This is a genomic window from Streptomyces sp. NPDC093544, from assembly GCF_040683495.1.
In the GTDB taxonomy this organism is placed as follows: Bacteria; Actinomycetota; Actinomycetes; order Streptomycetales; family Streptomycetaceae; genus Streptomyces.
This window is the reverse complement of sequence record NZ_JBFBEA010000002.1, coordinates 284,285-340,972: the sequence shown is the minus strand read 5'-3', so window position 1 is coordinate 340,972 and position 56,688 is coordinate 284,285. Positions and strand designations below refer to the sequence as shown.

The 56,688-nt window shown below is 69.5% G+C and carries 52 protein-coding genes (2 of these 52 only partly in view); 17 read left to right on the top strand and 35 right to left on the bottom strand.

The genetic code is table 11. From position 1 onward, the window contains the following. From AB0N66_RS03860 to AB0N66_RS03845, 4 genes are all read right to left on the bottom strand, one after another. On the bottom strand, positions 1-736 hold the 5' portion of the coding sequence (locus tag AB0N66_RS03860; protein ID WP_365428172.1) for an SRPBCC domain-containing protein. The gene continues 2 nt to the left of window position 1, outside the view; only the first 736 of its 738 coding nucleotides appear in the window; it begins with the start codon at positions 734-736; its stop codon straddles the left edge of the window (only 1 of its three bases is visible, at position 1). 5 nt (positions 737-741) lie between these two features. Next, positions 742-1,365 (bottom strand): helix-turn-helix domain-containing protein, encoded by a 624-nt coding sequence (locus AB0N66_RS03855; RefSeq protein ID WP_365428169.1) that lies wholly within the window; start codon positions 1,363-1,365, stop codon positions 742-744. Positions 1,366-1,535: 170 nt separating this feature from the next. After that, positions 1,536-2,222, bottom strand: coding sequence for a hypothetical protein (locus AB0N66_RS03850; RefSeq protein ID WP_365428166.1), 687 nt, complete (start codon positions 2,220-2,222; stop codon positions 1,536-1,538). Next, positions 2,219-2,353: a hypothetical protein gene (locus tag AB0N66_RS03845; RefSeq protein WP_365428164.1), complete on the bottom strand. Its 135-nt coding sequence runs from the start codon at positions 2,351-2,353 to the stop codon at positions 2,219-2,221. Before AB0N66_RS03845 ends, AB0N66_RS03850 begins: the two co-directional genes overlap by 4 nt. A 280-nt stretch (positions 2,354-2,633) precedes the next feature. Between AB0N66_RS03845 and dapA the strand changes: the two genes are divergently transcribed. After that, entirely contained in the window at positions 2,634-3,539 is a 906-nt protein-coding gene (dapA, locus tag AB0N66_RS03840) for a 4-hydroxy-tetrahydrodipicolinate synthase (protein ID WP_365428478.1), read from the top strand. A gap of 48 nt (positions 3,540-3,587) precedes the next feature. Then, entirely contained in the window at positions 3,588-4,091 is a 504-nt protein-coding gene (locus AB0N66_RS03835) for a hypothetical protein (RefSeq protein ID WP_365428161.1), read from the top strand. A gap of 120 nt (positions 4,092-4,211) precedes the next feature. On the opposite strand, the gene dapD is transcribed toward AB0N66_RS03835, so the two are convergent. The 3 genes from dapD to AB0N66_RS03820 all read right to left on the bottom strand — a co-directional run bounded on the left by dapD (position 4,212) and on the right by AB0N66_RS03820 (position 6,188). Next, positions 4,212-5,201, bottom strand: coding sequence for a 2,3,4,5-tetrahydropyridine-2,6-dicarboxylate N-succinyltransferase (gene dapD, locus AB0N66_RS03830; RefSeq protein WP_365428158.1), 990 nt, complete (start codon positions 5,199-5,201; stop codon positions 4,212-4,214). A gap of 130 nt (positions 5,202-5,331) precedes the next feature. Then, positions 5,332-5,868, bottom strand: a complete 537-nt coding sequence (locus AB0N66_RS03825; RefSeq protein WP_365428155.1) for a TetR family transcriptional regulator — start codon at positions 5,866-5,868, stop codon at positions 5,332-5,334. Next, entirely contained in the window at positions 5,868-6,188 is a 321-nt protein-coding gene (locus AB0N66_RS03820; protein ID WP_365428152.1) for a multidrug efflux SMR transporter, read from the bottom strand. Before AB0N66_RS03820 ends, AB0N66_RS03825 begins: the two co-directional genes overlap by 1 nt. A 409-nt stretch (positions 6,189-6,597) precedes the next feature. Here AB0N66_RS03820 and AB0N66_RS03815 point away from each other — a divergent pair, with 409 nt between their 5' ends. Further along, positions 6,598-7,554, top strand: a complete 957-nt coding sequence (locus tag AB0N66_RS03815) for an AbfB domain-containing protein (protein ID WP_365428149.1) — start codon at positions 6,598-6,600, stop codon at positions 7,552-7,554. 72 nt (positions 7,555-7,626) lie between these two features. Here AB0N66_RS03815 and AB0N66_RS03810 read toward each other — a convergent pair whose 3' ends face one another. Genes AB0N66_RS03810 through AB0N66_RS03775 form a run of 8 tightly spaced genes read right to left on the bottom strand, consistent with a single transcriptional unit; the run spans position 7,627 to position 14,230 of the window. Beyond that, on the bottom strand, positions 7,627-7,959 hold the full coding sequence (locus AB0N66_RS03810; protein WP_030612912.1) for a metal-sulfur cluster assembly factor: 333 nt from the start codon (positions 7,957-7,959) through the stop codon (positions 7,627-7,629). Then, a complete protein-coding gene (sufU, locus tag AB0N66_RS03805; RefSeq protein WP_365428145.1) occupies positions 7,956-8,423 on the bottom strand; it encodes a Fe-S cluster assembly sulfur transfer protein SufU in 468 nt (155 codons plus the stop codon). The genes AB0N66_RS03810 and sufU overlap by 4 nt, the downstream gene beginning before the upstream one ends. A gap of 15 nt (positions 8,424-8,438) precedes the next feature. After that, the gene (locus AB0N66_RS03800; RefSeq protein WP_365428142.1) at positions 8,439-9,707 is read right to left on the bottom strand and encodes a cysteine desulfurase; all 1,269 of its coding nucleotides are present in this window, start codon (positions 9,705-9,707) and stop codon (positions 8,439-8,441) included. Further along, the gene (sufC, locus tag AB0N66_RS03795) at positions 9,704-10,489 is read right to left on the bottom strand and encodes a Fe-S cluster assembly ATPase SufC (protein ID WP_365428139.1); all 786 of its coding nucleotides are present in this window, start codon (positions 10,487-10,489) and stop codon (positions 9,704-9,706) included. The genes AB0N66_RS03800 and sufC overlap by 4 nt, the downstream gene beginning before the upstream one ends. Positions 10,490-10,496: 7 nt before the next feature. Beyond that, positions 10,497-10,838 carry a bifunctional 3-phenylpropionate/cinnamic acid dioxygenase ferredoxin subunit gene (locus tag AB0N66_RS03790; protein WP_365428136.1) on the bottom strand — a complete coding sequence of 114 codons (342 nt, stop codon included), beginning with the start codon at positions 10,836-10,838 and terminating at the stop codon, positions 10,497-10,499. Then, positions 10,838-12,019, bottom strand: a complete 1,182-nt coding sequence (gene sufD, locus AB0N66_RS03785) for a Fe-S cluster assembly protein SufD (RefSeq protein ID WP_365428133.1) — start codon at positions 12,017-12,019, stop codon at positions 10,838-10,840. Before sufD ends, AB0N66_RS03790 begins: the two co-directional genes overlap by 1 nt. Before the next feature lie 58 nt (positions 12,020-12,077). Then, a complete protein-coding gene (gene sufB / locus AB0N66_RS03780; protein ID WP_365428130.1) occupies positions 12,078-13,502 on the bottom strand; it encodes a Fe-S cluster assembly protein SufB in 1,425 nt (474 codons plus the stop codon). After that, positions 13,499-14,230, bottom strand: a complete 732-nt coding sequence (locus AB0N66_RS03775) for a metalloregulator ArsR/SmtB family transcription factor (RefSeq protein ID WP_365428127.1) — start codon at positions 14,228-14,230, stop codon at positions 13,499-13,501. The genes sufB and AB0N66_RS03775 overlap by 4 nt, the downstream gene beginning before the upstream one ends. A 160-nt stretch (positions 14,231-14,390) precedes the next feature. Here AB0N66_RS03775 and AB0N66_RS03770 point away from each other — a divergent pair, with 160 nt between their 5' ends. The 4 genes from AB0N66_RS03770 to AB0N66_RS03755 all read left to right on the top strand — a co-directional run bounded on the left by AB0N66_RS03770 (position 14,391) and on the right by AB0N66_RS03755 (position 18,107). After that, positions 14,391-15,227: an AAC(3) family N-acetyltransferase gene (locus AB0N66_RS03770; protein WP_365428124.1), complete on the top strand. Its 837-nt coding sequence runs from the start codon at positions 14,391-14,393 to the stop codon at positions 15,225-15,227. Positions 15,228-15,238: 11 nt separating this feature from the next. Then, complete coding sequence (locus AB0N66_RS03765) at positions 15,239-16,162, top strand: ABC transporter ATP-binding protein (RefSeq protein ID WP_365428121.1); 924 nt, start codon at positions 15,239-15,241, stop codon at positions 16,160-16,162. 172 nt (positions 16,163-16,334) lie between these two features. After that, positions 16,335-17,051, top strand: coding sequence for an ABC transporter permease (locus AB0N66_RS03760; protein WP_365428475.1), 717 nt, complete (start codon positions 16,335-16,337; stop codon positions 17,049-17,051). A gap of 42 nt (positions 17,052-17,093) precedes the next feature. Further along, entirely contained in the window at positions 17,094-18,107 is a 1,014-nt protein-coding gene (locus AB0N66_RS03755; protein WP_365428118.1) for a COX15/CtaA family protein, read from the top strand. Here the strand turns inward: AB0N66_RS03755 and AB0N66_RS03750 are convergent. From AB0N66_RS03750 to AB0N66_RS03735, 4 genes are all read right to left on the bottom strand, one after another. After that, complete coding sequence (locus tag AB0N66_RS03750) at positions 18,094-18,864, bottom strand: nucleotidyltransferase domain-containing protein (protein ID WP_365428115.1); 771 nt, start codon at positions 18,862-18,864, stop codon at positions 18,094-18,096. The genes AB0N66_RS03755 and AB0N66_RS03750 overlap by 14 nt on opposite strands. 20 nt (positions 18,865-18,884) lie before the next feature. Next, a complete protein-coding gene (locus AB0N66_RS03745; protein ID WP_365428112.1) occupies positions 18,885-19,991 on the bottom strand; it encodes an amidohydrolase family protein in 1,107 nt (368 codons plus the stop codon). A 125-nt stretch (positions 19,992-20,116) separates the two neighbouring features. Further along, positions 20,117-20,473: a hypothetical protein gene (locus AB0N66_RS03740; RefSeq protein WP_365428109.1), complete on the bottom strand. Its 357-nt coding sequence runs from the start codon at positions 20,471-20,473 to the stop codon at positions 20,117-20,119. A gap of 92 nt (positions 20,474-20,565) precedes the next feature. After that, positions 20,566-21,519: a heme o synthase gene (locus AB0N66_RS03735; protein ID WP_365428472.1), complete on the bottom strand. Its 954-nt coding sequence runs from the start codon at positions 21,517-21,519 to the stop codon at positions 20,566-20,568. A 379-nt stretch (positions 21,520-21,898) separates the two neighbouring features. On the opposite strand from AB0N66_RS03735, the gene tkt reads away from it, so the two are divergent. Genes tkt through pgl form a run of 5 tightly spaced genes read left to right on the top strand, consistent with a single transcriptional unit; the run spans position 21,899 to position 28,513 of the window. After that, positions 21,899-23,986, top strand: coding sequence for a transketolase (gene tkt / locus AB0N66_RS03730; protein ID WP_365428106.1), 2,088 nt, complete (start codon positions 21,899-21,901; stop codon positions 23,984-23,986). A gap of 34 nt (positions 23,987-24,020) precedes the next feature. Further along, a complete protein-coding gene (gene tal, locus AB0N66_RS03725; RefSeq protein WP_365428103.1) occupies positions 24,021-25,139 on the top strand; it encodes a transaldolase in 1,119 nt (372 codons plus the stop codon). 4 nt (positions 25,140-25,143) lie between these two features. Further along, positions 25,144-26,667, top strand: a complete 1,524-nt coding sequence (gene zwf / locus AB0N66_RS03720) for a glucose-6-phosphate dehydrogenase (RefSeq protein WP_365428100.1) — start codon at positions 25,144-25,146, stop codon at positions 26,665-26,667. Then, the gene (gene opcA, locus AB0N66_RS03715) at positions 26,664-27,734 is read left to right on the top strand and encodes a glucose-6-phosphate dehydrogenase assembly protein OpcA (RefSeq protein ID WP_365428097.1); all 1,071 of its coding nucleotides are present in this window, start codon (positions 26,664-26,666) and stop codon (positions 27,732-27,734) included. The genes zwf and opcA overlap by 4 nt, the downstream gene beginning before the upstream one ends. Further along, positions 27,731-28,513 carry a 6-phosphogluconolactonase gene (gene pgl, locus AB0N66_RS03710; protein WP_365428094.1) on the top strand — a complete coding sequence of 261 codons (783 nt, stop codon included), beginning with the start codon at positions 27,731-27,733 and terminating at the stop codon, positions 28,511-28,513. Before opcA ends, pgl begins: the two co-directional genes overlap by 4 nt. Positions 28,514-28,656: 143 nt before the next feature. Here the strand turns inward: pgl and pgi are convergent, their stop codons facing one another. The 13 genes from pgi to AB0N66_RS03645 form a co-directional block, all read right to left on the bottom strand. Continuing rightward, on the bottom strand, positions 28,657-30,309 hold the full coding sequence (gene pgi / locus AB0N66_RS03705) for a glucose-6-phosphate isomerase (protein ID WP_365428091.1): 1,653 nt from the start codon (positions 30,307-30,309) through the stop codon (positions 28,657-28,659). A gap of 72 nt (positions 30,310-30,381) precedes the next feature. Next, positions 30,382-31,575 carry an MFS transporter gene (locus AB0N66_RS03700; protein ID WP_365428469.1) on the bottom strand — a complete coding sequence of 398 codons (1,194 nt, stop codon included), beginning with the start codon at positions 31,573-31,575 and terminating at the stop codon, positions 30,382-30,384. 288 nt (positions 31,576-31,863) lie between these two features. Further along, complete coding sequence (locus AB0N66_RS03695; RefSeq protein ID WP_365428088.1) at positions 31,864-32,199, bottom strand: RNA polymerase-binding protein RbpA; 336 nt, start codon at positions 32,197-32,199, stop codon at positions 31,864-31,866. Positions 32,200-32,441: 242 nt separating this feature from the next. Then, complete coding sequence (secG, locus tag AB0N66_RS03690; RefSeq protein WP_266465805.1) at positions 32,442-32,672, bottom strand: preprotein translocase subunit SecG; 231 nt, start codon at positions 32,670-32,672, stop codon at positions 32,442-32,444. 125 nt (positions 32,673-32,797) lie between these two features. After that, positions 32,798-33,574: a triose-phosphate isomerase gene (tpiA, locus tag AB0N66_RS03685; RefSeq protein ID WP_365428085.1), complete on the bottom strand. Its 777-nt coding sequence runs from the start codon at positions 33,572-33,574 to the stop codon at positions 32,798-32,800. 5 nt (positions 33,575-33,579) lie between these two features. Further along, positions 33,580-34,791 (bottom strand): phosphoglycerate kinase, encoded by a 1,212-nt coding sequence (locus AB0N66_RS03680; protein WP_365428082.1) that lies wholly within the window; start codon positions 34,789-34,791, stop codon positions 33,580-33,582. 128 nt (positions 34,792-34,919) lie between these two features. After that, a complete protein-coding gene (gap, locus tag AB0N66_RS03675) occupies positions 34,920-35,930 on the bottom strand; it encodes a type I glyceraldehyde-3-phosphate dehydrogenase (RefSeq protein WP_365428079.1) in 1,011 nt (336 codons plus the stop codon). 190 nt (positions 35,931-36,120) lie between these two features. Beyond that, complete coding sequence (locus AB0N66_RS03670) at positions 36,121-39,072, bottom strand: M14 family zinc carboxypeptidase (RefSeq protein ID WP_365428076.1); 2,952 nt, start codon at positions 39,070-39,072, stop codon at positions 36,121-36,123. A gap of 317 nt (positions 39,073-39,389) precedes the next feature. Further along, a complete protein-coding gene (gene whiA, locus AB0N66_RS03665; protein ID WP_365428073.1) occupies positions 39,390-40,379 on the bottom strand; it encodes a DNA-binding protein WhiA in 990 nt (329 codons plus the stop codon). Continuing rightward, a complete protein-coding gene (gene yvcK / locus AB0N66_RS03660; protein ID WP_365428070.1) occupies positions 40,370-41,440 on the bottom strand; it encodes a uridine diphosphate-N-acetylglucosamine-binding protein YvcK in 1,071 nt (356 codons plus the stop codon). The genes whiA and yvcK overlap by 10 nt, the downstream gene beginning before the upstream one ends. Next, entirely contained in the window at positions 41,437-42,498 is a 1,062-nt protein-coding gene (rapZ, locus tag AB0N66_RS03655; RefSeq protein WP_365428067.1) for an RNase adapter RapZ, read from the bottom strand. The genes yvcK and rapZ overlap by 4 nt, the downstream gene beginning before the upstream one ends. Next, positions 42,495-44,567: an excinuclease ABC subunit UvrC gene (gene uvrC, locus AB0N66_RS03650; protein WP_365428064.1), complete on the bottom strand. Its 2,073-nt coding sequence runs from the start codon at positions 44,565-44,567 to the stop codon at positions 42,495-42,497. Before uvrC ends, rapZ begins: the two co-directional genes overlap by 4 nt. A gap of 96 nt (positions 44,568-44,663) precedes the next feature. Next, positions 44,664-45,335, bottom strand: a complete 672-nt coding sequence (locus tag AB0N66_RS03645; RefSeq protein WP_365428060.1) for a response regulator transcription factor — start codon at positions 45,333-45,335, stop codon at positions 44,664-44,666. 213 nt (positions 45,336-45,548) lie between these two features. Here AB0N66_RS03645 and AB0N66_RS03640 point away from each other — a divergent pair, with 213 nt between their 5' ends. After that, complete coding sequence (locus tag AB0N66_RS03640; RefSeq protein WP_365428057.1) at positions 45,549-45,710, top strand: hypothetical protein; 162 nt, start codon at positions 45,549-45,551, stop codon at positions 45,708-45,710. Between the two features lie 148 nt (positions 45,711-45,858). Here the strand turns inward: AB0N66_RS03640 and AB0N66_RS03635 are convergent, their stop codons facing one another. Beyond that, complete coding sequence (locus tag AB0N66_RS03635) at positions 45,859-48,594, bottom strand: nitrate- and nitrite sensing domain-containing protein (protein ID WP_365428054.1); 2,736 nt, start codon at positions 48,592-48,594, stop codon at positions 45,859-45,861. Positions 48,595-48,608: 14 nt separating this feature from the next. After that, positions 48,609-49,979 (bottom strand): extracellular solute-binding protein, encoded by a 1,371-nt coding sequence (locus tag AB0N66_RS03630; protein ID WP_365428051.1) that lies wholly within the window; start codon positions 49,977-49,979, stop codon positions 48,609-48,611. A gap of 188 nt (positions 49,980-50,167) precedes the next feature. Here AB0N66_RS03630 and AB0N66_RS03625 point away from each other — a divergent pair, with 188 nt between their 5' ends. From AB0N66_RS03625 to AB0N66_RS03610, 4 genes are all read left to right on the top strand, one after another. Then, the gene (locus tag AB0N66_RS03625; RefSeq protein ID WP_365428048.1) at positions 50,168-50,524 is read left to right on the top strand and encodes a response regulator; all 357 of its coding nucleotides are present in this window, start codon (positions 50,168-50,170) and stop codon (positions 50,522-50,524) included. A 226-nt stretch (positions 50,525-50,750) separates the two neighbouring features. Further along, positions 50,751-51,698: a hypothetical protein gene (locus AB0N66_RS03620; RefSeq protein ID WP_365428045.1), complete on the top strand. Its 948-nt coding sequence runs from the start codon at positions 50,751-50,753 to the stop codon at positions 51,696-51,698. Positions 51,699-51,905: 207 nt separating this feature from the next. Next, positions 51,906-53,054, top strand: coding sequence for a LacI family DNA-binding transcriptional regulator (locus AB0N66_RS03615; protein WP_365428042.1), 1,149 nt, complete (start codon positions 51,906-51,908; stop codon positions 53,052-53,054). Beyond that, positions 53,051-53,962, top strand: a complete 912-nt coding sequence (locus AB0N66_RS03610) for a carbohydrate kinase (protein ID WP_365428039.1) — start codon at positions 53,051-53,053, stop codon at positions 53,960-53,962. Before AB0N66_RS03615 ends, AB0N66_RS03610 begins: the two co-directional genes overlap by 4 nt. Before the next feature lie 117 nt (positions 53,963-54,079). Here the strand turns inward: AB0N66_RS03610 and uvrA are convergent, their stop codons facing one another. Further along, positions 54,080-56,688, bottom strand: partial view of an excinuclease ABC subunit UvrA gene (uvrA, locus tag AB0N66_RS03605; protein ID WP_365428036.1) — the 3' portion only. 433 nt of this gene lie beyond the right edge of the window; 2,609 of the gene's 3,042 nt are visible here — the last part of the coding sequence; its start codon lies off the right edge, out of view; it ends in the stop codon at positions 54,080-54,082.

Here is a 56,688-nt window from a genome sequence, read left to right as displayed (position 1 = left end):
AGGCGGTGAAAACTCCGTCCAACCAGCCCTGCCAGGCAGCCTCGTTGCGCTTGCCGTCGGCGTCGGGCGCGAAGTCGTGGATGCTGATGCCCACCGGCGCACCCCAGTGGTTGCGCCCGAAGAACCGGATGAGGGCGTTGTCCGTGCGCAGCCCGATGAAGTACGGGTCGCGGTAGTCGAGTACGGCGTCGAGGGGTTGCCCCTCGGGCCCACGGGCCTGCACACGCGTGCCCTCGGCGGTGCCGTCCGTGAGGCCGAGCGCATGTCCTACGGCGGCGAAGGCGTCGGACGCCTTGGACGCCTCGGGTCCGTCGAACATGGCGAACGTGAGCGGGCGTCCACTGAAGTGCGTCACGTACTCGCGCAGGGTGCGCAGGTAGAAGGCGTTGTGCTTGTTCGCGCCGTCGTACTGGTTGTCCCAGTCGTCGACGAAGATGCCGCTGTGCACATACCGCACCCAGGCCCGGCTGCCGCCCTCGCGCGGCTCGATGGTGTAGTCGAGCTGGTTGAGGGTCTGCTCGGAAATGCCGTCGACGTCCTCAACACGGTTGATGTAGCGGTGCGGCGGGTCCCAGGTCGTGATCGTGGACCCGAAGGGACCGGCGCCGCCCTCACGCGGCTCGGGCGCCTCCATCGGCCACAGCCAGCCGCCGACCCCTTCGGTGACCGCGTCCCACACCTGCTCAGGCGTGGCGTCGATCTCGATCTCGTGGGCGCTCTCGAATTCCTTGGACATGGTGGTCACTCCTCGGTACTGATGGGCAGTTCGGCCGCCGGGGTCTCGGGTTTGACCGTGGGGTGGAGCGCGACGACGATCCGGTGACTCCGGCCCCCCGCGGCGTCGGGGGCGTCGTACTTGCGGATCAGCCCGCTGACACCGACCGACAGCTCCTCGATGAACGCGGCGCGGTCGGCGGCCGAGGCGAAGGTCACCTGTCCGTCGAGCGCGTAGGTGGCGAGCCGCTTGCGCGCCTTCGCCGCGCCGGTGATCAGCGAACCGACGTCCCGTACGAGCCGGGCGCCGAGCGCGAGCAGCCAACGTGCGGACAGCTGGTCCCGGAACCGGTCCGGATCGGGCTGTACGGCGGCCAGCGCGAGCGGCGAGATCACGTACGACGCGGCGGTCGCGCGCATCAGCCGCTCGGTGACATTGCCCTTGCGCCGCTCGCCCGCCAGTTCGACCAGTCCGTGCCGCTCCAGCGTCTTGAGGTGGTAGTTCACCTTCTGCCGGGGCAGCCCGACCTTGCCGGCCAGCATGGCGGCCGAAGCGGGGCCTGCGGCCAGCTCGGCCAGCAGCCTCGCCCTTATCGGGTCAAGTGAGACGGCGGCGGCCTCTGCGTCCTCGATCACGGTCACGTCCAACATGACTCCACCGTCTCACCGAACACTTTTTTTGTCCAGACGGCTGGGGTTGTCGGTGAAGCATCCGGCAGTATGCCGGACACCAGTTCGATTAGATGGGCATACGACAGCTTCCCGACCCCCACCCGGCTGGCTGGCTGGCTGGCTGGCTGGCTGGCTGGCTGGCTGGCTGATCAGCCAGCCTGCGTCCCGCGCTCGTCAAGCCGGGCCAACTGGCTCTGGAACCAGTCGAGTCGGGCCTGCAACAGGGCCGCCTCAGCGACCAGCTCGGACACACCGAGCCCGGAGGTCGCGCCGAGCCCGCCGGTCACGTCCATCACACCACTGGCGGCGGCCCGGACCCGCAGCCCGTCCCCGGCCAGCCGCGCGAAGGAGGCGAGAGACAGCGACGTACGACCGCGTACGCATCCCGCGCACGCGGCGGACAGGGCGCGCCACCCGGGCCGCCCCCAGCCCGCGTCGGCCAGGGCGCCGGCCACCGCACCGCACACGCACGGGCCGACGGTCGCGGTCCGCACCCGCTGGCGGCCGTAGCGGAAGCCGCGTTCGAAACGGATGTAGGCGCCCAGGACGGACACTTCGAGGAGGACGGCCGCCCGGTGTTCGGCGGTGCACAACAACGCCTCGGCCGTGGCCCGTTCGTTCACGCAGTGGAAGCCACAGTCGCAGCGGCGGTGCGGCGCACGGTGCCGCCGTCCGTAGACACAGCCCGCCTCGTCCAGCACTCCGTACGGCAGCGCGCCGCCCAGGGAGACGCCGGTGAACCCGGCCCGGGTGCCGTCCTGGGACAGCACCGGGTGGGCGATCTTGTATCCGGTCGGCGGCTCCGTCGGTCGTTCCTCGGGGAGCCGCAGCCTCATCGGGCGACCGGAACCTCTTCGGGCGCGGACGCCTCCAACTCCTCCATTTCCTCAGGAAGTTGGAGTTCCTCGTCCTGCACGTGAGCCTTCTCTTCCGCGACTCCGGTGGCGAGTGCCTTGCCGAGCCTCATGACGCCTCCCGCGATCTGCCGTCGACTTCCGTCTTCGCCATGGTGACCCATGCAGAGCCGAGTTGGCACTAGGGCCTGTCCGGCGGATCATGCCGGATACGGGGCTTGGCACGCCGACCTGCGTCAATGAGGCGCCGCCGATTTCCTCCGACCTGATCCGCCGGACAGACCCTGGGCCTCGCGCGGACCACCCACCAACCACGTAGCATCCGTTACCCATAACTCGTAGAAGAACTAAGTGGAGCTTCACGATCGGGTTGCCGACACTACTCCCATGACCATGACCACCTCAGCCCACAGCACTCCGCCCTTCGGCCGCGCGCTCTGCGCCATGATCACGCCCTTCACCGAGGAGGGTGCGCTGGACCTCGAAGGGGCGCGGCTGCTCGCCGACCGGCTGGTCGCCGAGGGCTGTGACGGGCTGGTCCTGTCCGGGACCACGGGTGAGTCGCCGACCACGACGGACGCGGAGAAGTCCGCGCTGGTCCGGGCGGTCCGCGAGACGGTCGGCGACCGGGCCGCCGTCGTGGCGGGCGTCGGCACCGCCGACACCCGCCACACCGTGGAGCTGGCGCTGGAGGCCGAAAAGGCGGGCGCAGACGGCCTGTTGGTGGTCACGCCGTACTACAGCAGGCCTCCGCAGGAGGCGGTCGAGGCGCACTTCCGGGAGATCGCCGACGCCTCCGGGCTGCCGATCGCGCTGTACGACATCCCGGGTCGCACCGGCACCCGCATCGAGCCGGACACCATGATCCGCCTCGCCGAACACCCGAGGATCGTGGCGGTCAAGGACTGCGCGTACGACCTCCTGGGCACCCAGAAGGTGCTGGCCCGCACGGAGTTGGCGTACTACACCGGCTGCGACGAGTACGTCCTCGCGATGCGCGCGATCGGCGGCAGCGGATACATCAGCACCGTCGCGAATGTGGCGCCCCGTCAGTTCCGGGCGATCCTGGACGCGTTCGACTCGGGGGACACCGCCGAGGCGGCCCGCCTCCAGCAACGGGCCGTCCCACTCATCGAGTTGATGATGTCGACCGGCCTGCCCGGCACGGTCACGACGAAGGGGCTGCTGGGCGCGCTGGGCCTGCCCGCGGGTCCGGTCCGGTCGCCCCTGCGGCCCGCCGGCCGGGGGACGGTCGACGGGCTGGTGGCGGCGTACGAGGAGTTCGTCGGAGCCGGCTGAACTCCCACGCTTCGGGATCCGTCGTCACCTCTCGCCTACGGTGGGCCCGTGAGCCGACCCCTGCTGTTCCTCGACGTCGACGGCCCCCTCAACCCGTACGCGGCCCAGCCGGAGCGGCGCCCCGAGGGCTATACGACGATCCGGGTGGCCCTGACTCCCGGCAGGCCCCTGCGCGTCTGGCTGCACCCGGAGCACGGCCGCGCCCTCCTCGACCTCGACTACGACCTGTGCTGGGCCACCACCTGGATGGACTCCGCCAACCGCTGGATCGCCCCGGTCATCGGCCTCCCCGAACTCCCCTACGTCGACTTCACCGGCGCCCTCTTCGCCGAGCGGCCCGACGGAGTGCACTGGAAGACCGAGCGGATCGTGGCGTACGCGGACGGCCGGCCCTTCGCCTGGGTGGACGACGAACAGAGCCCGGCCGACGACACATACGTCACCGCCCACCATGCCGGGCCCGCGCTGCTGCGCCACGTCAATCCCCGACTGGGCCTGCGCGAGGCCGACTTCACGGCCCTGGCGGAGTTCGCGACGACGCTGCGCTCATAAGTCGAGTGCCCTCCTGCTTGCGACAGGAGGGCACTCGACGAGGGACACGGGCTGCGGCCTATGCGGCTCCGCCGGGTGGGCGCGCCCACCCGGCGGACTACCCGCAGCCTCGGACGAAGCTCAGTTGTGACTGTGGAGCACCTCGTTGAGGCCGCCCCACACCGCGTTGTTCGGCCGCGCCTCAACCGTTCCGGTGACCGAGTTGCGGCGGAAGAGGATGTTCGAGGCGCCGGAGAGCTCGCGGGCCTTGACGATCTGTCCGTCGGGCATGGTCACGCGGGTGCCGGCGGTGACGTACAGACCGGCCTCGACGACGCACTCGTCGCCGAGTGCGATGCCGACGCCCGCCTCCGCGCCGATCAGGCAGCGCTCGCCGATGGTGATGCGGACGTTGCCGCCACCGGACAGCGTGCCCATGGTGGAGGCGCCGCCGCCGATGTCGGAGCCGTCACCGACCACGACGCCGGCCGAGATGCGGCCCTCGACCATCGAGGTGCCGAGCGTGCCGGCGTTGAAGTTGACGAAGCCCTCGTGCATGACGGTGGTGCCCTCGGCGAGGTGCGCGCCGAGCCGGACGCGGTCGGCGTCGGCGATGCGGACGCCCTTCGGCGCGACGTAGTCCGTCATGCGCGGGAACTTGTCGATGGACGTCACAGCCAGGTGGAGGCCCTCCGCCCGGGCGTTCAGGCGCACCTTCTCCACGTCGTCGACGGCGACCGGGCCGAGCGAGGTCCAGGCGACGTTGGCGAGGTGGCCGAAGATGCCGTCCAGGCTCTGGCCGTGCGGCTGTACGAGGCGGTGCGAGAGCAGGTGCAGACGCAGGTAGGTGTCGTGCGCGTCGAGCGGCTTCTCGTCCAGCGAGGCGATGACCGTACGGACCGCGACGACCTCGACGCCTCGGCGGGCGTCGGGCCCGATGGCCTTCGCGGCGCCCTCGCCGAGCAACTCCACGGCACGCTCGGCGGACAGCCGCTCGGTGCCGGACGGGCCGGGCTCGGCAGAGAGCTCGGGGGCGGGGAACCAGGTGTCGAGGACAGCGCCGTCAGCGGCGACGGTGGCAAGCCCGGCGGCGACGGCGCCGGTGGTGCGAGTAGCAGTCGTGTCGGTCATGGGTGAAACCTAACTTGGCGGGGGCGGCACGGGCCAACCGGTGCGCGGGGCGTCTCAGAGACCGGGAACGACCCACCGCTCGGACACCCGACGGTCACCGTGAACCGAGCGTGACCGGAGCCACCAGGGCTCACGGAATCACCCGCGCCAGCACCTCCCGCGCATACCCCTCGTCGTAAGCCGTCCCCGTCAGCAGCACCTGCAGGCAGATCCCGTCCACCAGCGCGACGAGCGCCCGCGCGGTGACGGGGTCGGTGCGGCGGGCGAGCGGCTCGGCGAGGCCCTGGACCCATTCGGCGGCAACGGGACGTAGGGCGGGGCGTCGCAGAGCCGCCAGGTAGAGCTCGTACTCCAGCTCCACGCTCGTACGATCGCCCGCGAGCCACTCGCCGGTCAGCGCCGCGAGTTCACCGGCCACGTCGAGCCGGGTGTCCTCGAAGGCACCGCGCGCGGCGACCACCTTGGCGAAGCCCTCGTTCGCCTGGCGGAGCGCGGCGACCATCAGCTCGTCGAGGGTCTTGAAGTGGTACGTGGTGGAGCCGAGCGGCACATCGGCCTCGGCGGCGACGGAGCGATGGCTCAGTCCGGCGATGCCCTTGGCGCCGACGACCCGGATCGCCGCGTCGATGATCCGCTGGCGGCGCTCGGGATCGTACCGGCGCGCCATCAGTGCGCCCCGCCGAGGTTCAGCAGGACGACCCCGCCGATGATCAGCGCGATCCCGCCGAGCTTCGCGGCGCTGAGCCCCTCACCGAGGAACACCATGCCGATCGCGGCGATGACTGCGGTCCCGGCGCCGGCCCAGATCGCGTAGGCCGTGCCGACCGAGACGGTCTTCAGGGTCTGTGCGAGCAACGCGAAGGCGATGACGTATCCGAGGAGGGTCACCAGCGACGGCCACAGTTTGCTGAAGCCGTCGCTGTACTTCATGGCGGTGGTGGCGGCCACCTCCGCGGCGATGGCGCCGGCGAGCATCACATATCCCATGTGTACGAGTGTACGCATCGATGTGTACGACCGTACGCAGAGTCTGGGACCCCACCGCGGTCCCGCTCGGCCGAGGTAGTCGTCGACTGACCAACTGACCAGTCACCGGCCCCTGTTCACGAACAAACCCGCGCCAAGCGGTCGAGCGTCCGTCGCTTGGCGTGGGCGGCCCGTCGCAGCGTCTCCCCCGCGTTCCGGCCCGGCCGCGAATTCCGTTGGACCACTGGGGCAAACGGCTACTCGGGAGTCACCTGGTCCACTACTGTTTCACCAGTCGCGCACATGGCCTCCATGGCCACTGCCTGTCCATGTGCCTGCGCCTCCCCTTTCTCGTGCCCCCACCAGAAGCTCTTGGCTCAGACCAAAAGACGAATCCGCGTACGCCCTGGGCGACGCTGGAGGAACTTGCATGCCAGAAATGAACCCCGAGAACGGGCCCGACCAGCCCGCCAGTTCCGCGGAGAGACCCGTCCCCTCGTCGGAGATCACCGCCTGGCGCCCCACAGCGCACGGCGCTCCCTACCCGGCGGAAATGCCCCCCTTCTCCAAGCTCCCGATGCCATGGAAGCCCGATGAGCCCCTGGCGGAGGCGCGACTGCCCGGCACCCGGCGGCTCTGGCTGGCCGGCGGGCTCGCCATCGCGGTCCTCATCGCCACCGCCACCGCGATCGCCGTACTGGACAACGGTACTGACACCTCGTCACAGGATCAGGCGAACCGGCCCGCCGCCGATACGGGCCTCCCGTTCATACCCAGCGTTCCCGCCGCGGCACCGACCGGCAAGACCGCCTTGTCCTCCCCTGCGCCTTCCGCCTCCGCCCCGCAGGGTGCCGCCTCACCGAAACCCTCGGGTCAGGGATCCGCCAAGCCCGTCCCCGCAGCGCCGAAGCCCACCGCCTCCAGCAAGCCTTCCGCGCCCGCTGCCCCTCGGACGTCGGTCCAGTCGGTCGACCACCCCGACCGCTACTGGCACGTGAGCGACGGCACCGTCCGCCTCGACCAGGTGAGTGGGAGCAGTCCGGCGGCGACCAGGCGGGACTCGAGCTTCAAGCAGGTCAAGGGTCTCGCGGACTCCTCCTGCTACTCCTTCGTCACCGCCGACGGCAGCTACCTCCGCCACCGCGACTTCGTCCTGCGCGCCGACCGCAGCGACGGCTCCGCCCTCTTCAAGCAGGACGCGACCTTCTGCCCCCGGCCGGCGTCGGCCTCCGGCGCGGTCATGCTGGAGGCGGTCAACTACCCGGGCCGCTACCTGCACGACCGCGACTTCCAGCTCCGCCTGGAGAGGTACGACGACGACCACCGGCGCGACGACCACCGGGACCGCGAGGGCTGGGCGTTCCGCCTGGTGAAGGCTTTGGGCTGAGCCCCGGAACCGAGCTTCAGGTATGGCTGTGGCCCCCGGCGCACCGCCGGGGGCCACACCTGCACACACAACTCAGACGTTGAACCCCAGCGCCCGAAGCTGCTCGCGCCCGTCGTCCGTGATCTTGTCCGGGCCCCACGGCGGCATCCAGACCCAGTTGATGCGCAGTTCGTTGACGAGGCCGTCCGTGGCGGACTTGGCCTGGTCCTCGATGACGTCGGTGAGCGGGCAGGCCGCGGACGTCAGGGTCATGTCGATCGTCGCGATGTTCGCGTCGTCGATGTGAATGCCGTAAATGAGGCCGAGGTTGACGACATCGATACCCAACTCGGGGTCTACGACGTCGTACAGAGCCTCGCGGACCTCCTCCTCCGAGGCGGGCTTCATCTCGATGGTCTCGCTCATGCCGTCTTCCTTTCAGCGGCGTCCGAGCCCAGTGCCTGGGCCGTCGCGTCCTTCCACGCCATCCAGCTGAGCAGCGCGCACTTCACCCGTGCCGGGTACTTGGAGACACCGGCGAACGCGACCGCGTCCTCCAGCACCTCCTCCATCGCGTCGTCCGGTTCGATGCGGCCCTTGGACTGCATCAGCTCCAGGAAGGTCTCCTGGACCTTCTGCGCGTCGGACAGGTCCTTGCCCACGAGCAGCTCGTTCAGCACGGAGGCCGAGGCCTGGCTGATGGAGCAGCCCTGGCCCTCGTACGAGATGTCCGCGATCCGGTCACCGTCGTACTTCACGCGCAGGGTGATCTCGTCGCCGCACGTCGGGTTGACGTGGTGCACCTCGGCATCGCCGTCCCGCAAGCCCCGCCCGTGCGGGTGCTTGTAGTGGTCCAGGATGACTTCCTGGTACATCGAATCAAGCTTCACGACTCAGCCAGCTCCTCAGCCGAAGAAGTTCCGTACGTGCTCCAGGCCGTCGATCAGTGCGTCGACCTCGGTCGGCGTGGAGTACAGATAGAACGACGCTCGCGTGGTCGCAGGAATTCCGTACCGCAGGCAGACAGGGCGTGCGCAGTGATGTCCCACGCGGACCGCGATGCCCTGCTCGTCGAGAACCTGGCCCACATCGTGCGGGTGGATGTCACCGAGCGTGAACGAGATCGCCGCGCCCCGCTCCTCGGCCGTGGTGGGGCCGATGATCCGCAGGTCAGGGACCTCCAGAAGCCGCTTCACCGCGTACTCGGTGAGCGCGTGCTCGTGGGCGAGGACCTTGTCCATGCCGATCGCGGAGAGGTAGTCGATCGCCGCGCCGAGGCCGACCGCCTGCGCGATCGGCGGGGTGCCCGCCTCGAACTTGTGCGGCGCCGGGGCGTAGGTCGACGAGTGCATCGACACGGTCTCGATCATCTCGCCGCCGCCCAGGAAGGGCGGCAGGTCCTCAAGGAGTTCCTGGCGGCCCCAGAGGACGCCGATGCCCGTCGGACCGCACATCTTGTGGCCGGTGAAGGCCACGAAGTCGGCCTGGAGGGCCTGTACGTCCAGCGGCATGTGCGGCGCGGCCTGCGAGGCGTCGATCAGGACCAGGGCCCCGACCTCCTGGGCTCGGCGCACTATCGCCTCGACCGGGTTCACGGTGCCCAGGATGTTCGACACCAGCACGAAGGAGACGATCTTCGTCTTCTCGGTGATGATCTCGTTGATGTTCGAGAGGTCGAGGCGGCCGTCGTCGGTGAGGCCGAACCACTTCAGCTTCGCGCCCGTGCGCTGCGAGAGCAGCTGCCACGGCACGATGTTGGAGTGGTGCTCCATCTCCGTGATGACGATCTCGGTCTCGTGGTCCACCCGGTAGGGCTCATCCGCCCAGCCGAGCATGTTGGCCACGAGGTTGAGCGACTCGGAGGCGTTCTTGGTGAAGATCACCTCGTTGCGGCTCGGCGCGTTGATGAACGTGGCGACCTTGTCGCGCGCACCCTCGTACAGCGCCGTGGCCTCCTCGGCGAGCACATGCACACCGCGGTGGACGTTGGCGTTGGAGCGCTCGTAGTACTCGCTCAGGGCGTCCAGTACCTGGCGCGGCTTCTGCGAGGTCGCCGCGTTGTCCAGGTACACGAGCTTCTTACCGTCGTGGACCTGGCGGTCCAGGATGGGGAAGTCCTTGCGGATCGCCTCGGTGTCGAGGAGGCCGGGGAGCCCATGGCGGGAAGGGGTCACGCGGATACGCCACCCTTCGTGTCGGCCGTGTCGTGGATCGCGTAAGCCTCGTAGCCCTCGTTCTCCAGCTTGTCGGCGAGTTCGGCGCCGCCGGACTCGACGATCCGGCCCGCGGAGAAGACGTGGACGAAGTCGGGCTTGATGTAGCGCAGGATGCGCGTGTAGTGGGTGATGAGCAGGGTGCCCACCTCGCCGCTCTCGCGGACCCGGTTGACGCCCTCGGAGACGACGCGCAGGGCGTCGACGTCCAGGCCGGAGTCGGTCTCGTCGAGGATCGCGATCCTCGGCTTGAGGAGCTCCAGCTGAAGGATCTCGTGGCGCTTCTTCTCACCGCCGGAGAAGCCCTCGTTCACATTGCGCTCGGCGAAGGCCGGGTCCATGTTGAGGCGCTCCATGGCCTCACGGACCTCCTTCACCCAGGTACGCAGCTTGGGGGCCTCGCCGCGCACGGCCGTGGCCGAGGTGCGCAGGAAGTTGGAGACGGAAACGCCGGGGATCTCGACCGGGTACTGCATCGCCAGGAACAGGCCCGCGCGGGCGCGCTCGTCGACGGACATCTCCAGGACGTCCTCGCCGTCGAGGGTGACGGTGCCGCCGGTGATCGTGTACTTCGGGTGGCCCGCGAGCGAGTAGGCGAGGGTCGACTTGCCGGAGCCGTTCGGGCCCATGATGGCGTGTGTCTCGCCCTGCTTCACGGTCAGGTCGACGCCCTTGAGGATCTCCTTCGTGGCGTTGTCGGCCTCGACGGTGACGTGCAGGTCGTGGATTTCAAGCGTTGCCATGGGTTCCTCAGGACTCCTGGTTGAGGGAGGCGTGTACGTCAACGAAGACGCTGCCCCCTTCGATCTGTACGGGGTATACGGGGACGGGGCGCGTCGCCGGAAGGCCGGACGGCTTGCCGGTGCGGAGGTCGAAGCTGGAGCCGTGCAGCCAGCACTCGATCTGACAGTCCTCCACCTCGCCCTCGGAGAGCGAGACGTTCGCGTGCGAGCAGATGTCGTTGATCGCGAACACCTCCCCCTCGGTCTTCACGACCGAGACCGGCGTGCCGTCGAGTTCCACCCGCTTGGGGGTGTCCTCCTCCAGCTCGCTCAGCTCACAGGCGCGCAGGAACGTCGAAGGGGCAGCCATCAGACCGACGCCTCCAGCTCCTCGTCGATCTTCACAAGAAGGCGCTCTTCGATGTCGTCCACACCGATCTGCTGGACCAGCTCGGCGAAGAAGCCGCGCACCACCAGACGGCGGGCCTCGTCGGCCGGAATGCCGCGGGCCATCAGATAGAAGAGCTGCTCGTCGTCGAAACGGCCGGTGGCACTCGCGTGCCCGGCGCCGACGATCTCGCCGGTCTCGATCTCCAGGTTCGGCACGGAGTCGACACGGGCGCCGTCGGTCAGAACCAGGTTCCGGTTCATCTCGTACGTGTCCGTGCCCTCGGCCGCGGCCTCGATGAGGACGTCGCCGATCCACACCGCGTGGGCGCCCTCGCCCTGGAGCGCGCCCTTGTAGGCGACGTTCGACTTGCAGTGCGGGGTGTTGTGGTCGACCAGGAGGCGGTGCTCCTGGTGCTGGCCGGCGTCCGTGAAGTACAGGCCGAAGAGCTCGGCCTCGCCACCGGGGCCGGCGTAGGCCACGCGCGGGTGGAGGCGTACGAGGTCGCCGCCGAAGGTGACCACGAACGACTTGAAGGTGGCGTCCCGGCCGATCAGCGCGTTGTGCTGGCCCACGTGCACGGCCTTGTCGTCCCAGTCCTGGACGGAGACGACGGTGAGCTTGGCGCCGTCGCCCAGGACGTAGTCGACGTTCGCGGCGAGGACCGCGTCACCGGTGTGGTCGATGACGACGACGGCCTCGGCGAAGGCTCCCAGCTCGACGACCTGATGGCCGTAGACGACCCCGCCCTCTCCGTGCACGGCGATGCGGATCGGCTCGGTCAGCACCGTCTCCTTGGGGACGGTGATGACACTGGCCTTCTCGAACGCCGAGTACGCCTGGGCGGCGACGCGGTCCGCCGGGGTGCCGGCCTTGCCGAGCCGGGCGTCGTCACGGCCGACGGTCTCGACCGTGACGCCCGCGGGCGCCTCGATGTCGACCTTCAGGCCGTTGCCGGTCGCGACCGCGGTGCCGTCGTGCAGCCCGCGCAGCCGCTCCAGCGGCGTGAACCGCCACTCCTCCTCACGGCCGTGGGGGACGGGGAAGTCCGCCACGTCGAAGGACGGGGGCGCGCTCATGCGCGTGGCGACGGTCGACTCGGCGGCCACCGCGATCTGGCCGGCGGTGGTGGACCCCACCGGAATACTCTGAGCCTCAGCCATGGCTGTCGGTCTGCTCGCTTTCTTGCGTAAGTGGCTTGACGGGGGCGGCGGTTGGCGTTTAGCCGACCGAGCCTTCCATCTGGAGCTCGATCAGCCGGTTGAGCTCAAGCGCGTACTCCATGGGCAGTTCCTTGGCGATCGGCTCGACGAAGCCGCGCACGATCATCGCCATCGCCTCGAACTCGGTCATGCCCCGGCTCATCAGGTAGAAGAGCTGGTCGTCGCTGACCTTGGAGACGGTCGCCTCGTGACCCATGGACACGTCGTCCTCGCGGACGTCGACGTACGGGTACGTGTCGGAGCGGGAGATCGTGTCGACGAGCAGCGCGTCGCACAGCACGTTCGACTTGGAGCCGTGGGCGCCCTCGCCGATCTCGACGAGCCCGCGGTACGACGTACGGCCGCCACCACGCGCCACGGACTTCGACACGATGTTGGAGGAGGTGTTCGGCGCCATGTGGACCATCTTGGAGCCGGCGTCCTGGTGCTGGCCCTCGCCCGCGAAGGCGATGGACAGGGTCTCGCCCTTGGCGTGCTCGCCCATCAGGTAGACGGCCGGGTACTTCATGGTGACCTTGGAGCCGATGTTGCCGTCGATCCACTCCATGGTCGCGCCCTCGTACGCCACGGCGCGCTTGGTGACCAGGTTGTAGACGTTGTTCGACCAGTTCTGGATGGTCGTGTAGCGGCAGCGGCCGCCCTTCTTCACGATGATCTCGACCACCGCGGAGTGCAGGGAGTCCGAGGAGTAGATCGGCGCCGTACAACCCTCGACGTAGTGGACGTAGGCGTCCTCGTCGACGATGATCAGCGTCCGCTCGAACTGGCCCATGTTCTCCGTGTTGATACGGAAGTAGGCCTGGAGCGGGATCTCGACGTGCACGCCCTTGGGGACGTAGATGAACGAGCCGCCGGACCACACCGCGGAGTTCAGCGACGCGAACTTGTTGTCGCCCACCGGGATGACGGTGCCGAAGTACTCCTTGAAGAGCTCCGGGTGCTCCTTCAGCGCGGTGTCGGTGTCCATGAAGATGACACCCTGCGCCTCGAGCTCTTCGTTGATCTGGTGGTAGACGACCTCGGACTCGTACTGCGCGGCGACGCCGGCGACCAGGCGCTGCTTCTCCGCCTCCGGGATGCCGAGCTTGTCGTACGTGTTCTTGATGTCCTCGGGCAGGTCCTCCCAGGACGCCGCCTGCTTCTCCGTGGAGCGCACGAAGTACTTGATGTTGTCGAAGTCGATGCCCGACAGGTCCGAGCCCCAGTTCGGCATGGGCTTCTTCTCGAACAGGCGCAGGCCCTTGAGCCGGAGCTTGGTCATCCACTCCGGCTCGGACTTCTTCTGGGAGATGTCGCGGACGACGTCGTCGTTGATCCCTCGCTTGGCGGAGGAACCGGCCACGTCGGAGTCGGCCCAGCCGTATTCGTACGTACCCAGACCCTCGAGCTCGGGGTGGGCAGTCTCCTCGATGGGGAGCGTCATGCGGGGTTCCTCCCGGCGGTGCTTGCAGATGCGTCAGGTAGTTCGGAAACAGTCTTGGAAATCTTGGGGATGAACGTCGTGCATACTCCGTCGCCGTGGGCGATGGTCGCCAGTCGCTGCACATGGGTGCCGAGCAGCTGCGAGAAGATCTCGGTCTCCGCCTCGCACAGCTGCGGGAACTGCTCGGCGACATGCGCGACCGGGCAGTGGTGCTGGCAGAGCTGCTCGCCGACCGGTGCGCTACGCGCCGTAGCAGCGTACCCGTCCGCGCTCAGGGCCTTGGCCAGCGCTTCGGTGCGCTTGTCGGGGGCGGCGGCCTCTATGGCGGCGCGGTACTCGTCCGCCTGTGCGGCGATCCTGGCGCGGGCGAAGGCGACGACCGCCTCGTCCCCACCCTCGCGCTCGGCGATCCAGCGCAGGGCGTCCGCGGCGAGCTTGTCGTAGGACTGGTCGAAGGCGTCCCGGCCGCAGTCGGTCAGGGCGAACACCTTGGCGGGACGGCCGCGCGTACGCGCTCCGTAGATCCGCTGCTCACGTGCTTCCACGACATCGTCGGCGACAAGGGCGTCGAGATGACGGCGTACGGCGGCCGAGGTCAGTCCCAGCCGGCCGGCCAGGTCGGTCACGGTGGACGGGCCGTGGTCCAGGATGGAGCGCGCGACCCGGTTGCGGGTGGACCGCTCCCCGGTCGCGAGTTCCTCCTGCGGAGCCTCGCCAACGTTTTTCACAACGCTATTGTTGCGTAATTCCTCAGAGCCTGGCAAGCGGCGCCCGAGGCATGGACGGTGCCGTGCATCACTTAGGTATACCTAAGCTGACCTGCGGAAACGATCTTTGATCGATCAATTCGGTGGCCACGGACCAGGCTCTCGGGAACACTGCCGAACCATGCCGACACCCCCTCCCACCGGGCCACTCGTCACCAGAGACACAGTCTCCGCACAGCTGCTCTCGCTGGGCGTCCGCCCCGGCGAGACCCTCCTGGCGCACTCCTCCCTCAGCTCCCTCGGCTGGGTCTGCGGCGGCGCCGTCGCCGTCGTCCAGGGACTCCTCGATTCACTCGGCCCAGACGGGACCCTGGTGGTCCCCACCCAGTCCGGCGACCTCTCCGACCCCGCCCTGTGGAGCAGTCCGCCGGTACCCGAGGATTGGTGGTCGGCCATCCGGGCGACGATGCCCTCGTACGACCCCCTCGTCACCCCCGCGCGAGGGGTCGGCGTGATCCCGGAGACCGTACGGACCTGGCCCGGCGCCCGGCGCAGCGCGCACCCGCAGACCTCGTTCGCGGCGCTCGGCCCGCGCGCGGCGGAGATCACCGAGCACCACGCGACGGACTGCCGCCTGGGCGAGCGCAGTCCGCTGGCCCGCCTGGAGACGCTGGACGCCCGGGTGCTGCTGCTGGGCGCGGGCTACGACGCGTGCACCGCCTTCCACCTGGCCGAATACCGGATACCGGCACCGCTGGTCCGGGTGGGGCGGCCCGCCGCGGGCGGCTGGGAGGAGGTGACGGAGGTGTCGATCACCTCCGAGCGCTTCGACGAGCTGGGCTCGGACTTCGAACGCGACCGTCCCGTCGTACGGGGGAAGGTGGGCGCGGCCGACACCCGGCTGTTCCCGGTGGCCGACGCGGTGGCGTACGCGGAGCGGTGGCTCGCGCTGCACCGGCCTCGGGAGCCGTACGCGGATGCGGCCCCCCGCGCCCGGGAGCCCCGGACCCGTCCCTAGACTTGCTCCTCATGCGAAGCGAGCCCGTGGTCCAGGTCCAGGCCTTGGTGAAGAGGTACGGCAGGAAGACCGCGGTGGACGGCCTCGACCTGGTGGCCGAGCCGGGCATCACCGCCGTCCTCGGCCCCAACGGCGCGGGAAAGACAACGACGGTCGAGACCTGCGAGGGCTACCGGAAGCCGGACTCCGGCTCGGTGCGCGTCCTCGGCCTCGACCCGGTCCGGCAGGCCTGGGAACTGCGCCCGCGGATCGGCGTCATGCTCCAGTCCGGCGGCGTCTACTCGGGCTCGCGGGCGGACGAGATGCTCCGCCACGTGGCGAAACTCCACGCACACCCGCTCGACGTGGACGCGCTCATCGAACGGCTCGGCCTCGACAGCTGCGGCCGTACGACGTACCGGCGACTGTCGGGCGGCCAGCAGCAGCGCCTCGCGCTGGCGATGGCCGTGGTCGGCCGCCCCGAGCTGGTCTTCCTCGACGAACCGACGGCCGGGCTCGACCCGCAGGCCCGCCTGGCCACCTGGGACCTCGTCCGCGATCTGCGTACCGACGGCGTCTCGGTCATCCTCACCACGCACCACATGGACGAGGCCGAACAGCTCGCGGACGACGTCGCGATCATCGACGCGGGCAAGGTCATCGCCAAGGGTTCCCCCGACGAACTGTGCCGCGGCGGCGCCGAGAACACCCTGCGCTTCAGCGGCCGTCCAGGGCTCGACGTGGCATCCCTGCTGAAGGCCCTCCCGACGGACAGCACAGCGGCGGAACTGACCCCCGGCGCGTACCGGATCGGCGGCAAGATCGACCCGCAGCTGCTCGCGACGGTCACGTCCTGGTGCGCGCAGCACGGGGTGCTGCCGGAGAAGATCTCCGTCGAACGCCACACACTCGAAGACGTTTTTCTCGAGCTCACCGGCAAGGAGTTGCGCTCATGATTCAGGGGCAGCTGCATCTCGGCCGGGGGTCCGGCCCGTCGCGCGGCGACAATCGGGCACAGCGTCCCCCGGGAAGACACAGCCTGGAACTGACCGGCAAGGAGCTGCGCTCGTGACCACCGCCACCGCCGGTACGTACACACCGGAGCCCGGGGCCGCCCCGCTCCCCCGGATGATCGCCGCGCAGGCCGTCCTGGAGACGAAGATGCTGCTCCGCAACGGCGAGCAGCTCCTCCTCACGGTCGTCATCCCCACACTCCTGCTGGTGCTGTTCAGCGCGGTGGACATCGTCGACACGGGTTCCGGCAAGGCGGTCGACTTCCTGACCCCCGGCATCCTGGCGCTCGCCGTGATGTCGACGGCGTTCACGGGTCAGGCGATCGCGACGGGCTTCGAGCGCCGCTACGGCGTCCTGAAGCGGCTCGCCGCCTCCCCGCTCCCCCGCTGGGGCCTGATGGCGGCGAAGACGACGTCTGTTCTGGTCACGGAGATCCTCCAGGTGATCCTGGTGACGGTGATCGCCTGCGCGCTCGGCTGGTCACCGCACGGCAACCCCCTCGCCGTACTGCTCCTCCTGGTCCTCGGCACCGCCGCGTTCTCCGGCCTCGGCCTGCTGATGGCGGGCACCCTGAAAGCGGAGGCCACCCTGGCCGCCGCGAACCTGGTCTTCCTGCTGCTCCTGCTCGGCGGCGGCGTGATCGTCCCGCTCGACAAGTTCCCCTCCGCCGCCCAGGACATCCTCGGCCTGCTGCCGATCTCGGCACTGTCGGACGGCTTGCGGGACGTACTGCAGCACGGCGCGGGGATGCCGTGGGGGGACCTCGGCATCCTGGCGGTGTGGGCGGTCGTGGGGCTGGCTGCCGCGGGGAAATTCTTCCGCTGGGAGTAGGTATGGGGCCCTCGTGAAGACGTGCACAAGCGGCCCCCTACGATGGTGCGCGTGCCCAACGTGACCCGAGCCGACGCCCTTCGTGCCGTGCGCAACCCGCTCGCCTTCATCGCCGAACGCTGGACCCCGACCGCCCGGACGGTGCGGCGCGCGGCTCTCGCCGCGCTCGTCATGTCGGTGGTGATCGTGGTCACCGGCGGTGCCGTGCGGCTGACCGGCTCCGGGCTCGGCTGCCCGACCTGGCCCAAGTGCACCGACGACTCGCTCACCACGACGAGCGCGATGGGCGTCCACGGCGTCATCGAGTTCACCAACCGCATGCTGACGTACGTGCTGTGCGCGGCGGTCGGCTGGGCGATCATCGCGGCCCGCTCGCAGAAGCCGTTCCGGCGGAGCCTGACCCGGCTGGGCTGGACGCAGTTCTGGGTCGTCATGAGCAACGCGGTGCTCGGCGGCATCGTCGTACTGGTCGGCCTCAACCCGTATACGGTCGCGGCCCACTTCCTCCTCTCCACCGCGCTCATCGCCGTCGCCACGCTGATGTGGCACCGCACCCGCGAGGGCGAGGGCGACGGCGCGCCGCGCCCCCTCGTGGGCAAGCCGGTGCAGCAGATGGTGTGGGTCCTGGTCACCGCGACCGTCCTGCTGATCGCGCTCGGCACGGTCGTCACCGGCGCGGGCCCGCACGCCGGCGACTCCAGCGAAGTCGAACGCATCCCGCTGGACTGGGAGAACGTCACCAAGGTGCACTCCGTCCTGGCGTGGATCGTCGTGACGCTGACCTTCGCCCTGTGGTTCGTCCTCAAGGCGGTCGACGCCCCCAAGGGCCCCCTCGACCGCACCCGCGACCTGTTCCTCATCCTCCTCGGACAGGGCGTCATCGGTTACGTCCAGTACTTCACGGACCTCCCCGAAGCCCTCGTCGGCCTCCACATGTTCGGCTCCTGCCTGGTGTGGATCGGGGTCCTGCGGGTCCTGCTGTCGCTGCGCGAACGGCCGGAGGTCCTGGCGGAAGTACCGGGTCCCACCACGGAATCGAAGCTCACGCGCGCGTGAACCCCTCGTAGGTGGCGACCAGGCCGTCGATCGCGGGGCCCAGGTAGCCCCTGGTGAGTTCCGCCCGGCGTGCCGTCCACTCGTCGGTGTTCGGCGCCGGATCCCCGTACCGCCGTCGCCTGATGTCCTCGACCACGTCGAGGGGCGCGCCGAGTTCCGGCAGCAGGTCCAGGGCCTCCCTCTTGGAGATCAGCCGGCCCTCCCGCAGGGTGACGGTCGCCCGCGCGAAGGTGACCGGCCCGAGGTCGACCCACCCGTCCTGCGTCCATAGCCGCGCCTTGTCCACCACGGGCCGCCAGAACTCCTTCTGGTCCCGTACGACGAAGGCCTTGAGTTCCCGGTCCTGGACGGCCGGCAGCAGTTCCTCGGGCGGTCTGCCGTGCAGGACGCGCCCGAAGGCGTGCAGTTCTCGCCGGGTGACGGGAGTGACCGGCCGTTTCATCAGCACGTCCTGCGCCCAGGTGACATACGACCGCTCTGCGTCGGCCACGGTGTCGGGCGTCATGTAGCTGCAGTGCAGCTTCCGCGCGAGCGGCTCGTCGACCCGCAGCCGCCGGTGCAGCCGGACCACCTCCCGAACCGTGCCCAGCGAAACGGGGTCCTCCAGGACGGCGATCAGGTCGAGATCACTGCGCCCCTCCTGGTAGTCGCCCCCGGCGAGCGAACCGTGCACCCACACGGCGACGGGAGCGAGGGCGCGCACGTCGGTGAGGAAGCGGTCCAGCAGGCGGGCCGTGGCGTCGTCGTCGTCAGTCATGGGATCAGATTCTGGTGCGCTCACTCCACCCCGTACACCCGCCGTGCGTTCCCCGCCGCGATGAGCCCCGCCACCCGTTGCGCGTCCGCCAGCGACCAGGCGCCCTCGGCGACCCAGGTGCCGAGCACCCGGGCGAGCGCCTCACGGAACAGCCGTGCCCCGACCACATGGAGTTCGGGCAGCCCGTGCGCGCCGCTGGAGAAGAGCAGCTTGCCGAAAGGCGCGAGTTCCAGGATCTCCGAGAACACGGCCGCGGCCCGCGCCCCCGTACGCACCAGCGCGGCGCCCAGATCGGCGTACACATGCGGGAAGACCCCGGCGAGGTGTGCCGCGTGCCGGTGATAGGGGTAGCCGTGCAGGAGGACCAGGTCGGTGCCGAGTCCGGCCGTGGCGCGGGCGAAGTCGGTGAGCAGGACGGGGTCGGTGCGGTCGATGCGCAGGCCCGGTTCGCCGAGTCCGGCGTGGAGCTGGAGCGGCAGCCCTGAGGCGACCGCGATCCACAGCAGATGCCTGAGCAGCACCGGGTCGCTGAGCGTCCCGCCCACCGGGCGCCGCGCGAGCCAGCGGCCCGCCGCACCCCGTACCTCACCCGGCCCGGGCGGCTCGGGCGCGAGCGCCAGACCGTGCCGTACGCCCGCCACGGAGGTGAAGGCCACGGCGTTCGCGGCGGCGCCGTGGACGGACTCGGCGAGATTGGCGAGAAAGGACTCGACCGTGCCGGAGGTGTCCGCGACCTGTTCGGCCAGCAGCTCGAGGCGGACGATCTCGTGCGCGTCGGCCGCGCCGGTGGAGGCCATTTCGCCGGGCCCGGTCAGATCGCCCGGCAGCCCGGTGTCCACGAGATACGTCGTGATGCCGCTCCCGCGCAGCAGCCTGCGCCCCGACTCCAGTACGCCGAGTTCGCGACGCCGGGCGAGATAGCGGGCGGGCGGGCAGTGCGGTTCCAGACCCAGCAGGGGCGGACACCAGCGGCGTACCGCGAAACCGGTCTGGGTGTCGAAGAAGGTGGTACCCGGGGCAGGCGGCCCCTCGGTCCTGGCGAGGTGGGCCTCGAAGGTACCGAGGCCCAGCTCCGTTCTCAGTACGCCATGGCAGTACTGGTCCACCAGGGACGGCGTTTCGATCATCCGGACTCCCCGCGACTGGACCGTGCTTCCTCAGGTCCTAACGGGTGAACCGGGTATCAGGTGTTGCTTGCACACACCCCGTGCGAAGAGCCGACGGTTGTCAGCCGCCCGCAGGCGCGCGATCGTCAGCCGTTGCTCGACCCGCCGAGCTGGATCCCCGCCATCCGCTTCCACTCGTACGGCCCCGTCTTCACCTTCGCCGCGAACTCGCCGTCGAACTCCTCATGAACAGTGATGCCGGCCGTCTTCACGGCCTGCTCGGCGATCGCGTACGTGGGTGCCACGACGTCGCCCCAGCCGCCGTCCGCGCCGACCAGCACGATCCGGGCGCCACGCTGCCCGATGTACTCCACATGGCCCTCGGCCCCGCCGTGCTCCTTGGCGAAGGCGGAGATCTGCTTGGCGAACTTGGCCGCCTTGCGCTCGGCCTTGGCGTCCTGGACGGCGCCGGTGGTCTCGTCAACCTGCTGGGTGTCTGCCATGGCCAGGATGCTACCGACGGGTAGGCCAAACGGCGACGGGCGGGGTGCGTGGCCTTGACCACCCACCCCGCCCGTCGGGGACCTCACAAGACTCAGCGGAGGAAGGGATCCACCGCGACCGCCACGAACAGCAGCGACACATAGGTGATGGACCAGTGGAACAGCCGCATCTCCTTGAGCTTGCCGCCCTCCGCCTCGTGCTTGGCGCGGTGCTGCAGAGCGTGCGCCTCCCACAGCCACCAGCCACCGGCCACCAGCGCGACCGCCGTGTAGAACCAGCCGGTGTAGCCGAGCGGGGTGAGCAGCAGCGAGACCGCGACCATCACCCAGCTGTAGAGGACGATCTGCCGGGCGACCACCTTGTTGGAGGCGACGACCGGCAGCATCGGCACGCCCACGCGCGCGTAGTCGGCCCGCACCTTCATCGACAGCGGCCAGTAGTGCGGCGGCGTCCAGAAGAACATGACCAGGAAGAGGATGACCGGGGCCCAGGACATCGAGTTGGTCACCGCCGACCAGCCGATGAGGACGGGCATGCAGCCGGCGATGCCGCCCCAGACGATGTTCTGCGACGTACGGCGCTTGAGGATCATCGTGTAGACGACGACGTAGAAGAGGAGTGCGCCGAGGGAGAGCCAGGCGGAGAGCCAGTTGACCGTCAGGCCGAACAGGAGTGTGGAGACCGCGGCGAGCGAGAGACCGAAGACGAGGCATTCGCGCGGGCTGACCATGCCGGTGACCAGGGGCCGCTGCGAGGTCCGGTCCATCAGCGCGTCGATGTCACGGTCGATGTACATGTTGAGCGCGTTGGCGCCGCCCGCCGAGAGGTAGCCGCCGAGGCAGGTGAGGAGCACCAGCTTCAGGTCGGGCACCCCCTGCTGGGCCAGGAACATCACCGGGACGGTGGTGATCAGCAGTAGCTCGATGATCCGTGGCTTCGTCAGCGCCACAAACGCCATGACACGGGCCCCGAACGGCCGGTGGGTCGGACTGTTGCTCGTCCCGAGCACACCCGGTGGACGGGATTCGACGGCCGTCACGTACACCCCTGACAGAGACATCCCAGCAAGCCCCCGGGTGTGAACTCCCCGTAAAGGCTCGCGCGTACCACGCCACTGTAGACGTTGCCCATACCCCGACATTCGCGGGGGTGGGGTCGTGTTGGAAGGCGTCGCACCAGGGGCGCAGCGACGCAACTGCGACGGGTGGGACGAGGCTCGATTGAGCACTCGGACGAGCGGCTCCGTATTCACTTGCCGAATGCGGAATGGACCGGTCGGGAGGCGGATTCCGGCGACTCCCGGCAGTCTGGAATGACTCGAAAAAACGCACGTACCTACGGGGGTAGGCTCGACAACGGCCGGTGGGCGCACGCGCGCCGGTATTCCGACATGTGGAACATGTGGAGAGGAGCCCTGACCCAGGGTGAGCACCAAGCCGACCACCACAGACCTCGAGTGGACCGAGTTGGACCAGCGGGCCGTGGACACCGCCCGCGTCCTGGCCGCCGATGCCGTACAGAAGGTCGGTAACGGCCATCCCGGTACGGCGATGAGCCTGGCGCCTGTCGCGTACACCCTCTTCCAGAAGGTGATGCGGCATGACCCGGCGGACCCCGACTGGACCGGACGCGACCGCTTCGTGCTGTCCGCGGGCCACTCGTCCCTGACTCTCTACACCCAGCTGTACCTGGCCGGTTTCGGCCTGGAGCTGGACGATCTGAAGGCCTTCAGGACGTGGGGCAGCAGGACGCCCGGCCACCCCGAGTACGGGCACACCCCCGGCGTGGAGACGACGACCGGTCCGCTGGGCCAGGGTGTCGCCAACGCGGTGGGCATGGCGATGGCCACCCGTTACGAGCGCGGCCTGTTCGATCCGGACGCCCCTCAGGGTGAATCCCCCTTCGACCACTTCATCTTCGCGATCGCCGGTGACGGCTGCCTCCAGGAGGGCATCTCCGCCGAGGCGTCCTCGATGGCGGGTCACCAGAAGCTCGGCAACCTGATCCTGCTGTGGGACGACAACCACATCTCGATCGAGGGCGACACGGAGACCGCGGTCTCCGAGGACACCGTCAAGCGCTTCGAGGCGTACGGCTGGCATGTGCAGCGCGTGGCCCCGAAGCCGGACGGCGACCTCGACCCGCACGCCATCTACAACGCGATCGAGGCCGCCAAGTCGGTCACGGACAAGCCGTCGTTCATCGCGATGCGCTCGATCATCGCCTGGCCGGCCCCGAACGCGCAGAACACCGAGGCCGCGCACGGCTCGGCGCTCGGCGACGACGAGGTGGCGGCCACCAAGCGTGTCCTCGGCTTCGACCCGGAGGAGACCTTCGCGGTCGCCGACGAGGTCCTCGCGCACACCCGCCAGGCCTTGGACCGCGGCCGTGAGGCCAGGGGCGAGTGGGAGAAGGGCTTCGCGGCCTGGCGTACGGCCAGTCCCGAGCGCGCCGCCGAGTTCGACCGCATCGCCTCGGGTGAGCTGCCGAAGGGCTGGGAGTCGCACCTCCCGGCGTTCGAGACGGGCAAGGGTGTAGCCACGCGTGCCGCGTCCGGCAAGGTCCTTCAGGCCCTCGGCGCGGTCATCCCCGAGCTGTGGGGCGGCTCCGCCGACCTGGCCGGCTCGAACAACACGACCATCGACAAGACGAGTTCCTTCCTGCCTGCGGACAACCCGCTGCCGGGGGCGAACCCGTACGGCCGCACGATCCACTTCGGCATCCGCGAGCACTCGATGGCCGCCGAGATGAACGGCATCGCGCTGCACGGCAACACCCGTATCTATGGCGGCACCTTCCTGGTCTTCTCCGACTACATGCGCAACGCCGTACGCCTCTCGGCCCTGATGCACGCGCCGGTGACGTACGTGTGGACGCACGACTCGATCGGCCTCGGCGAGGACGGTCCGACCCACCAGCCCGTCGAGCACCTGGCCTCGCTGCGCGCGATCCCCGGCCTGAACGTGGTCCGTCCCGCGGACGCCAACGAGACCGTGATCGCCTGGCGCGAGGTACTCAAGCGCTACACCAAGGTGTTCGGCAAGGGTGCCCCGCACGGCCTGGCGCTGACCCGCCAGGGCGTGCCGACGTACGAGGCCAACGAGGACGCCGCCAAGGGCGGTTACGTGCTCTTCGAGGCCGAGGGCGGTTCGCCCGAGGTCATCCTCATCGGCACCGGCTCCGAGGTGCACGTCGCCGTCGAGGCGCGTGAGCAGCTCCAGGCCGAGGGCATCCCGACGCGGGTCGTGTCCATGCCGTGTGTGGAGTGGTTCGACGAGCAGGACCAGGGGTACCGGGACAGCGTTCTGCCGCCTTCGGTGCGGGCGCGGGTCTCCGTCGAGGCCGGTATCGGTCTCACCTGGCACCGGTTCGTCGGGGACGCGGGACGCATTGTTTCGCTGGAGCACTTCGGTGCTTCGGCCGATGGCAAGGTGCTCTTCCGCGAATTCGGTTTCACTGCCGAGAACGTCGCATCCGCCGCCCGGGAATCGATCGCCGCAGCCCAGCGCTGACGCTGAAACACGACACGTAGGAGATGCAATTTCCATGACAGACGCACTCAAGCGCCTCTCCGAGGAAGGCGTCGCGATCTGGCTGGACGACCTGTCGCGCAAGCGGATCACGTCCGGCAATCTTGCCGAACTGATCGACCAGCAGCACGTCGTGGGCGTCACCACCAACCCGTCGATCTTCCAGAAGGCGATCTCGAGCGGCGACGGTTACGAGCAGCAGCTCACCGAGCTCGCCGCCCGCAAGGTCACCGTCGAAGAAGCCATCCGCATGATCACGACGGCGGACGTCCGTGACGCCACCGACATCCTGCGCCCGGTCTTCGACGCGACGCAGGGTCAGGACGGCCGGGTCTCGATCGAGGTCGACCCACGGCTTGCGCACAACACGACGGCGACCATCGCCGAGGCCAAGCAGCTGGCCTGGCTGGTGGACCGTCCCAACACCCTCATCAAGATCCCGGCGACCAAGGCGGGCCTGCCCGCGATCACCGAGGTCATCGGCAAGGGCATCAGCGTCAACGTCACGCTGATCTTCTCGCTCGCGCGCTACCGCGAGGTCATGGACGCCTACCTCGCGGGTCTGGAGAAGGCGAAGGCCGCCGGCCTCGACCTCTCCAAGATCCACTCGGTGGCGTCGTTCTTCGTGTCCCGCGTGGACACCGAGATCGACAAGCGGCTGGACGCCCTGGGCACCTCCGAAGCCAAGGCCGCGCGCGGCAAGGCGGGCCTCGCCAACGCGCGGCTCGCGTACGAGGCGTACGAGGAGGTCTTCTCCTCCGACCGCTGGGCCGCCCTCGACAAGGGGCAGGCCAACAAGCAGCGTCCGCTGTGGGCCTCGACCGGCGTCAAGGACCCGGCGTACAAGGACACCCTGTACGTCGACGACCTGGTCGCGCCCAACACGGTGAACACCATGCCGGAGGCCACGCTCGAGGCCACCGAGGACCACGGTCAGATCACCGGTGACACCATCACCGGCACGTACGACCAGTCCCGTGCCGAGCTCGACGCCGTCGAGAAGCTCGGGATCGCGTACGACGACGTGGTCCAGCTCCTGGAGGACGAGGGCGTCGAGAAGTTCGCGACGTCCTGGAACGATCTGCTCAAGTCGACAGAGGCAGAGCTCCAGCGCCTCGCCCCCTCGGAGGGCTGAAACCTTGTCAAGCAGCAACCCGCTGCGTGACCCCGCAGACCGACGGCTCCCGCGAATCGCGGGGCCGTCGGGCCTGGTCATCTTCGGCGTCACGGGCGATTTGTCACGTAAAAAGCTGATGCCCGCTGTGTACGACCTCGCCAACCGGGGCCTGTTGCCGCCGGGCTTCTCCCTCGTCGGCTTCGCCCGGCGCGAGTGGGCCGACGAGGACTTCGCGCAGGAGGTCCACGACGCGGTCAAGGAACACGCGCGTACGCCCTTCCGCGAGGAGGTCTGGCAGCAGCTCGTCCAGGGCATGCGCTTCGTGCAGGGCACCTTCGACGACGACGACTCCTTCGAGCGGCTGCGTTCCACGATCGAGGACCTGGACAAGGCACAGGGCACGGGCGGCAACTTCGCCTTCTACCTCTCCGTGCCGCCGTCCGCGTTCCCGGTGGTCATCAAGCAGCTGAAGAAGCACCGGCTGGCCGATCAGCCGAACGGCTCCTGGCGCCGCGCGGTCATCGAGAAGCCCTTCGGTCACGACCTCAAGTCGGCCGAGGAGCTCAACTCGACCGTCGAGGACGTCTTCGCCCCGGACCAGGTCTTCCGCATCGACCACTACCTGGGCAAGGAGACCGTCCAGAACATCCTGGCGCTCCGCTTCGCCAACCAGATGTTCGAGCCGATCTGGAACCGGTCGTACGTCGACCACGTACAGATCACGATGGCCGAGGACATCGGCATCGGCGGCCGCGCCGGCTACTACGACGGCATCGGCGCCGCCCGTGACGTCATCCAGAACCACCTGCTCCAGCTGATGGCGCTCACCGCGATGGAGGAGCCCGCCTCCTTCGACGCGGACGCGCTCGCCGCCGAGAAGACCAAGGTGCTCGGCGCGGTCAAGCTGCCGCAGGACCTGGGCACGGACACCGTCCGCGGGCAGTACGCGGCGGGCTGGCAGGGCGGCGAGAAAGCCATCGGCTACCTCCAGGAAGACGGTATCGACCCCAAGTCGAAGACCGACACCTACGCGGCGATCAAGGTGGAGGTGGACAACCGCCGCTGGGCCGGGGTCCCCTTCTACCTCCGCACAGGCAAGCGTCTGGGCCGCCGCGTCACCGAGATCGCCGTGGTCTTCCAGCGCGCCCCGCACTCCCCCTTCGACCACACGGCGACGGAGGAGCTGGGCCAGAACGCGATCGTCATCCGCGTCCAGCCCGACGAGGGCATCACGGTCCGCTTCGGCTCCAAGGTCCCCGGCACCTCCATGGAGATCCGGGACGTCTCGATGGACTTCGCGTACGGCGAGTCCTTCACGGAGTCGAGCCCCGAGGCGTACGAGCGCCTGATCCTGGACGTCCTCCTGGGTGACTCCAACCTCTTCCCGCGCACCGAGGAGGTCGAGCTGTCCTGGAAGATCCTCGACCCGATCGAGCAGTACTGGGACAAGCACGGCAAGCCCGCCCAGTACCCCTCGGGCACCTGGGGCCCCGTCGAGGCGGACGAAATGCTCGAGCGAAACGGACGGAGCTGGCGGCGCCCATGAAAATAGACCTCACGGACACCACGGCCAGCAAGATCAACAAGTCGCTGGTGCAGGGTCGCCGGGCCATCGGCTCCCCCGCCGTCGGCATGGTGCTCACCCTCGTCATCGTCACCGACGAGGAGAACGCCTACGACGCCCTGAAGGCGGCCAACGACGCCTCCCGCGAGCACCCCTCGCGCACCCTCGTGATCGTCAAGCGCGTCTCCCGCTCGCCGCGCGACCGCACGAAGTCCCGCCTCGACGCCGAGGTACGGGTCGGTGCGGACGCGGGCACCGGTGAGACGGTGATCCTGCGGCTCTACGGCGAGGTCGCGGACCACGCCCAGTCGGTCGCGCTCCCCCTGCTCCTGCCGGACGCCCCGGTGGTGGTCTGGTGGCCGGTGGGCTCCCCGCGCGACCCGGCGAAGGACCCGCTGGGCGCCCTGGGCCAGCGCCGGGTCACCGACAGCTACTCGGCGGTGAAGCCCATCGACGAGCTGCGCACCCGCGCCGAGAACTACGAGCCGGGCGACACCGACCTGGCATGGGCCCGGATCACTCCCTGGCGCTCCATGCTGGCCGCCGCTCTCGACCAGGTGGACTGCGAGGTCGTCTCCGTGGAGGTGACGGGCGAGGAGTTCAACCCGAGCGTCGAGCTGCTGGCCATGTGGCTCGCCGACCGGCTGCATGTGCACGTCCGGCGAGGGGTCTCCTCCGGCCCCGGGCTGACCGAGGTACGCCTGGAGACGACCGGTGGCCCCGTCGCGCTGCAGCGGCCGGACGGAGCGATGGCCACGCTGATGGTGGAGGGCCAGCCGGACCGCGCTGTGGCGCTCAAGCGCCGCGAGACGTCCGAGCTGATGGCGGAGGAACTGCGCCGGCTCGATCCGGACGACACATACGCGTCGGCGCTGCGGTTCGGGGTGGACCGGCTCGGAGGCGCTCAGTCGACGACGGACAGGTCTCCGCTGCCCACCCGGACTCCGGCGTCGGCCGTGGCGGACTCGGCTTCGAGGACGTCCTCCGCGGCCGGCAACCGGCCGACTCCGGCGCAGATGCCGCCGGCCAAAGGGACGGCCGCCAAGTGAGCACTCCGCAACTGGTCGTCCACCGCGACAAGGAGCTGATGGCCGAGGCCGCCGCGGCCCGGCTGATCACGAAGATCGTGGACGCGCAGGCCTCACGCGGCTACGCCTCGATCGTGCTCACGGGCGGCCGCAACGGCAACGGGCTCCTGGCGGCGCTGAGTTCGGCCCCCGCCCGGGACGCCGTCGACTGGGCCCGCCTCGACCTGTGGTGGGGCGACGAACGGTTCCTGCCCGAGGGCGACCCGGAACGCAATGACACGCAGGCCCGTGCGGCGCTCCTGGACTCCGTGCCACTGGATCCCGCCCGGGTGCATCCGATGCCCGCCTCGGACGGCCCGTACGGCTCGGACGTGGAGGCCGCGGCGGAGGCGTACGCGGCAGAGCTCGCGAAGGCGGCGGGCCCCGAGAACCACGGCTCCGTCCCGACCTTCGACGTACTGATGCTGGGTGTCGGGCCCGACACCCACGTGGCGTCGCTCTTCCCCGAGCTGCCCGCGGTACGGGAGACCGAACGCACGGTGGTCGGCGTCCACGGCGCCCCGAAGCCTCCGCCGACCCGGATCTCCCTCACCCTCCCCGCGATCCGCTCCGCACACGAGGTGTGGCTGCTCGCGGCGGGCGAGGACAAGGCCGAGGCCGCGGCGATCGCCCTGTCCGGCGCGGGCGAGGTACAGGCCCCGGCCGCCGGCGCCCAGGGCCGCTCCCGCACCCTGTGGCTCCTGGACGCGGCAGCGGCTTCCCAACTGCCGCGGTCGCTGTATCCGCCGGCTTCGGCGTGACGGTAGGGGCGGAGGGGACGGAAGGAGTTTTCTTCGCCCCCTCCGCCCCTACCCATTCCCGTCACTTGGGGGCTCCGCTCCTCAAACCCCCGCTCCTCAAACGCCGGAGGGGCTAACACCCTTAGCCCCTTCCCCCCACCTGGCTAACGCCCCCGCAGCTCCCGGTACTTGGCCACGAGCGCCGTCGTCGACGCGTCGAGCCCGGGCACGTCCGCCCCTTCCGTCAACGCCGGCTCGATCCGCTTGGCCAGCACCTTGCCGAGCTCGACGCCCCACTGGTCGAAGGAGTCGATGTTCCAGACGGCTCCCTGGACGAACACCTTGTGTTCGTAGAGGGCGATCAGCTGTCCCAGAACCGACGGCGTCAGCTCACGCGCGAGGATCGTCGTCGTCGGGTGGTTGCCCTTGAACGTCTTGTGCGGCACCAGCTCCTCGGGCACCCCCTCCGCCCGCACCTCGTCCGGCGTCTTGCCGAAGGCCAGCGCCTGCGTCTGCGCGAAGAAGTTCGCCATCAGCAGGTCGTGCTGGGCGACCAGACCGGGCAACAGATCGGCGACGGGCTCGGCGAAGCCGATGAAGTCGGCCGGGATCAACTTCGTACCCTGGTGGATGAGCTGGTAGTACGCGTGCTGCCCGTTGGTACCGGGCGTGCCCCATACGACAGGGCCCGTCTCCCAGTCCACGGGAAGTCCGTCCCGGTCCACGGACTTGCCGTTGGACTCCATGTCCAGCTGCTGCAAGTAGGCGGTGAACTTGGACAGGTAGTGCGAGTAGGGCAGCACCGCGTGCGACTGAGCGTCGTGGAAGTTGCCGTACCAGATGCCCAACAGGCCCAGCAGCAAGGGCACGTTGGACTCGGCGGGTGCGGTGCGGAAGTGCTCGTCCACGATCCTGAACCCGTCGAGCATCGACCGGAACTGGTCGGGCCCGATGGCGATCATCAGCGAGAGACCGATCGCCGAGTCGAACGAGTACCGCCCGCCGACCCAGTCCCAGAACTCGAACATGTTCGCCGTATCGATGCCGAAGTCCGACACCTTCTCGGCGTTGGTCGACAGCGCCACGAAGTGCTTGGCGACGGCATCCTGACCGGCCTTCAGCTCGGTCAGCAGCCAGTTCCTGGCCGAGGTCGCGTTGGTGATCGTCTCGATCGTGGTGAACGTCTTCGAGGCGATGATGAACAGCGTCTCGGCCGGGTCCAGGTCCCGCACGGCCTCGTGCAGGTCGGCGCCGTCCACGTTCGACACGAAGCGGACCGTGAGGCCGCGGTCGGTGAAGGAGCGCAGTACCTCGTACGCCATCGCCGGGCCGAGGTCGGAGCCGCCGATGCCGATGTTGACGATGTTCTTGATGCGCTTGCCGGTGTGGCCGGTCCACTCGCCGGAGCGGACGCGCTCGGCGAAGCCGGCCATCTTGTCGAGCACGGCGTGCACAGCCGGTACGACGTTCTCGCCGTCGACCTCGATGTCCGCGTCGCGCGGGGCGCGCAGCGCGGTGTGCAGCACCGCGCGGTCCTCGGTCGTGTTGATCTTCTCGCCGCGGAACATGGCGTCCCGCAGACCGAAGACGTCGGTCGCCGCGGCCAGGTCGCGCAGCAGCCTCAGTGTCTCGTCGGTGACCAGGTGCTTGGAGTAGTCGACGTGCAGATCGCCGACCTCAAGGGTGTATCCGCCACCGCGCCCGGGGTCGGCCGCGAACAGGTCGCGCAGGTGGGTCTCCGCGAGCTCCTCGCGGTGCTCGGCCAGCGCGGTCCACTCGGGCGTCTGGTTGAGCCTGGAACGGCTTTCTGCGTTCATCTCGGACTTCCGCCTTCTTTCCTGCCTGTGCTGCTGCGTACCTTGCCCCGCTGCCGGTCCCAACCTAATTGATCAGGGCTTGACGTGAGCTGTCGTAGCACCGTCGTCCGGCTCAACAACAGATACGTCCGGCAGACACGCGGGTATCAGCGAGGCGACGGCGAGTGCGAACAGCGCGGCCGCGAGCAGTGCCGGCCCGTTCAGCCCGTACGCGCCCGCCACAGCGCCGCCCAGCAGGGCACCGACCGGCGCGCCGGAGGTCGAGGCCGTACGGAACGCGGAGCTGATGCGGCCCACCATGGCGTCCGGGCTGCGCTGCTGCATCAGCGTGACCTGGTTGACGTTCCACACGAGGTTCATCGCTCCGAGCAGCGCCATGCCCACGACGACGGCGCCCAGGTGGCGGACGGTGCCCATGAGCAGCAGCGCCGCCGTCTGGACGCATCCGCCCAGCAACAGGCTGCCGACCCTGCCTGCCCGGCGCGCCAGTCGGGGCGCCAGCACTCCTCCGGCCAGGCTTCCGACGGAAAAGGCGGTCATCACGGCGGCGTACTGCGCGTTCCCCGCGTGCAGCCAGCCCGTCACATGCAGCACGAGGGTGGCGATGAGCGCGCCCATGCCGATGTTGCACAGCAGGGTGGCCACGCACGTCGCCCGCAGCACCCGGTCCCGCCACAGGGCGCGCAGCCCTGCGCCTATCTCGGCGCGCAGGGTGCTCCCGGCCGGACGCGGCTTCCGCTCGGGCATCCGTATCCGCAGGGAGGCCACCAGCGCGGCGGCCAGCAGATAGGTGACCGCGTCGGCCGCGAACGGCATGGCGGCCCCGACCACCAGCAGGAGAGGCACGAGCGGACTGGCCAGCAGGCCGCCGGCGAGCTGCTGGCCGGTCATCAGTCTGGCGTTGGCGCCGCCCAGCTCGGCACGGTCCACCAGGGACGGCAGCAGGGCCGTGGAGGCGTTGTCGAAGAGTGTCTGGAGGGTGGTCAGGGTAAAGGCGAGCGCGATCAACAGGATGATCGAGGCGTGCCCCAGCCCGACGGCGAGGGCGAAGCAGGCGACCAGCGTGCCGCGTATGGCGTCCACGGCCCACATCGCGCGCCGCTGGTCGACGCGGTCGGCGATCGCCCCGCCCAGCAGGCCGAAGAGGAGCCAGGGCAGATAGCCGCACGCCGTGACGGAGGCGATGACCAGCGGATCGTCGGTGAGGTGCACGGCGAGCAGCGGCAGCGCGGCGGTCCGCAGCGCGTCGCCGAACCGCGAGACCACGGCCGCGGACCACAGCCGCCCGAACCCCCCGCGCCACGCGGGCGCCCGTACCCCCGCCACCTCCGTCGCCGTCACAACGCCCCCTTCGGTTCCGTCACTTCAAGAACCGTAGAGGGCACCACTGACAATCGATCCGCTGACAATCGACCTCGACGCATGACAATCGACCTCGACGCATGACGAGCGATCTCGACGCATGACGAGCGAGCCGCAGGTGAGTCACGTCGGCACCTGCGCGCGATACAGCTCCGGCCGAGCACCCGAAGGTACCCGGCCGGTTCTCAACCCCTAGATCTCGCCCCGCAGTTTGGCGAGCGCCTCGGCGAGGATCGCCTCGCCGTCCGCGTCGCTGCGCCGCTCCCGTACGTACGCGAGGTGCGTCTTGTACGGCTCGGTGCGCGGCGGGGCCGGCGGGTTGTCCCGGTCCTGTCCGGCGGGAAAGCCGCAGCGCGGGCAGTCCCAGGCCTCGGGAACCTGCGCGTCGCTGGCGAAGCTGGGAACCGTCTCGTGCCCGTTGGAGCACCAGAAGGAGATGCGCAGCCGCGGCGCGGACTCGCCACGCTCGGCCTCGCCCATCGGCCCCGCCCCGACCCGGCTTCCTCGGATCGCGTTGCCACTTGCCACGGTCGTAACTCCCTGCGTAATGGTGCCGCGAAGCGAGTCGGCGTGACGCTTCGCTGCGAGCGCCTCAGTCTACGTAAGGCCCAACGCGCGTCCAGTGATTGGAGTTACACCCCCGCCCCTAGACGCAAGCCCCATGATAGGTCGCGATTTACGTCGCGTACCGAACATGGGGCCTTACGTGCGCAAAGTGCGTGCGTTATGTGCAGTTGTACCGATGTGCGTCGGCCAATGTCGGCCGATGGTCAGTTGTTGACCTTCATCAGGATGCCGAGCGTGACGATGCACGCGAACCACAGCAGACCGATCACCACGGTGATGCGGTCAAGGTTGCGCTCGGCGACCGAGGAGCCACCGACGGACGACTGCATGCCGCCACCGAACATGTCGGAGAGGCCGCCGCCCTTGCCCTTGTGCATCAGCACCAGCAGCATCAACAGCCCGCTGAAGACGATCAGGGCGATCGAGAACCCCATAACCACGGCTGGACCAACTTCCTCGGATCTGGACGGACGACGGGGGCCGGGTGGTTGCCCACCTGGCCCCCGCAAGGGTACGACGGATCGTCGCTACCGCATACTCGCGGCCGCGAGCCTTCGGCTCACTGGTCGCGGAAACGGACGATCTTCACGAACTCTTCGGCGTCCAGGGAGGCACCGCCGACCAGCGCGCCGTCGATATCGGGCTTCGCCATGATCTCCGCAACGTTCCCGGATTTCACGGAGCCGCCGTACTGGATGCGGACGGCGTCGGCCACTTCCTGCGAGTACAGCTCGGCGAGCTTGCCGCGGATCGCCGCGCAGACCTCCTGGGCGTCGTCGGCGCCGCAGACCTTGCCGGTGCCGATGGCCCAGACAGGCTCGTACGCGATCACGATCGACTCGGCCTGCTCGGCGAGGACGTCCTTGAGACCGCCCTCGACCTGGCTGAGCGTGTGCGTGACGTGGTTGCCCGCCTCGCGGACCGCCAGCTCCTCGCCGACGCACAGGATCGGGGTCAGGCCGTGCTTGTACGCGGCCTTCACCTTGCCGTTGACGAGTTCGTCGGTCTCGTTGTGGTACTGGCGGCGCTCCGAGTGGCCGATCGCCACGTACGTGCACTTCAGCTTGGCCAGTATCGGGCCGGAGATCTCGCCGGTGTAGGCACCGGAGTCGTACGCCGAGATGTCCTGGGCGCCGTACTTGATCTTGAGCTTGTCACCGTCGACGAGGGTCTGCACGGAGCGCAGGTCGGTGAAGGGCGGCAGGACGGCGACCTCGACGGCCTCGTAGTCCTTGTCCGCGAGGGCGAAGGCGAGTTTCTGGACGTGGGCGATGGCCTCGAGGTGGTTGAGGTTCATCTTCCAGTTGCCCGCCATGATCGGCGTGCGCGTGCTCATTAAGGTCAGTCCTCCAGTGCGGCGAGGCCGGGGAGCGTCTTGCCCTCGAGGTATTCGAGGGAGGCGCCGCCGCCGGTCGAAATGTGGCCGAATGCCGTCTCGTCGAAGCCCAGGATGCGGACGGCCGCGGCGGAGTCGCCACCGCCGACGACCGTGAAGGCCGGGGAGTCGAGAAGGGCCTGGGCGACCGCCTTGGTGCCCTCGGCGTAGTCGGGGTGCTCGAAGACGCCCATCGGGCCGTTCCAGAAGACGGTGGCCGCGTCGGCGAGCTGCGAGGCGTACAGAGCACCGGTCTCAGGACCGATGTCGAGACCCATCTGGTCCGCGGGAATCGCGTCGGCGGCGACGGTGGTCGGGTGGGACGGGGCCTTGGTCTTCAGGTCCGGGAACCCGGCCGCGACCACGACGTCCACGGGGACGAGCAGTTCGACGCCGTTCTTCTCAGCGCGCTCGACATACTCGGTGACGGTCGCCAGCTGGTCCTCCTGGACCAGGGAGGCGCCGATCTCGTACCCCTTGGCCTTGAGGAAGGTGAAGGCCATTCCGCCGCCGATGAGCAGCTTGTCGGCCTTGCCGAGCAGCTGGTCGATGACGGCGAGCTTGTCGGAGACCTTGGAGCCGCCGAGCGCGACCACGTAGGGGCGCTTGACGTCCTCGGTGAGCTTCTTCAGGACGCCGACCTCGGTGGCGATGAGGTAGCCCGCGTAGTGCGGAAGGCGCGCCGGGAGGTCGTACACGGAGGCGTGCTTGCGGTGCACGGCACCGAAACCGTCGCCTACGTAGATGTCCGCCAGGGCGGCGAGCTGGTCGGCGAACTCGCCGCGCTCGACGTCGTCCTTGGAGGTCTCGCCCGGGTTGAAGCGCAGGTTCTCGATGACCGCGACCTGGCCGGGCTGGAGGCCGTTCACCGCGTCGTGCGCGGCGGGGCCGATGGTGTCCTGGGCGAACGCGACCGGGGCGCCGAGGAGTTCGGCGAGCCGCTCGGCGGGCTGCAGCAGGGAGAACGCCGGGTCCGGGGCGCCCTTGGGGCGGCCCAGGTGCGAGGCGACGACCACCTTGGCGCCCGCGTCGGCCAGTGCCTTGACGGTCGGCAGGACGGCGCGGATGCGGCCGTCGTCGGTGATGAGGCCGTCGGCCAGCGGCACGTTCAGGTCGGCGCGGACGAAGACCCGCTTGCCGTCCACGCCTTCGGCGAGAAGTTCGTCGATCGTCTTCATAAGTGGACTCCTAGGGAGGCTCTTTTGATCCGAGAGGGCTGATCGATCAGTACGTGACACAGGGCCCGGGCAGCGCGGCCTGCGCTGCCCGGGCCCTGTGGTCACATCGAGGTGCCTGGCTCTGGGACTTAGAGCTGGCCGCCGACGAAGACCGTGAGGTCGACGAGGCGGTTGGAGTAGCCCCACTCGTTGTCGTACCAGCCGAGGATCTTCACCGTGTTGCCCTCCTGGACCATGGTCAGGAGGGAGTCGAAGGTGCAGGAGGCCTGGTCGCCGACGATGTCCGAGGAGACGATCGGGTCCTCGGTGTAGGACAGGTAGCCCTTGAGGTCGCCGTCGTCGGCGGCCTTCTTGAACGCGGCGTTGACCTCGTCCTTGGTGACCTCGCGCTGCAGCGTCACGACGAGGTCGGTGGCGGAACCGGTCGGGACCGGGACACGCATCGCGATGCCGTCGAGCTTGCCCTTGAGCTGCGGGAGGACCAGGGCGGTGGCCTTGGCGGCGCCCGTCGTGGTCGGGATGATGTTCTCGGCGGCGGCGCGGGCGCGGCGCAGGTCCGAGTGCGGGAAGTCCAGGATGCGCTGGTCGTTCGTGTACGCGTGGACCGTCGTCATCAGGCCCTTGACGATGCCGAAGTTCTCGTCGAGAACCTTGGCCATCGGCGCCACACAGTTGGTGGTACAAGAGGCGTTGGAGATGACGTGGTGGTTGGCCGCGTCGTACTTGTCCTGGTTGACGCCCATCACGATGGTGATGTCCTCGTCCTTGGCCGGAGCCGAGATGAGGACCTTCTTGGCGCCGCCGGCGATGTGCTTCTCGGCGTCCGCCTTCTTGGTGAAGATGCCGGTCGACTCGATGACGATGTCGACGCCCAGGTCACCCCACGGGATGTCGGCGGGGTTCCGCTCGGACAGCACCTTGATGGTGTGGCCGTCGACGGTGATCGTGTCGGCGGTGTGCGTCACCTCTGCCTGGAGGCGGCCCAGGATGGTGTCGTACTTCAGAAGATGAGCAGTGGTCGCGGTGTCACCCAGGTCGTTGACAGCCACGATCTCGATGTCAGCACCCTGCTTCAGCAGCGCGCGGAAGTAGTTACGACCGATGCGGCCAAAGCCGTTGATGCCTACGCGGATCGTCACGAACCGATCTCCTCGTTGGTACGCCGGCTCAGATGCCGGCGAGTTGTATGGGATGTCCCCGACCGCCTACGACCCTACCTCCCTGAGGCGCCCGGGGTGACATCGAGATGCCCCATACACGGCAGGGCGGTCCGTACCCGCCAGTAGGGGTACGGACCGCCCTCCGTGTTTACGCGATCGTCACGCGGAGTCAGCCGCGTAGCGCCGCGAGTGCCTTCCCGATGAGGGCCGTTCGGTCGGCCGCCGCGGTGACGTGCTCCAGGCCGAAGCCCAGCAGCACGGTGTCGTCCGTGGTGACCGCTCCGTACGTCTTGAAGAGCTCACCGGAGAGCCCCCAGTCCTTGATGACCGCAGGGCTGCCCGCGGGCGGTCCGGGGACGCTCCAGGCGCCGAGCGAGGTCTCGAAGCCCTCGACCGCGCCGGCCGTGCCGCCGATGACGACGGTGGCGTTGTCGGCGAGGACGCCGTGGCCGCCCGAGCCCGGGTCGGTGATGTAGCTCAGCGACACTTCGACCGTCTTTCCGGCGTACGCGGAGAGGTCGAAGTTGACCTCCTGCCATCCGTCGGAGGCTCCGGTGAAGCTGTTCCAGGACCCGCTGGTGCCGGTGGGCGTGCAGGCACCCGCGCCCAGGGTCAGATAGCGAGTGAGGGCGGGGTGCGCCTTGATGAAGAACCCGGCTTCGCACTCGACGGGTACGGCCGTGCTGGTGGCGCCGCCCGTGTCCGGGAGCGTCGTCCAGTCGTCGGCCCCGACCGTGTGCGCTTCGAGCACGGCGTGGTCGTAGGCCTCCTCGGTGTCCCACAGGAGCTGGGTGCGCAGGGTGGGCGCGTCGGCCGCGCTCACTCCGGTGAGGTCGATGGTGCGGGTGAGGCGGTTCCAGGCGTAGTCGGAGTGCGTGACAGCTGCCATGGAGGCGCCTTCGTAGGGGCCGTACGGATTGACGGTCCCCGGGTACTGTCCCGCGCCCGCGCTCGTGAACTGGGGGAACGTCGCCGCGGGCAGGTTGTCCGAGGTGATGCTGTACGCCCCCGCCGCGTTGAGCGGGTTGCCGGGCGCGCCGGCGAGTGCTCCGGTGGTTCCGGCGAGCTTGCCGGAGCCGGTGAAGGCGGTGGCGCCGGGAGTGGTCGTACGGGAGTAGGCGCCCAGGTAGTACTGGCTGAAGTCGTTCGTCAGGGCGCCCGGGAGAGCGACGCTGCCGCCCGCCTGCTCGCCCGCCTCGATCAGCTTGCCGCCCTCGTTGAGGTAGGCGCGCAGCTCGAGCTGGGTGGTGTAGCCGGGCCGGTCGGCGCCGGTGTAGTGGACGACCGTCTTGAAGTGGTCGAGCACGCCGAGCGCGTCGGGTGCTCCCTGCGTCGCGACGTCCCAGACGAGGGGCTTGCGGCCGTTGGCCTTCAGCGCGTCGACGTATGTCTGGGTCTGGGCGGCGGCGGTGGTCTCCTCGGCGACCACGAGGGTGTCGGCGCGCGGCCGTTCGGCGATGGTGTACGTGAAGTGCTCACTGGAGGTGGGCTTTCCGCTCTTCGTCTCTCCGGTGAACCAGACCTCCACCTTGTCGCCCGGCTCGCCGTCCTGGACGGGGGCGCGGTACTCGTCGAAGTAGAGGTTGTCCTCGCCTCCGAAGGTCTCGCCGCCCTTCCACGGCTTGAGCGCCTGGTCCCACGTACGGCCGCCGTTGACGCGGTACTTGAGCTCCTTGTCGCGCACGGACTTCCGTGCGACGACGGAGATCTCCTGGTCGGCGCCGCGCGAGTACGAGGTCGAGAAGGCGGCGGGCGTGAAGTCGGCCGCGTCGAGGCCGAGCGAGGAGGACGGCTGGTCGGGGTGGGCGGCGGTCTCGGCGACGGAGAGCGCGAACGGGATGTTCTTCGCGAACTCCTGCTGGATCAGCTTCTCGTCGTCCGGGAAAGTGAAGACCGACTCGCAGTCCGCCGCGTTCCAGGCGTCGTTCGGGTCAAGGTTCGACGCGGTCGCGCAGGTCGACATCTCGGGCGTGTACATCGCCAGGCCGTTGACGTTGGAGGCGTGGCCGTCGGCCTCACCGTTGGTCGTGTACAGCTCGGAGGAGACCTGCGGGCGGTAACCCGGGATCGCGGGGTTCTCGGGCGTACCGGCAAGGGCCTTGTACAGCACGTCGTCCGGGCTCGGGGTCGCCACCTGCCAGCCGACTCCGTAGAGGATCAGCTCGGCCGCGGAGTGGTAGTTGATGCCGTACGTGAATCCGATGCGCTTCTCGAAGGCGTCGAGTGCCTTGGTCTCGGGCTCGGAGCCGGCGCTCGCGCCGCGGTAGGTCTCGCTGGTGGGGTTGGGTGACGAACCCTCGTTGTCGTAACCCCACTTGTAGGCGAAGTTGCGGTTGAGGTCGACACCGTCGCCGGTGGTGATGGCGCCGTCGCCGTTCACGTCACGCAGGTTCTTGCGCCACTGGCGGTCGCCGTCGGGGTCGAACGTGAAGTCGTAGCCGTCGGGGTTCGCGGAGATGACGAACCACAGCTCGGTCGAGTCGACGATCTTCTTGATGCGCTTGTCCGTCGAATAGTTGTCCAAGTAGTAGTGCATCAGACGCCGCGTCATCTCGGGCGTGATCCACTCACGAGCGTGCTGGTTGGACATGTACAGCACGGACGGCTTGGCGCCGTCCTTGGTCTTCGTGGCGCCCTTGGTCAGTTTGAGCGCCAGGATGTCCTGCCCCTGGAGGGTCTTCCCGATGGAGACGACCTTGGTGAGGTCGGGGTTCGCCTGACCGGTCTTGACGATCTCTTCCTGGATATTGCCCGCTCCGCTGTACGGGCGGTACACACCGTCCGCGGCAGCCTCGACGCGCGCCTCCGCCTTCGCCGAGATCTTGTACTCGGTGAGGTCGACGCCCTTGTCCTCCAGTTGCCCCGCCTGCTTGTCGGTGAGGTAGACCTCGACCTGGGCGGTGCCCTTCGCCGGGACCTGCTCGCCGAGTTCGTGGGCGTCCTGACCCGCCGCCAGCAACAGGGGTACCTGCTGCTGTGTGACGTCGGCGTGGAACACCTTGACGGCGTCCGCACCCGGGTCGGCCGAACGGCCGCCCTCCGCCTGAGCGATGGGCGCCAGGCTCGCCCCGCCCAGCATGAGTGCAGCTACGGCGAGGATCGATCTCGCTCTTCGTCTCATGAGCCCCCCTTGCATGTGTCCGGCACATCTGTGCGCAGACGCCAGGCTGGTCACGCTCCATGATCATGTCAAGACGGCATCAAGGACCGGCAAAACGCCGCTGGTGCCGGATTCGGCACCAGCGGCGTACGGCATGAACGACGGGCTCAGGCAGCCCAGTTGTCCGCCGGGGTCCAGAACGCCGGGCTGTCCGCCCGGGCTCGGCCCGTTCGTACTGTCCGCGCGGGCGCTCGTACCGTCCGCGCGGGCCAAGGAAGACAGGTCACAGGTCGTCCGTGCGAGCCAAGGAGGACAGATCACAGGTCGTCCGTGCGAGCTCAGACGGCCATGTTGTCCGCCATCTCCTCGGTGAGGTTCGACTCCGTCCCGGGGATGCCGAGGTCCTGGGCCCGCTTGTCGGCCATCGCCAGCAGACGGCGGATACGGCCGGCCACGGCGTCCTTGGTCAGCGGCGGGTCGGCGAGCGCGCCCAGTTCCTCCAGGGAGGCCTGCTTGTGGTCCATGCGCAGCCGACCGGCGGCCGCGAGGTGCTCGGGCACCTCGTCGGCGAGGATCTCCAGGGCTCGCTGCACCCGGGCCCCGGCGGCGACCGCGGCGCGGGCCGAGCGGCGCAGGTTGGCGTCGTCGAAGTTGGCGAGCCGGTTCGCCGTGGCGCGGACCTCGCGGCGCATCCGCCGCTCCTCCCAGGCCAGCACCGACTCATGGGCGCCGAGCCGGGTGAGCAGCGCCCCGATCGCGTCGCCGTCCCGTACGACCACCCGGTCCACGCCACGGACCTCGCGGGCCTTGCTCGCGATCTGGAGCCTGCGCGCCGCGCCGACCAGGGCGAGCGCCGCCTCGGGGCCGGGGCAGGTCACCTCCAGGGAGGACGAGCGGCCGGGCTCGGTGAGTGAGCCGTGCGCCAGGAACGCCCCGCGCCAGGCCGCTTCGGCGTCGCAGGTGGCCCCTGAGACCACCTGCGGGGGCAGCCCGCGGATCGGGCGGCCCCTGCCGTCGACAAGCCCCGTCTGGCGGGCCAGCTGGTCGCCACCCGCGACGACGCGCACGACGTAGCGGGAGCCGCGGCGCAGCCCGCCGGGCGCCATCACGATCAGTTCGGAGCTGTGGCCGAAGATCTCCAGAATGTCGCGCTTCAGTCGGCGCGCCGCCATCGCGGTGTCCAGCTCCGCCTCGATCACAATCCGGCCGCTCACCAGGTGGAGGCCGCCGGCGAACCGCAGAATGGCGGAGACCTCCGCCTTTCTGCAGCAGGTCCGGGTGACGGGAAGCCGGGAAATCTCGTCCTTCACCGCTGCCGTCATCGCCATGGGCCGATCCTTCCATGCATCCGAAAAATACGGTCGTACGCGGCGGCCAACAGCTCCGGGTCGTGCCTCGGGCTACCGTCGGTCCTGGCCACGGGCGCCAGCTCGACCGCGGCGCCGAGCCGCTTGGCGGCATCGGTGAGCAAGTCGCGATCGGGCACGGCGGCCTCGTCGGCCAGCACCACGTCCAGGGCGAGTTTAGGGGCGTGTCGTCCCAAAACCTCCAAATGACGCTGCGGGGAGAAGCCATCGGTTTCTCCGGGCTGCGGCGCGAGGTTCAGGGAGAGTACCCGGCGGGCCTTCGTCTGGATGAGCGCGTCGAGCAGTTCGGGCACGAGCAGGTGCGGGATCACCGAGGAGAACCAGGAGCCGGGGCCGAGCACCACCCAGTCCGCGTCCAGGACCGCCGCGACGGCCTCGGGGACGGCCGGCGGGTCGTGCGGCACGACGTGCACGGACTGCACCTCGCCGGGGGTGAGCGCCACGGTGGCCTGGCCGCGCACGGTGTCGACGTCGTCGGGCCGGTCCGGATCGTGCCCCTTGACCAAGGCCTGGAGCTCCAGAGGTACGGCGGACATGGGCAGCACCCGGCCGTGCGCGCCCAGCAGTCTGCCGACCAGGTCCAGGGCCTGGACATGGTCGCCGAGCTGCTCCCACAGGGCGACGATCAGCAGATTGCCCACCGCGTGCTCGTGCAGGTCGCCCTTGGACTGGAAGCGGTGCTGGATGACCCGGGCCCACGTCTGGCCCCAGTCGTCGTCCCCGCAGAGGGCGGCCAGGGCCTTGCGCAGGTCGCCGGGCGGGAGCACGCCCAGCTCGTCACGCAGGCGCCCGCTGGAGCCGCCGTCGTCGGCCACGGTGACGACAGCCGTGAGGTCGCCGGTGATCCGGCGCAGCGCGGCGAGCGAGGCGGACAGGCCCATGCCGCCACCGAGGGCGACGACCTTGGGCTGGGCGCCGCGGCGGCGCGGCTTGGCGCCGCGCGCCACGACGGGCTTGCCGCCCTGGCCTTCAAGGGCCACCCGGCGCAGCCTGCTCAGCCGCAGAGCGGCACGTCCGGTCACTCGCGGCCCATGTCCCGGTGCACGACCACGGTCTCCACGCCCTGCGAGACGAGTCGGGCGGCGAGCTTCTCGGCGGTGGCCACCGAGCGGTGCTTGCCGCCGGTGCAGCCGACCGCGATGGTCACATAGCGCTTGCCCTCACGGCGGTATCCGGCCGCGATGAGCTGGAGCAGCTCGGCGTAGCGGTCGATGAACTCCTTGGCGCCGGGCTGGTTGAAGACGTACGCCGCGACCTCCTCGTTGAGGCCGTTGAAGGGGCGCAGCTCCGGAACCCAGTGCGGGTTGGGCAGGAAGCGCATGTCCACCACCAGGTCGGCGTCGACCGGAAGGCCGTACTTGAAGCCGAAGGACATCACGGTGGCCCGCAGCTCGGGCTCCTCCTCGCCGGCGAACTGGGCGTCCATCTTGGCGCGCAGCTCGTGCACGTTCAGGCTGGAGGTGTCGATCACCAGGTCGGCGTCGCCGCGCAGCTCGCGGAGCAGTTCCCGCTCGGCGTCGATGCCGTCGACGATGCGGCCGTCTCCCTGGAGGGGGTGCGGGCGGCGTACCGACTCGAAGCGGCGCACCAGGGCCTCGTCCGAGGACTCCAGGAAGACGATCCGCCGGGTGACGTGCTTGGACGCCAGGTCGGCGAGCGACTCGCGGAGGTTGTCGAAGAAGCGGCGGCCGCGTACGTCGACGACGACCGCGATCCTCGCCACATTGCCCTGGGAGCGGGCGCCGAGCTCCACCATGGTGGGGATCAGCGCGGGCGGCAGGTTGTCGACGACGAACCAGCCGAGATCCTCCAGACACTTGGCTGCCGTCGACCGTCCGGCGCCGGACATCCCAGAGATGATCACCAGCTCGGGGATGGCGGCTTCGGGCACCACGGCCGTCTCCATCGTCGTACTCTCCTGTGCGCTGTCAGTGGCGTTCGTGCCGCTGTCGGACTGCGCTTCGTTTTCCTGACCGTCGCCGGTCTGGGGTGGGTGTTGTTGACCGTCGCCGGTCCGTAGTTCGTGTTCTTGACCGTTGCCGGTCTGTGGTTGGTGTTCTTGGCGTTCGTTCTCGCTCATGTCTCCTGCCCCCGTCGCTTGTCCGAGGCGCCCGCGGTCACGGGCTCCTCCGGGGAGCTCGCCGTCGTTTCGGGCGCCCCGTCTTCCTCGTCTTCCATGATCTCTCCAGTCGCCATGTTCACGGCGGGGGCGACCGGGGCCGCCTGGGCCAGGGCCACGGCGATCGTCTCGGCCGTTTTACGGCCTATGCCGGGAACCTCGCAGATCTGGTCGATTGTCGCGGATCGCAGCTTCTTCACCGAACCGAAGTGTTTGATCAGCGCCTGTTTGCGTGTCTCGCCCAGCCCCGGCACGTCGTCGAGGGGGCCCGATCTGAAGCGCTTGGCCCGCTTGGCGCGCTGGTAGGTGATCGCGAAGCGGTGCGCCTCGTCACGGACCCGCTGGAGCAGGTACAGGCCCTCGCTGTTGCGGGGCAGGACCACCGGGTCGTCCTCGCCCGGCAGCCACACCTCTTCCAGCCGCTTGGCGAGGCCGCATACGGCGATGTCGTCGATGCCGAGCTCGTCGAGGGCCTTCTTGGCGGCCGCGACCTGCGGCTGGCCTCCGTCGACGACGACGAGCTGCGGGGGGTAGGCGAAGCGCTTGGGGCGCCCGTCGTCCTCGGTGAGCACGGTCTCGCCGTCCGCCCACTCCCCCGTCTTCTCCTTCTCGGCGATGTAGCGCTTGAAGCGGCGGGCGATCACCTCGTGCATGGACCGGACGTCGTCCTGCCCCTCGCCGTGCCAGACCTGAGTGTCTCCGACACGGCCCTTGATCTGGAAGCGCCGGTACTCGCTCTTACGCTGGAGCCCGTCCTCGAAGACGACCATCGAGGCCACGACGTCGTCGCCCTGGAGGTGCGAGATGTCGTAGCACTCGATCCGCAGCGGCGCGCTGTCCAGGTCGAGGGCCTCGGCGATCTCCTCCAACGCGCGCGAGCGGGTGGTCAGGTCGGAGGCGCGCTTGGTCTTGTGCAGGGCGAGGGACTGCTGTGCGTTGCGTCGCACCGTTTCCATGAGCGCCTTCTTGTCGCCGCGCTGCGGGATACGCAGGGAGACGTTCGACCCGCGACGCTCGGTCAGCCACTCCTGGACGGGCTCCGTGGGGTCGGGCAGCGCCGGGACGAGCACTTCCTTGGGGACGGAGTCGCCCGTCTCCTCCCCGTAGAGCTGCTGGATCGCGTGTTCGACGAGGTCACCGGTGGTGACGGCCTCCACCTTGTCCGTGACCCAGCCGCGCTGGCCGCGCACGCGTCCGCCGCGTACATGGAAGATCTGCACGGCCGCTTCCAGCTCGTCCTCCGCGACGGCGACCAGGTCGGCATCTGTCGCGTCGGCGAGCACGACCGCGCTCTTCTCCATGGCCTTCTTCAGGGCCTCGACGTCGTCGCGCAGACGGGCCGCCCGTTCATACTCCATCTCATCGGCCGCGTTCGTCATCTGCTGTTCGAGGCGGCGGATGTACGTCCCCGTGCGCCCCGCCATGAAGTCGCAGAACTCCTCGGCCAGATCACGGTGTTCGTCGGCGGAGACACGCCCGACGCAGGGGGCGGAGCACTTGCCGATGTAGCCGAGGAGGCAGGGGCGGCCGGTGCGGACGGCGTTCTTGAAGACGCCGGCGGAGCAGGTGCGCACGGGGAAGACGCGCAGCAGCAGGTCCACGGTGTCGCGGATCGCCCAGGCGTGCCCGTAGGGGCCGAAGTAGCGCACGCCCTTGCGTTTGTGGCCGCGCATCACCTGTACGCGCGGGAACTCCTCGTTCATGGTCACCGCGAGGTACGGATAGCTCTTGTCGTCGCGGTACTTGACGTTGAACCGGGGGTCGTACTCCTTGATCCAGGAGTACTCCAGCTGAAGCGCCTCGACCTCCGTGGACACGACCGTCCACTCCACCGACGCGGCGGTGGTGACCATGGTGCGGGTGCGCGGGTGGAGGCTCGCCAGATCCTGGAAGTAGTTGGCCAGGCGCTGGCGCAGGCTTTTCGCCTTCCCGACGTAGATCACCCGGCGGTGCTCGTCGCGGAATTTGTACACCCCGGGAGAGTCCGGAATCTGTCCCGGCTTGGGGCGGTAGCTGGAGGGGTCGGCCATGTCTCACACCCTACTGGCGGGGGCTGACACCGCGGCGGCCTCCCACCTCCGCCTGTGGACAGAAACGTGCCTGTGGACAGAACGTGGGGGGACGGCTCAGCGAGATTCCAGGAACGTCAGCACGGCCAGCACGCGGCGGTGGTCGTCGGAGGCCTCCGGGAGGTGCAGCTTGCCCAGGATGCTGCGGACGTGCTTCTCGATGGTGCCCTCGGTGACCCACAGCCGGCGGCCGATGCCCGCGTTGGAGCGGCCCTCGGCCATGAGTGCGAGGACCTCCCGCTCGCGGCCGCTGAGGAAGGACAGCGGGTCGTCGCGCCGCTGGGCCGAGAACAGCTCGCGCACCAGGGAGGGGTCGACGACCGAGCCGCCCCTGCGGATCCGGTCGAGCGCTTCGAGGAACTCGTCCACGACTGTGACCCGGCTCTTCAGGAGGTACCCGACCTTGTGGCCGCCGGCCAGCAGTTCCAGGGCGTCCTCGACCTCGACGTAGGCCGACAGGACCAGGATGCCGGTGCCCGGGTGAAGCTCGCGGATCGTGCGGGCCGCCTTCAGGCCCTCGGTCGAGTGATGGGGCGGCATTCTTATGTCGACGATCGCCAGGTCCGGCTGTTCGTCGGCGACCAGTTCCAGAAGCCGTACGGCGTCACCGGCCTGTCCGGCCACCTGGTAGCCGACGCGCTCGCAGAGACTGGCGAGCCCCTCCCTGAGCAGAACGTCGTCGTCGGCGAGGACGACCCGTCCCTGCGTGAGCTGCTGTTCGGCGTCCATGGTCCTGGCTTCCCCTTGCCCAGCCCCTGCGGCGCGGTGCGCCCCCAACAGCCTGACGGAACCTGGGGGGTTACGGCTAGCAGGAAGCGGAATTGGGGGCTGGCCGTGACGACACGCGGACCTCGCGAAGCCATGCTCGAACCAGTGCAGATGCAAGGGACCGGCCGTCCCGGGCGAGGGGCGGCGGGTCAAGCGGTCGAAGGGTAGCGGGAGATGCGGCGGACACGGATCGAGAAACGACGGCGGTCGATCCGTGTCCGCCGGTACGACGACGAGGTGCGGTCCTTCCGTGACGCCCTCGACCCGCGGGACCCCGACATCGTGCGGGCCAAGGCCCTGCGGTTCGCAGCGCGGGACGGCACTGCCTGCCGATAGAGGCCTGGCGGCTGTCCCAAGGCCCTGTGTCTGCCTCCCCTGAACCGGACGGCTGCCTCGCCGTCCGAAACCGACCGCCCGGCGCGTACACACATCACCGAGTCCAAGGCCCCCCGTATTGGACCCCCTCCGTGTACGCCCCGGGCGGTCACCTGTCCGTCGGCGGTTCTCGCAACGGCAGCCGTACGGTCAGGGTCGTGCCGCTTCCCGGCGGGCTGGTGATGCGGAGCCTGCCCCCGATCGCCTCGACGCGGTCGACGAGCCCGATGAGACCGGAGCCGCCGCCCGGGTCGGCGCCACCGATCCCGTCATCGCTGATGACCACCTCCAGCACGTCGTCGTACGTCCGGGCCTCCACCTGCACGACCGTGGCGCGCGCGTGCTTGACGGCGTTGGTGAGGCATTCGGAGGTCACGTAGTAGACGGCGACCTCGGTCTGTTCAGGAAGGCGGCCCGGGGGCAGCCGGAGGTCCAGCTCCACGGGGACGGCGGAACGGCGGGCCAGGGCTCGCAGGGCGGGGCCCAGGCCGCCCTTGGAGAGGATCGCGGGGTGGATGCCGCGGGAGATCTGCAACAGGTCCTCGAAGGCGTCGTCGAGGCCCCTGCCGATGTGCGTCAACTGCCCGGAGAGGTCGGCCGATCGGTCCTCCATCATGGACTCGGCCATCCGCAGGTCCAGTTGGAGCGAGACGAGACGCTGCTGGACGCCGTCGTGCAGATCGCGCTCGATACGGCGCCGGGACGCGTCCGAGGCCGCCACCACGCGCGCGCGTGAGGCGCTGAGCTGGGCCCGGCTGTCGGCGTTGGCGATGGCGCTGGCGACGAGTTCGGTGAAGTCGGCGAGCCGGGACTCGGTGCCCGGAGGCAGTGGCTCCGGGCCCGTCGGGGCCGCGACGACGACACCCCACAGGCGGTCGTCGACGACGATCGGCGCGCCGACCGAGCGTCCGGTGCGGGCCGCCCCGCGGGTCTGTGCCACCTCCGCGGCCGCCTCCTCGTCCGCCCTCGCGGCCACGTGGGCCGAGCCCAGGACCGTGACGGCGCCGTCGGCCTCGTACCGCAGGACGGCCGCGGAACCCGTGCTCAGCACCCGTCCGACTTCTCGTGCGACCGTCGCGAACACCTCGTGCGGCGGTTCGCCGCGGGCCACCAGAGTGGCGACGCGGCGCAGCGCGGCCTGCTCCCGGTCGGCGCGGCGGCTCTCGGTGACATCGCGGGCGGCGGCGTAGATGAGGCCCTCTCCGGTCACCGAGCGGGCGCTCCACTGCAGCCGGCGCTCGCTGCCGTCGGCACGCAGAAAGCGGTTCTCGAACTCGGCGGACTCGGCGCCGCTCGCCAGGCTCTCGAGGACGGCACGCGTGCGTGCCTGGTCCGCCGGGTGGATGAACTCCAGCCAGGGCTTGGCGAGCAGCGTGCCGAGGGAGTGGCCCAAGGTCCGCTCGAAGGCCGGGTTGAGGCGCTTGAGGTAGCCGTCGACCCCGCAGATGCACAGCAGGTCGAGGGAAAGGTTGAAGATGCTCGCCAGCTCCCGCTCGGCCTTGCGGCGCCGGCCTTGCGCGGCGGCGAAGGACGCCATGGTGCCGTTCATGCCGCCCAGCAACTGCGCCCAGGTGCCGTCGAACGCGGCCACGTCCACGCGGTGGCCGAGCCTGTTGTCGTCGATCGCCGTGTTCATGGTGCGGATCTCGCTGGCGAGGCGCTCGCTGGTCACATGGAGTTCGCGGAAGGTGTCGGCGACGACGCCGATCTCGTCGCGCCCCCTGTAGTGGACGTCGTACGACAGATCGCCGTCGGCGAGGGCCTTGGCGCCCTGGGAGACCTCGGTGAGCGGTCGCGTGATGGAACGGCCCAGGAGCAGGGCGAGGACGGTCACGCCGAGAATGACCCCTACGGAGAGGGCGAGTTCGCGATAGCCCTGGACCCGGGCCGCCTTCAGGTCGTGGTCGGCCTCGGCGGCGAGTTCGTCGGCGGTGTCGTGCGCGATGCCTCGCAGGGCGGCGAGCCGGTCGCCGGAGGCGGCGAGCCACTGGTCCAGGGAGGGGAGGTCTGTCGTCGCGCCCCCGGAGGTGGTGAGGGTTTCGCGAGTCGCGCGCACGGAGCGGCCCGCGGGCTCCAGCAGCACGCCGGCCAGGCGGGCGCGGAGCGGGCCGGAGGCAGTCTGGTGGAAGGCGTCGAGCTGGGCGGTCTCCAGGGCGGGCCAGCGGTTGACAGGGGCGCCGTGTCCGTCCGGATGCGGCGCCGCGAGCCGGGTGGCGAGCTCGACGCGTTCGCGCTCGGCGGCCTCGATGGCGCTCAGGACAGCCAGATAGGCATCGCCTGCGCGGCCCGAGGCCCGGGTGGGACGGCTGGAGTCGAGCCGGCGGACGGTGTCGAGGAGATACGTCTCGACGCTCGCGTACCTCCGTTCGATCTCCGCCGCGCCGAGCGCACCGCCGCCCGCCTCCACCCGGACCGCGTGGAGTTGGTTGTCCAGGGAGCCGAGGACGCCGCTGACGTCGGCGTCCGTGTCCCCCTCGCGGCCGGGCGCGGCGTGTTCCGCGGCCGCGAGGGCGCGGTCGGTGACCCGTCGGGCCGCGTCCCGCTCGGTGGCCGCGTCCGCCCGCTGCGGGGCCGCCTGGGCGAGCACCTCGGCGAGGCGTTCGCGGGCGACTGCCTCGTGGACCCCGGCCGTCGCGAAGGACACCTCGGTCGACGCCTTGAAGCTCTGAATGGTGCCCGCCTCGCTCCACTGGGCCAGAGCCGAGAGGACGGTGAAGGCAAGCAGTGCGGCGACCGGCAGCAGGACGAGCAGCATGAGCTTGGTGCCCACCCGCAGCCGTGCGAGAAGCGGTGGACGGGCCCCCGCCACGCGCGCGGGGTGCCGTCGGCGGCGGGCGCCGCTCACGCCGGGAGGGAAACTCATGGCCAGTCGGCGGGGTAGCCCCGGTGGTCGGCCAGATCCTTGTCGATCTCACGGACCGCCCGGTCCAGTGCGGCCTTGACCGCGGCACGATCGACGACGATCTTCGCGAAGGCCTTGGAGAAGGCCAGGGTCACGGCGGGATAAGCGGGCGTCTGCGAGCGAGGCCGCGCCACCGTCCTCAGCTGCTCGATGAACAGGTGCTCGGGGCCGCCCGCCGCAAAGGCCGGCGAGATCTTCACCGCGCCGTTCGTCGCCGGGACCGCTCCGTTCGCCTGCGTCATACGGCGGATCTGGTCGGGTTCGAGCAGATGGGCGAGGAAGCGCCAGACCGCGTCGCCGTCGGTGGCACCGGTGGTGACACCCCACTGCCAGGACCCCATACCCGTGACTGTGCCCTTGCCGAAGTCCGGCAGCGGGACGATCTTCACATCGCCGGGGAACGCCTTCGTGTGCTCGCCGTACATCCAGTGCCCGACCCAGGAGATCGGACTGCGCCCCTCCATGAAGGCCTTGTCGTCCTCGTCGGGGTCGATCAGCCCCTCCTTGGAGCAACTCTGCATGATGGTGAGCGCTTTGACGGCCTCAGGGCTGTTCAGGAAGCCGTCGGCCGTGCGGTGCGTTGCGGGGTCGATGAGAGCCCCGCCGACCGACCAGACGACGGGCGCGAAGCCGTACGTGTTCCATTCCTGGCCCGGCAGGCAGTAGTTGAGCCGCAGGTCGAGCGGGCGCTCGTACCCCTGTTTCCTGAGCCGGTGGAGGATGCCGGTCAGCTCGGTGGTTGTCCAGGCTTCGCCTGGGCCGCTCGGGACGCGGATGCCGGCCTTCTTCAGGACCGACGGGCGTACATACGGGCCGAGACCTGAGTCGAAGGTGCCCACGCCCCACAAACGGCCCTCATAGGTGCCCTGTTTACGGATCGAGGACAAGAGGTCGTTCTTCACGCTGTCGGGTACACAGGAGTCGATCGGCCTGAGCTTGCCCGACCAGGCGTAGTTGTAGAGGTTCGGGCCGTCGAAGTCGAGCAGGTCCGGCAGTTCACCGCTGGCTGCCGCCGATTCGACCAGATCCGTGTACGGGCGCTCCTCGGGCAGCGCGATCAGCTCGACCCGTACGGCCCGCTGCCCGGCGTTGAAGTCCTTGACCTGGCGGTGCAGCATGTCGAACTCACCGCTCGGGCCCGCGTGGAACCACACGGTGATGTCGGTGGTGCCCTTCAGTTTTCCGTCGCACGTGGTGTCCGCGCGCGCCCTGGAACGCTTTCCGTCGCTCTCTCCCCCGCCGCAGCCGGCGACAAGGAGGGCCGCACAGAGCGCCCCCGGGAAGAACGCGCGCCGGGCTCGCCCTCGTTCTCGTTGGAGCAACTTCATCGTGCACCCCCATCCGACCGACGACGGGACACGGCCACCCCAGGGCATCGACATGCTACCGCCCGTGACCCGCCGCTGCTCTCCGTGAGCGCCAATCACCCTTTCGGGCAAAGGACTTCACCACTTTCCTTCACCACTTTCCGGCTAGCTGCAAGGCGCACCGCACAACCCGTTGGGAAGCTGCCAGCATGTCCATGCGCTGTCTCCTCGTCGACGACAGCGCCCGGTTCCTGGAGGCCGCACGCGCCCTGCTGGAGCGTGGCGGGGTGCAGGTCGTCGGTGTCGCCTCGACGGGCGCGGAGGCCATCGCGCGGGTCCACGACCTGACCCCGGACGTCGTCCTGGTCGATCTCGACCTCGACGGCGAGAGCGGCTTCGACCTGGCGCGGCGGATCGCGGGCGGAGCGATCGCCGTGATTCTGATCTCCACGCACTCCCTGGAGGACTTCCAGGAACTCATCGCCGCCAGCCCGGCCCACGGCTTCCTGCACAAGTCGGCGCTTTCGGCGGGGGCGATACGGGAGCTGCTGGGGCGCGAGGAATAGGTGACTACTGGGACACAAGGGGTGGCAGAGGTTCAGGCGACTACTGGGGCGCGTTGCGCATCAGGTGTTGTCGCGGCTTGGTCAACACGCTTCAATGCGGTGGAACTTGAGGCCGCGAACGGCGACACGCGCGCGTGAACAGACCCCGCGCGCCGCCCCGGCGGCCCCGACCACCCGTACGAGCGGCCTGACCAGCCGTTGTGAGCATTCACAGAAAGGCCCCTGCATGCGGCACGGCACACAGCACGCGGACCTCGCCACGGCGGAACTGGAGACGGCTCTGCGGGGCGGCCCCTTCCATATCGCGCTGCGCGCCGCGATCGCCGCCCGCGGGCTGCCCCTGCAACGGGTACAGCACCACCTGTCGCGGTACGGGGTCAAGGTCGGGGTGACCAGCCTGAGTTACTGGCAGCAGGGCGCCCGGCGCCCGCAGCGGCCCGAGTCGCTGCGCGCCGTCCGCGCCCTGGAGGAGATCCTCCAACTCCCGGACGAGTCACTGATCCGGCTGCTCGCCAAGGCCGAGGAGCAGTCCGCCCCGGACCGCTCCTCGGGCCATTCGTACCGCGCTCTCGTGGAGGCCTCCGGCGTCCTGGAGCGACTCCTGGGCGAGTTGGATTCGCCCCTCGACAGCGGGCTGCACACCCTCGGCCACCACGAATGCGTACGGATCGGCGCAGAGCGCGAGCTGGTGGGCCACGAGTCGCACCACATAGTGCGCGCCCACAAGGAGGGCGTGGACCGCTATATGGCCATCCACCACGGCGACCCGGGGTGCGCTCCGGAGCGGATGGCGGTGCGCGCTCTGGAGAACTGCCGTACGGGGCGGGTGCGTTGGCACCAGGAAACCGGAGTTCTCGTGGCCGAGCTGCTCTTCGACACGCGGCTGCGCGCGGGCGACACATATCTCTTCCGCTACGGCTTCGACGACGGCACGGCCGGGGCGTCCAGCGAGTACGTACGCGGCTTCAGCTTCGCGGGCGGGCAGTACGCCCTCCAAGTGCGGTTCACCGGGGAGACGTTGCCCGTGCGCTGCCACCGGTTCACTCAGCACTCGACGGCGGCACCGCGCAGTGGCCGCCAGGAACTGACGCTGAGCGGTCACCACCGCTCGGTGCACCTGGTCGAGCCGCGGGTGCGGTCGGGGATCGTGGGGATCGAGTGGGATTGGGGGTAGCCGCTCAGCGTCAGGTCCTGGCGGCCACCGGGCCGGGCAAGCCCGCCAGACACAGCCTCGGGCTCGGGCTCGGGCTCGGGACGAGGTGGGATGAAGCAGGAGCCGGCGGCGGACGTGTGGACGTAAACGCTTACGTAAGCGTTTACGTCCGCCGCCGGATGGGATACGTTCCCGTGCGAAGGACGGGTTCCGGGGACGGGAGCGCAAATGGCGACGATGGTCGATGTGGCCCAGCGCGCGGGTGTGTCCACCGCGACCGTCTCGCATGTACTGAACGACACGCGCCCCGTGCGGCCGGCCACCCGCCAGGCGGTGCTCGACGCGATGGACGCGCTCGGTTACACGCCCAACAGCCTCGCCCGTTCACTGGTCACCTCACGCACACGGTCCATCGGCCTCGCGGTGTCGGCGATCAGCAACCCGTACTTCACGGAAATCCTGCAGGGGGTCGAGGCCGGAGCCCTGGAGCACGGCTACGGCCTGCTCATCGCCGATCCGCACGACGACCCTCTGCACGAACGGAAGGTCGCCCAGCTGCTGCACGAGCGCCGGGTCGACGGCATGATCATCGCGCCCTCGGCGGATCCCGGCGAACTGCTGGGTTACCTCGGAAAACACGACGTGCCGACCGTGTTCCTGGACCGGCTGGTCGACCCGTCCGCCGGCACCCTCTCCGGCGGCTCTTCCGGCACCGCATCCACCGCCCCCTTCCACTTCGACCAGGTCTGCACCGAGAACGCCGAGCCCATGGCGCAGTTGGTCACACACCTGGCCGAGCTGGGCCACAAACGCATCGGACTGGTCGCGGGCCTGCCCGGACTCAGCACCACGACCGAGCGGATCACCGGCTACCGACACGGTCTGGCGAACGCCGGGCTCCCCCACGACGAGCGGCTCGTGGCGCACGGCGATTCCCAGTCCGGTGCCGCCGAGCGCACCACCGACGCGCTGCTGTCTCTCGCGGCACCGCCCACCGCGCTGGTCACCGGCAACAACGCCATGACGATCGGCGCACTGCGGGCCCTGCGCGAGCGAGGCCTGTCCGTGCCGACCGACATGGCCCTGTGCTGCTTCGACGACTTCTCCTGGGCGGACCTGTTCACACCCCGGCTGACCGCGATCTCCCAGCCCAGCAAGGAGATCGGCGCCCAGGCCCTCCAACTGCTCCTGGAACGACTGGCATCGCCCAGCCGTCCGGGCCGTACCGTCCGGCTGCCCGCCACCCTCGTCCACCGCACCTCGTGCGGCTGCCCAGAGACCTCCGAGGCGCCCGAGGGTTACGCGACCTCAGGGCGTCCCGAGAGCCGCAAGAACTCCGAGAACCCTGAGAACCCCGAGAAAGGACCCGTGTCGTGATCGTCGTCGCCGGTGAGGCCCTGATCGATCTGGTGCCGCAGGGCGCGGGCGCGCTCGTCGGCCTGCAACCGGCGCTCGGCGGCGGGCCCTACAACACCGCGGTGGCACTGGGCCGCCTCGGCTCCCCCACGGCCTTCTGCTCCCGGGTCTCGCAGGACGCCTTCGGCGAGGCACTCCTGGACGGGCTTCGCGAGGCGGGCGTCGATGTGTCGTCCGTGCAGCGCGGAGCGGAGCCGACGACCCTCGCCGTCGCCTCGATCGGCGCGGGCGGCTCGGCCTCGTACTCCTTCTACGTAGAGGGCACCGCGGACCGCCTCTTCACGGCCCCGGCCCAACTCCCGGACGCGACAAGGGCGGTGTCCTTCGGTACCTGCTCGCTCGTCCTGGAGCCGGGTGCGAGCGCGTACGAGGAGCTGATGCGGATCGCGGCCGCGCGGGGCGTGTTCACCACCCTCGACCCGAACATCCGGGCCGGACTGATCCCCGACGCGGACGCCTACCGTGCCCGGTTCAAGAGTTGGCTCCCGTCGGTGTCACTCCTCAAGCTCTCCGAGGAGGACGCTCTGTGGCTCGGGGGCACCCCGCGCGAGTGGCTGGCGTCCGGCCCGGCAGCCGTGGTGATCACGCAGGGCGGCGACGGCCTGACGGCGTTCACCCGCGACGGCTCGGTGCACCCCGTACCCGGCGAAGAGGTCGAAGTCGTGGACACCATCGGCGCCGGTGACACGGTGAACGCGGCGCTGCTGCACGGCCTGGCCGCACGCGACGCCCTGTCCCCGGCGGGCTTGGCGGGCCTGGGTCCCGAGGGCTGGACCGAGTTGCTGCGCTTCGCGGCCCGCGCGGCGGCGATCACCTGCTCACGAGCGGGCGCGGAACCGCCGTACGCGTCCGAACTCGACGCTCCCTGAGGTCCGCTGCTCCCTGCGGGAGCGGTTCGTCGAACCGTAGGAGGCAGGGCGGCTGACTGTGCAACGGACGGCGCCCCACGGGGAGTTCCCGTGGGGCGCCGTCTTTTTGCCGACTTGTCAGGACTTGCTGGCCCGCGTGGTCTTCTTCGCGGAGGTCGCCTTCTTGGTGGCCGTCGTCTTTGTGGCCGCTGCTGCCTTCTTTGTCGCCGTGTTGTTGACGGCCTTGGTGGCCGTCTTCTTCGGGGCTGACTTGGCCGCCACCGCCTGCTTGGCCGGCGCCCTGCGGGGGGCCTTCACCGAGGACCCGTCGCTGATCCGGTCGGCGTCGAGGACCTCACGCAGGAACTTGCCGGTGTGGCTGGCCGGGATCCCGGCGACCTCCTCGGGCGTGCCCTCGGCGATCACGAGTCCGCCGCCGTTGCCACCCTCGGGACCCATGTCGACTACCCAGTCCGCGGTCTTGATGACGTCGAGGTTGTGCTCGATGACGATGACCGTGTTGCCCTTGTCGACCAGGCCGGACAGCACCGTGATGAGCTTGCTGATGTCCTCGAAGTGCAGGCCGGTGGTCGGCTCGTCGAGCACGTAGACCGTACGTCCCGTCGACCGCTTCTGGAGCTCGGAGGCCAGCTTCACTCGCTGTGCCTCACCGCCGGACAGCGTCGGCGCCGACTGACCGAGCCGGACGTAGCCGAGACCGACGTCGTTGAGCGTCCTGAGGTGGCGGGAGATCGCGGGCACGGCCTCGAAGAAGCCGAGCGCCTCCTCGATCGGCATGTCGAGGACCTCGGAGATGGACTTGCCCTTGTAGTGGACCTCCAGGGTCTCCCGGTTGTAGCGCGCCCCGTGGCAGACCTCGCAGGGGACGTACACGTCCGGCAGGAAGTTCATCTCGATCTTGATGGTGCCGTCGCCCGAGCAGTTCTCGCAGCGGCCGCCCTTGACGTTGAAGGAGAAGCGGCCCGGTAGGTAGCCCCGCACCTTCGCCTCGGTCGTCTCGGCGAACAGCCTGCGGACGTGGTCGAAGACTCCGGTGTACGTCGCCGGGTTGGAACGGGGCGTACGGCCGATGGGCGACTGGTCGACGTGCACGACCTTGTCGACGAGGTCGTCGCCGTCCACGCGCGTGTGCCGCCCGGGAACGCTCCGCGCACCGTTGAGCTCACGGGCCAGGTGCGTGTACAGGATGTCGTTGACCAGCGTCGACTTTCCTGAGCCCGACACACCGGTGACGGCCGTGAGGACACCGAGGGGGAAGGAGACGTCGATGTCCTGGAGGTTGTTCTCCCTGGCGCCGTGCACGGTGAGCTTGCGGCTCGGGTCGGCGGGACGGCGGATGTCCGGGAGAGGGATCGCCTTCTTGCCCGACAGGTACTGCCCGGTGATCGACTCGGGGTTGTTCAGCAGGTCCTTCAAGGAACCGCTGTGTACGACATTGCCGCCGTGCTCGCCCGCGCCGGGGCCGATGTCGACGACCCAGTCGGCGACCTTGATGGTGTCCTCGTCGTGCTCGACGACGATGAGCGTGTTGCCCATGTCGCGCAGCCTGACCAGGGTCTCGATCAGGCGGTGGTTGTCGCGCTGGTGCAGGCCGATGGAGGGCTCGTCGAGGACGTACAGGACGCCTACGAGTCCGGAGCCGATCTGGGTGGCCAGCCGGATGCGCTGGGCCTCACCGCCGGAGAGGGTGCCGGCCGCCCTGTTCAGTGACAGGTAGTCGAGGCCGACGTCGACCAGGAAGCGCAGCCGTTCGTTGACCTCCTTCAGTACGCGCTCGGCGATCTGCTTGTCGCGCGCGTTGAGCTTCAGCTCGCCCAGGAAGTCCGCGCAGTCACTGATGGACATCGCGGAGACCTCTGCGATGGACTTCTCCATGACGGTGACCGCGAGAACGAGCGGCTTCAGGCGCGTGCCCTCGCAGGTGGGGCAGGGCACCTCGCGCATATAGCCCTCGAAGCGCTCGCGGCTCGCGTCGCTCTCGGCCTCGCTGTGCCGCCGCTTCACGAAGGGGACGGCCCCTTCGAATGCGGTGGTGTACACACGCTCGCGCCCGTACCGGTTGCGGTAGCGGACCTCGATCTGCGTCTTGTGGCCGTAGAGCAGGGCCTTCTTGGCGCGCTGCGGAAGACCGGCGAAGGGGATGTCGGTCCGGAATCCCAACGCGTCGGCGAGAGCGCCGACGAGGCGACCGAAGTAGTCCTTGGTGTGTCCGTGCGACCACGGGTGGATGGCGCCCTCGTCGAGGGATTTGTCCTCGTCCGGGACGATCAGCTCGGCGTCGACCTCCATGCGCGTACCGATACCGGTGCACTCGGGGCAGGCGCCGAAGGGCGAGTTGAAGGAGAAGGAGCGGGGCTCCAGCTCCTCGAAGGACAGGTCGTCGTACGGGCAGTACAGGTGCTCCGAGTACATGCGCTCGCGCTCGGGGTCGTCGGCGGGGAGGTCGACGAAGTCGAGTACGACCATGCCCCCGGACAGACCGAGGGCGGTCTCCACGGAGTCGGTCAGGCGGCGCTTGGCACCGTCCTTCACCGTGAGGCGGTCGATGACCACCTCGATGGTGTGCTTCTCCTGCTTCTTCAGCGTGGGCGGCTCGGTGAGCTGGATCGTCTCCCCGTCGACCCGGGCCCGGCTGTAACCCTTGGTCTGGAGGTCGGCGAAGAGGTCGACGAACTCTCCCTTGCGCTCGCGCACGAGCGGCGACAGGACCTGGAAGCGGCTCCCCT

What these genes read in the sequence shown, in the direction of transcription:
- AB0N66_RS03810 (WP_030612912.1), bottom strand. Translation starts at nt 7,959, where the DNA reads ATGAGCGAGACCATCGAGATGAAGCCCGCCTCGGAGGAGGAGGTCCGC.
- AB0N66_RS03765 (WP_365428121.1), top strand. Translation starts at nt 15,239, where the DNA reads ATGCGAAGCGAGCCCGTGGTCCAGGTCCAGGCCTTGGTGAAGAGGTAC.
- AB0N66_RS03645 (WP_365428060.1), bottom strand. Translation starts at nt 45,335, where the DNA reads ATGGACGCCGAACAGCAGCTCACGCAGGGACGGGTCGTCCTCGCCGAC.
- AB0N66_RS03680 (WP_365428082.1), bottom strand. Translation starts at nt 34,791, where the DNA reads ATGAAGACGATCGACGAACTTCTCGCCGAAGGCGTGGACGGCAAGCGG.
- dapD (WP_365428158.1), bottom strand. Translation starts at nt 5,201, where the DNA reads ATGACCGACACGACTGCTACTCGCACCACCGGCGCCGTCGCCGCCGGG.
- rapZ (WP_365428067.1), bottom strand. Translation starts at nt 42,498, where the DNA reads ATGAGCGAGAACGAACGCCAAGAACACCAACCACAGACCGGCAACGGT.
- AB0N66_RS03670 (WP_365428076.1), bottom strand. Translation starts at nt 39,072, where the DNA reads ATGAGACGAAGAGCGAGATCGATCCTCGCCGTAGCTGCACTCATGCTG.
- sufD (WP_365428133.1), bottom strand. Translation starts at nt 12,019, where the DNA reads ATGGCTGAGGCTCAGAGTATTCCGGTGGGGTCCACCACCGCCGGCCAG.
- tpiA (WP_365428085.1), bottom strand. Translation starts at nt 33,574, where the DNA reads ATGAGCACGCGCACGCCGATCATGGCGGGCAACTGGAAGATGAACCTC.
- dapA (WP_365428478.1), top strand. Translation starts at nt 2,634, where the DNA reads ATGACCACCTCAGCCCACAGCACTCCGCCCTTCGGCCGCGCGCTCTGC.
- AB0N66_RS03760 (WP_365428475.1), top strand. Translation starts at nt 16,335, where the DNA reads ATGATCGCCGCGCAGGCCGTCCTGGAGACGAAGATGCTGCTCCGCAAC.
- AB0N66_RS03615 (WP_365428042.1), top strand. Translation starts at nt 51,906, where the DNA reads ATGGCGACGATGGTCGATGTGGCCCAGCGCGCGGGTGTGTCCACCGCG.
- AB0N66_RS03630 (WP_365428051.1), bottom strand. Translation starts at nt 49,979, where the DNA reads ATGAAGTTGCTCCAACGAGAACGAGGGCGAGCCCGGCGCGCGTTCTTC.
- opcA (WP_365428097.1), top strand. Translation starts at nt 26,664, where the DNA reads ATGAAAATAGACCTCACGGACACCACGGCCAGCAAGATCAACAAGTCG.
- AB0N66_RS03625 (WP_365428048.1), top strand. Translation starts at nt 50,168, where the DNA reads ATGTCCATGCGCTGTCTCCTCGTCGACGACAGCGCCCGGTTCCTGGAG.
- sufC (WP_365428139.1), bottom strand. Translation starts at nt 10,489, where the DNA reads ATGGCAACGCTTGAAATCCACGACCTGCACGTCACCGTCGAGGCCGAC.
- tal (WP_365428103.1), top strand. Translation starts at nt 24,021, where the DNA reads ATGACAGACGCACTCAAGCGCCTCTCCGAGGAAGGCGTCGCGATCTGG.
- AB0N66_RS03750 (WP_365428115.1), bottom strand. Translation starts at nt 18,864, where the DNA reads ATGACTGACGACGACGACGCCACGGCCCGCCTGCTGGACCGCTTCCTC.
- AB0N66_RS03850 (WP_365428166.1), bottom strand. Translation starts at nt 2,222, where the DNA reads ATGAGGCTGCGGCTCCCCGAGGAACGACCGACGGAGCCGCCGACCGGA.
- whiA (WP_365428073.1), bottom strand. Translation starts at nt 40,379, where the DNA reads ATGGCGATGACGGCAGCGGTGAAGGACGAGATTTCCCGGCTTCCCGTC.
- secG (WP_266465805.1), bottom strand. Translation starts at nt 32,672, where the DNA reads ATGGGGTTCTCGATCGCCCTGATCGTCTTCAGCGGGCTGTTGATGCTG.
- AB0N66_RS03640 (WP_365428057.1), top strand. Translation starts at nt 45,549, where the DNA reads ATGCGGCGGACACGGATCGAGAAACGACGGCGGTCGATCCGTGTCCGC.
- AB0N66_RS03740 (WP_365428109.1), bottom strand. Translation starts at nt 20,473, where the DNA reads ATGGCAGACACCCAGCAGGTTGACGAGACCACCGGCGCCGTCCAGGAC.
- AB0N66_RS03790 (WP_365428136.1), bottom strand. Translation starts at nt 10,838, where the DNA reads ATGGCTGCCCCTTCGACGTTCCTGCGCGCCTGTGAGCTGAGCGAGCTG.
- AB0N66_RS03820 (WP_365428152.1), bottom strand. Translation starts at nt 6,188, where the DNA reads ATGGGATATGTGATGCTCGCCGGCGCCATCGCCGCGGAGGTGGCCGCC.
- sufB (WP_365428130.1), bottom strand. Translation starts at nt 13,502, where the DNA reads ATGACGCTCCCCATCGAGGAGACTGCCCACCCCGAGCTCGAGGGTCTG.
- AB0N66_RS03755 (WP_365428118.1), top strand. Translation starts at nt 17,094, where the DNA reads ATGGTGCGCGTGCCCAACGTGACCCGAGCCGACGCCCTTCGTGCCGTG.
- uvrC (WP_365428064.1), bottom strand. Translation starts at nt 44,567, where the DNA reads ATGGCCGACCCCTCCAGCTACCGCCCCAAGCCGGGACAGATTCCGGAC.
- AB0N66_RS03620 (WP_365428045.1), top strand. Translation starts at nt 50,751, where the DNA reads ATGCGGCACGGCACACAGCACGCGGACCTCGCCACGGCGGAACTGGAG.
- AB0N66_RS03815 (WP_365428149.1), top strand. Translation starts at nt 6,598, where the DNA reads ATGCCAGAAATGAACCCCGAGAACGGGCCCGACCAGCCCGCCAGTTCC.
- AB0N66_RS03845 (WP_365428164.1), bottom strand. Translation starts at nt 2,353, where the DNA reads ATGAGGCTCGGCAAGGCACTCGCCACCGGAGTCGCGGAAGAGAAGGCT.
- AB0N66_RS03745 (WP_365428112.1), bottom strand. Translation starts at nt 19,991, where the DNA reads ATGATCGAAACGCCGTCCCTGGTGGACCAGTACTGCCATGGCGTACTG.
- AB0N66_RS03770 (WP_365428124.1), top strand. Translation starts at nt 14,391, where the DNA reads ATGCCGACACCCCCTCCCACCGGGCCACTCGTCACCAGAGACACAGTC.
- AB0N66_RS03855 (WP_365428169.1), bottom strand. Translation starts at nt 1,365, where the DNA reads ATGTTGGACGTGACCGTGATCGAGGACGCAGAGGCCGCCGCCGTCTCA.
- AB0N66_RS03825 (WP_365428155.1), bottom strand. Translation starts at nt 5,868, where the DNA reads ATGGCGCGCCGGTACGATCCCGAGCGCCGCCAGCGGATCATCGACGCG.
- pgi (WP_365428091.1), bottom strand. Translation starts at nt 30,309, where the DNA reads ATGAACGCAGAAAGCCGTTCCAGGCTCAACCAGACGCCCGAGTGGACC.